This is a genomic window from Methylobacterium sp. E-016, assembly GCF_022829745.1.
In the GTDB taxonomy this organism is placed as follows: domain Bacteria; phylum Pseudomonadota; class Alphaproteobacteria; order Rhizobiales; family Beijerinckiaceae; genus Methylobacterium.
In genome coordinates this window covers 1-50338 of the sequence record NZ_JAKSYF010000025.1, presented here as the reverse complement: position 1 = coordinate 50338, position 50338 = coordinate 1, and the positions used below count along the sequence as shown (strand labels likewise).

Genomic DNA, 50338 nt, shown 5'->3' with positions numbered 1-50338 from the left:
TGCAGCGGAGGCGGACGTGGAGAGCGACGCTGCGCCGAGCGCGGCGAACAGGGCGGCGGCAATGATGGATGAGCGCAAGATGGTTCTCCTCGCATGCCGCCAGAAGCGACAGCCTTCTCCCGTCGGTCGACCGGAGAATGGGAGAACCAAGCTCAAGCTCGTTTCGATCCGTTCGATCGTGTACCCGTAAGCGCGTGGAATGCGCAGCCGGGCACCTCGGATATTCCTCCGGTCCAAAAGGCCGATCGGCGACGCTTCACCGACACCATGGCGCTGCTCCACACCAGCGCATAGGCGTGGGCGGTATCGAGCCCGTTGTGATGGGATCTCCGTCTCCCACCCGCCTCGCCACCTGATCCGGGGGCCGGTTGATCTGCATCAGCATGACGGCCGCAAAGCAGCAGAGGGCCAGCGACGTGATCCAGAGAAGGGCTCGTGCGGTCCGCTTGGTACGCTTCGACATGCCCGCGAAGGTGTCGGCCGGCGGTTAGCAGGCGCTTAATGGAACGCTGGAGGCGAAGCAGGCCGGTCCTCCGATCCGATCACGGCGGATGGGTGCGTCGTTCATCTCACCGGCCACCCGGTCCTGAGCCGGGCTTGCTGGGAAGGTGCCCGTGATCTGTTGCCAGCCGGTCGATCAGCAGAGGCGGCCGGGCCGGCATAGGTCTGCGTACCCGGTGTTGGTATAGTGCCGGCGAACAGGGAAGGCGCTTCCCGGCGCAGGCGGCCCTCTTGAGCCCCTCGGCGATCCGCCGGCTCGATCACGCCTTGAACGCTGTACGCGCCGAGGCCCTATATGTCGGGCATGATCACCTTCACGCCGAACCCGCATACGATACGGATCAACCCGTCCAAGTCGGAGCCAGGACGCTTCGACTGGACGATCATGAAGGATGATTTGGTCGTACGCCAATCGATCCGATCTTTCGGATCACAGGGGGCATCCGAGGCAAGTGCCGATACGGCATTTCGAGAGATAACAGCCCTTTGGCAGACTGCGCGGTAAGTCCAGGACGAGCCGAAAGTACCGATCGGGACGCTCGGTTCACGACGGTACCTGCCGCCTGGACGCCCGCACGGTGGCGGCGACCGCTTTTGTTTGTCGCGACGTGCTCGCGGCACCGCGCAACGACGACCTCATGCGCGCCGCCCCACCATCGGCGTGCCGGCGGCCCCGATGCCCGCCAGGATCTTGCTCAATCTCAGCTGAAATCCTCAGGATCCTTTGGAGTTATTTTCTCTGTACCCGATTGCCTCCGCGAGGCGTTGTCCCTTCAGAACCAGCAAAATGAGGCGATCATGCGAGAAATCGCGCTGCCGTCCATGCCGGTGTACGTCGGTCTATGTCTTATGATCCTGGGAATGGAAGCGGAGCACTTGGCCTGTCGCCGATGGCGCATGGCACAGCATTCCAAGGAACTCGATATCCGGGTGGTGCTGGGCTTCAGCCTACCCCTGGCAGGGTTCCTCCTGATGTGGCTCGGACGTGCCTGATCTGAACTCGCTGCCGGATCACGGGATCGAACATGCAAGGAGCGTTTTATGCCTCAGCAACCGAGCCTCGCGGATCAGCGATCTCACAGGGCTGACGATGCCGGGCGTTCCCCTGCAGCCGAAACGGATGCCGAAGCCGACGATACGTTGGCGCAAGCCCGTATCGAAAAACATCGTGAAGCCGCCAACCACGTTCGCATGACGGTCACCGGCAACGCTGCAAACGCCGAGAAGGGCGACAGCGGAAAGGACGATCAGTGAGGCATGCGCTTGAAGGCCCGAGATCAAGCGTTCACCGGTCGTCGAAGCCAAAGCCTGCAAGTTGATGGCCACGGCTGCCAGGATCGAGGGCGGGAACATCCAGCGTCACGCCGTCCCGACATCGTGGCCTATGGAAGACCAAAGCGCTTCCAGGAGCTTCGACCGCTGGTCGGAAAAGCCGGAATTCATTTCGGTGATCCGGAGGATCGCCTCGTCGACCGCATCCAGTCCTCCGATGGCGTGAATGCTTTCACCGATTGTGCGAAGCTGCGCCGCGATCGTCGCCGAGGCCGACTCATTCAAGAACGGTGTGTGGCCCACTTCGGTATCGTCGAAGCGGTTCCACTCGATCTGTCGCAGAAGGGCATCGACAGCGCAGTCCTGATTGGTCGCGATGTGGTCCTGCTCCTGAATTGCCTGAGGCCTTCGACCGAAATTGTAGGGCTTTGGAGCGACCCTCCCCGCTCTTAAGGATCAGATGAATGGACGTCGTTCTCACACCGACAGGGCCGGCCGGCAAGGCATGGGATCTCAAAGATCGGCTGGGACGGAGCCTCGGCAAGATCACAAGGCCGAAGGATACCGACGATTTCCAGATCCAGCCGGATGAGGCGGGCCTTCTCGTGACTGTGAAACGCGCGCACGCCTCCCTCGACGCCGCGATGTCGGCCATCGCAAGCGTCGCCAATGGCGCGTGCACGCTGGACAGCCAGGATTGGGGTTAGGGCTCAAAGCGCGAGATACGCATGTTCGAGCCATGAGACGCGAAACATTTGAATGCGGCTCGGCTCGGCGCGGCCGTTCGTTCCGTCCCTTCGGCCAGCCTCGTTCCTGCTGGCGAGCTGATCCTGACGGTGACTTTCGTCCGGCTCCGCGCCTTCTCCTCACGGAACCGGCTGCCGGAACCACCTCCGATTTCGGAGATGAACTTCAGACCCGCACGCTCGAAGGCTCCTGGCATCGGTCGGCTCCGCGTTTCGCCCCGTGGACGATCTGCTGAGGCAGCGAAGGAAGCGGAAGGTCGTGCTCGTCCAGCAGGAAGGCTGCGCTGAGTAGCGCCCGGATATGTTGCTCGGGACTGGCCGACTCATGATCTGCGCGTCCAGCACCTGATCGGCGAGGAGGCCGGCAAGGCGGGAGACCTCGGACAGGCGTTCCCAGGGCTGCCGTCGTCGTCTCGACCGAAAGCGCCGAGCGCTTCGCCGCCACCGTCGCCCCGCCGGTCAACCGCGACGGCACCTTCGACCGCTCCGCCATCAAGCGCGCCGCGATCCGTTCGGCTCAGGCCCGCATGGAAGTGACTGGCGACGCCTGGGGCATGTGCATGTCCTATGCGCTCGCGGGCGCCCGGGCCGCCGCCAAGGTCCTCCCGCGCCGACCGTGCGCATCGAGGTCGGACCGATGGCCTCCGACCGGATCCGCTCCCTCGCCGTCCGCCTGCTGCACGCCCGGCAGGATCACGCGGTCTGCCTCCGCCTTGGTGCCTCCTACCGGCACCGGATCCGCGGCCGGCGAGACCGATCAGCGCGGGGCCCATGCCTGGGCGCTCGGCCTTGCCCGCCGCTGACGCCTCGTCGCTGCCGAACGGAGCGAGACGCGCTGATGGCCGACCTCGCCCGCCGCACCGTTTCTCGGTGCCTTCCTGGCTCTCGTAGCCGCACGGATGCCTGCCATCGCCTCTGACGGCGTGCTGCCGGTCGCGGCGGCCGAGCGCGCGGTGATCCCGTTCGCGCCTCTCCCTTGGGGCGGCCGGGGCAACAGTCTGGCTGCCGCTGGCGCGGCTTGAGGTCATGGCGGGACGGTAAGGCAGGCGCGTTGGCGCTTCGCTCAGCGGCACAGCGGCAGCCCAGCATCAGGCAGGCAGGGGCCGCCGACAATCGGGCAGCCCCCCATGCTCTCGAACGTGGTCTGCCGCGCGAGTCGCTGCGGAGCGACACTGGCGAATGTGGCTCCCGCCGAGAGGCAGATCAGGCTGAGAGCGAACATCGTGCTCTCACCGCTTCCTCGGCGCACCGGACACGGGCAGGACCATCGACCCGGCACGAAGCCGCCCGGCATCGATGTGTCGAGACCGCCAAGATCGCATCCCTCATCTGAGGGATGCGATCTTGGCTCTCGTGCCGGCGTCAGCCGAATGGCCGTATCGCGCCTCAGCGCTTGCCGTCGTGATCACCATCGCGCATCGCGCCAGTTGGCTCCTGGACATGAGCTTCGAGGAACCAGAGCTGCTTATCGACGCCGCGCGAGACCTCAGTGAAGAGGTCCGCCGTGCCGGCATCGCCCGCCTCGTCGGTGTCGTCGATGTTTTGGCGGACGGCGTTCGCATAGACCGCATAGCGATCGATCAGCGCCGCAAGATGGTCTGCGATCCGATAGGCGTCGAGCGGATACGGTGCGAGCTGCGAGCCAGCGGCCACCGCGGTCGCCGTGCCCCGCGCCGTGCCGCCGAGCTGCGTGATGCGCTCGGCAACCTTGTCGTTGTAATCGTCGAGTTCGGTACGGAACCCATCCAGCATCAGGTGGATGCCGATGAACTGCGGACCCTTCAGGTTCCAGTGGGCCTGCTTGACCGCCAGCGCCAAGTCGATGCCGTCCGCGAGCCGGGCGTTGAGCGCGTCGGTCGAGACCTGCTTCGCGTTGGACTTGGTGCCGTTCTGGGTCTCGTGGAGGCGCTGCCCCTGGGAGGCGTTCGTGTCGGCCATGGTAGGTCCCTTCAAGTTTCAGCAACAGCCGGAAGGCGCTCTGCAGCAGCCTAGGCGACAGCGTCTGGGATGCGCGCGATGAGCGCTCGCTCCCTTCAAGACCGCCATCGGGCGCCGGTTCCTCTGCAACGATCGAACGACGGTGCTGGGCACCATGGGTGGCTAGAATTGCCGCGCTGCTCGGCAAGCAGGAGCCGGATGAAGAGGCCGAGCCTCGGGCGATCCTCGTGGGGCGACTTCAAGGCGAATGCGGGCTAAAGGCTTCAGGCAGGCGCCGATGCGATTGCACGGCGCCTCAGCTGGCGGGCACAGGCTCGCCATCCCCCACCCTTACGGAGACCGGATTGAAAGAGCCCGAGCAAGGCAGTCCTGAAGCCATCTACGTCTCAGCCATGGTCGGAGAGATGATGCGTCGCGTCCTCGATGACGCCCTTCTCGACCTCGCCAAAGCGAAAGGGCCGAGCTACCTTGACACATTCCTTGAACGTGAACTCGCACGTTACAGCGACCTGTTCCGCGAGCGGGTGGACGACAGGCCCGAGACCACGGATACGTTGCGAGCTTGGTTCCTCGTGGATGGACAGACAGCCCTACGGGAAGTTGTCGCTCGCGCTATGACCGCTGCGAACCGCGAGTAGCCAGTCTGAGATAGCGCCGCAGCCGATGCCGGATAGGGCGCACTCGGGAAGCGGGTTCCCATGAGGCTGGACCTGCTACAGCAGCTCCCGGCGCCTCACTCCGAAACGTCCCCCGGATGATTTCGCTTCACCGCTGCATGGGTCTTGCTTGCAAGGCTCCACCTCGCTGCGCTGGATCACCATGCTCGACCGCCGCTCATTGATCCTCGCTGCCGGCGCGAGCGCGATCGCGACCAGCGTTTGCGCTCAGCCACGGTCCGAACGCTTGCGGCTTTGGCCCAGCGCCCCACCGGGTGGGGGCGGCCCGATGGGGACCCAACAGGCCGAGATCGATGGGGCCGCCTTCAACATATCCGAGCCCCTGCTGGACATCTTCATTCCGCCCAAGCCGAACGGTGCCGCGGCACTCGTCGTCGGCGGCGGCGGTTATCGACGCATCGGCCTGGTCAAGGAGGCCTATCCGGCCGCAGGCTGGCTGACCGACATCGGGGTGACGGCCTTCGTCCTCACCTACCGCCTACCCAACGAGGGCTGGGCCGACGGCACCTTGGTTCCCCTGCAGGACGCGCAACGGGCCATGCGGACGATGCGCTCGCGGGCGGAGGCGATGGGGCTCGACCGGCAGCGGATGGGGGTCGTCGGCTTCTCGGCGGGCGGACATCTCGCCGGCACGCTCGCGATGCGTGCCGGCCTACGCACCTACGCGCCGGTGGACGAGATCGATCGGCAGTTGGCCCGTCCCGACTTCGCGGCCCTGATCTATCCGGTCGTCACGCTGGAGCCGCCTTACGACAACACGGGCACCCGGCGGAACCTCGTCGGCGAGCAGCCGAAGCCCGAAGCGCGGACCGCCTGGTCGCTCCAGACACAGTTGCGTCCGGGCTGCCCGCCGCTCTTCCTCGTGCAGACCGACGACGATCCCGTGATCAGTCCGGAGAACAGCCGCATCCTCGACACGGCCTGTCGGCACATGAGCGTCCCGGTCGAGTTCCACCGCTTCAGCAAGGGCGGCCATGGTTTCGGCATTGGGGAGCCGGGCACGCCCGCAAGTGTCTGGCCCACCCTGTGTCATGCGTGGCTCCAGACCCTCGACATGCTGGGTTGAAGGCTGAACGTCGCTTCCGGTGCGCTGATCTCATCCAGATCAGGGGATCATCCGGGCACCGCGATCCGCGAATGGTCGTCGGCTGCATCGGCCGGGCGAACGCGCTCAAGGGGCCCTGGGGGAGCGGGTTTCTGTGACGCACCATGGTTTACTGGGACGCTCGGAACCCGCCTTGACCGTTCCGGTTGCAATGCCGTGCCCGACACCGCTTACCTGCCCCGCATATCCGCGTTTCTCAAGGCCGCAGGACCCGGTCTTGTCGTGATGCTCGCCGACACCGATGTCGGGAGCCTGATCACCGCCGCGCAGAGCGGAGCGCGTTGGGGCTATTCCCTGCTTCTGCTGCAACTCCTGCTCGTGCCGATCCTCTACATCGTTCAGGAACTCACCGTCCGCCTCGGCACGGCGACAGGCCGTGGTCACGGCGCGCTAATCCGAGAGCATTTCGGACCCGCTTGGGCCTGGATTTCATTTGGCGGTCTCGTCGTGGCCGGTATCGGAGCCATCGTCACCGAGTTCTCGGGGATCGCCGGCATCGGTGACCTTTTCGGTGTGCCGCGGATCGTCAGCCTTGGTTTACCGGTGGCGATCCTGCTGTGGCTGGTGTTCACCGGGGGCTACCGGCGTGTCGAGGTGGTAGCCATCGCCGTCGGCTTGTTCGAACTCGTGTTCATCGGACTCGCTATTGCGGCCAAACCTGACCCAGGCGAAATCCTGGCCTCGTTCGCGCACATACCGCTAAACGACGGCGGCTTCCGGGTTCTCATCGCAGCCAATATCGGCGCAGTCATCATGCCATGGATGATCTTCTACCAGCAGTCGGCGATCGTCGATAAGGGCCTTGGCTGGCAACACGCACGCGACTCGCGCCTGGATACCCTCGTCGGTGCGATCATCTCGCAATGCGTGATGGGGGCGATCCTGATCGCGGCGGCCGCCACCATCGGGAAGGGCGGCCGCGGAACAGCCCAAGGGCTCGATACGGTCGGCCAACTAGCAGATGCCTTCACACCGGCGCTGGGCCCATGGCTCGGACACGTCGCCTTTGGGGTCGGCATCATCGCAGCGGCGTTCGTGGCACTCAACGTCGTCGCACTGTCGCTCGCGTGGGGCTTCGGCGACCTGACGGGCCGGGCGCACTCCCTCACCCTGTCGCCGCGTCAGGCACCAGTTTTCTACGGCGCCTTCACTTTAGTTGTGGTCGCCGGTGCGATCGGAGTGCAGCTCGTACCGAACCTTGTAGCGCTCAACGTCGCCGTAGAAGTGATGAACGCGCTCCTGCTGCCGCTGGCCCTCGGCTTCCTCATCCTGCTCGCCACCCGTGCCCTGCCGCCAGACCGGCGGGTCGAGGGCACCTACAAATGGGTGGTCTACGTCGTATCCGGCCTCACGATCGCCTTCGCGATGGTTGGTGTCCTCGATGGGGTTGGGCTGCTCTAAGGCGGTTGCAACCCGATCTCGACGCGGAGTCAGGGCCGCGCCGTCCACTCGTCCGCCGTCAGTTCCGGGCCGGTGACGCAGAGCATGCCGTTCGTGACGATGCCGAAGCCATCGGCGATCCACGCCTGCCAGTCCTCGACGTGGATCGTAGGAGGTGCTTGCCGCGGCGAGATTGCCGGGCCGCGTGGACGGAATGGCGCCGAACGATCGTCCCGCGAATGAGAACGGGGCGCCGGCCCGGGAGCCGGGACTGTTCTCGACACACAATCGCGCGATCGAGAGCACGTTGAGCACCATCCAAGGCGTCGCGGATCCGCCCGGCTCGGATCGGTATGCCAAAGCGGGCTCGCGCCGTGCGGGCGAGGGTTGCGACCTCGGGAGAGGCGGAGCAGGTCAGACGGTTCATGAGCCCAGAAGCGGCGGCACCGGCGGCCGGAATGGCTGCATCGAAAGCCCCTCCTACCATTGCGCCCGTCAGCGCATTCCCCGCCACGTCGCCTGTCCGACACTACGCTCGCCGGATTGCAAGTCGCAACGGGACGCGTCAGGGCCAGCCGTGACCTGACGCCGTTATGGTCTCCGCGCTTTGAACCTGCTGTCGGTCTCGTCGGTCGCCACGGCCTCGGCTGGGATGCGGTACAGCTTCCCGCCCTACTCATGCATTGCCGGCGATGCGGCAGCAGCAGATGGGACATTGGAAAGCGGCGGATCGGACTACAGCGCAGCGGTGAGCGGGGATAACTTTTGAAGCCCGGCAAAAGCTATACCACACCTATTGCGTTCGATCCGACTTCGGATAGAATAGAATTCGTTCCAGTCCATCTAGAATTAAACAACTCAAGCGCGCCCTAAAAGGCGCGCTTTTTTGTTTCTTGCCCCGATTTTTAGACGGTCGGGTTCGGAAAACGACAAACGCCCCAGGAGGTTTCTCCTGGGGCGTTGTTTGATCGACCGACCCATCCAACCGAACCGCGGCTCTGGGCGAGCCGCGGCGGATCCGGCAGGTCCTAGTACGAGCCGAACTTGTAGTTCAGGCCGGCGCGCACGACAGCGAACTCGGTGCTGTTGTTGCGGTTCAGGCCGCTCTGCACGACGGTCACGCCCGGCGAGGTCAGGGTCACGGTGCCGGTCGAGTTGGAGGCGAAGGCGCCGTTGTTGCGGCCGCCCTGGTCGAGGTTCACGTACAGGCCTTCGACCTTCAGCGTCACGGCCGAGGAGCGGAAGAAGTTCAGGAACGAGTCGGTCGGCAGGGCGTACTCGACGCCGGCGCCGGCGGCCCAGCCGGTCTGGAAGTCGTTGCGGGACACGCCCGAGCCGAAGTCACGGCCGCCGCCGCTGCCGTAGGCGAAGCCGCCGGTGCCGTACACGAGGGTGCGGTCGAAGGCGTAGCCGAGGCGACCGCGCACGGTGCCGAAGTAGTCGAGGCTGGAGAGGCCCGACGGGTTGTAGATCAGGTTGCCGGGCAGGATGCCGCCGCCAGCGACGGTGGCCGACGAGAAGCGGTTGCGGTTCTGGCCGAAGTCGACGTACTGCGCGTCGGCCTCGATGCCGATCACGACGCCCGAGCCCGGGGTGAACTGGTAGTTGTAGCCGACCTGGCCACCGCCGGTGAAGCCGTCGTTGCCGCGGCTGCCGCCGAAGGCGAGCACGCCAGCGCGGTTACCACCGGCCGGGCCGGCGAAGATCGCGTTCTGCGGCGAGACACCGACGACGGTGGCGCCGCGGCGATCGCTGGCATCGAAGCCGTAGCCGGCATTGATACCGAAGTACGCGCCCGTCCAGGTGAACACCGGAACCGGGGTGAACACCGGCGGCGGGGCGCGACGGGGAAGGTCGGCGGCGAAGGCGGAGCCGGCGAGCGCGATGCCGGCGAGGGCGGTGACGCCCCGAAGCATGGATTTCATGGTCTGGTCCTCATTCCATCTGGTGCCGCCGGCCTTTTGGCCCGTCCGGCACCGATTGCCCGTCTTTAAGTCAATGGCTCCAAGGATGCTGTTGCATCACGGTAACGCCGACCGTCCTGAAGACGGCCCCTTTGTGGCGCCCCGCCGTTGTTGCCTTGGTACCTGCCCCGATAAACACACGCGAATGGTCAAGGTTCACTTGCGGCCACGCTTTTTTCGCGTCCCGCCTCTGGACAGATTGTCGCATGCGGTTCCTTCGATGGAACCCGCCTACGGCGTCAGCGCGATCGCCGAGATCAGCCGGCCGTAATCCGCCTCGGCGCGATGCGTGGTCCGGCGGTAGCTGTAGAAGCGGTCCGGGTCGGAATAGGTGCACAGGCCGAGGATGGCGGCTTCTCCGATCTCCGCCTGCTCCAGGCGGGAGAGCACGAAGCCCGGCAGGTCGAACTGTGCATGGTCGGGCCGCGTGCCGGCCGCGAAGAACCGATCCGATCCCGGCGCCTCGTCCCGGAAGCGCGTCATGAAATCCGTGCCCACCTCGTAGGCGCCCTGCGCGATCGTCGGGCCGAGCACCGCGACGATCGCCGAGCGGCGGGCGCCGAGCCCTTCCATCGCGGCGACCGTGGCCTCGACCACGCCGGTCAGCGCGCCCTTCCATCCCGCGTGGGCGGCGCCGACGACGCCGTTCTCGGGATCGGCGAACAGGATCGGGCCGCAATCGGCGGTGGCGATCCCGAGGGCGAGGCCCGGAACCCGCGTCACCATGGCATCGGCCTTCGGGCGCTCCGACGGGACGAACGGCGCCTCGACCACGACGGCCTGCGCGGAATGCACCTGGTAGAGGCTCACCAGCCGATCCGCCGGCAGCCCGAGCTGCGCGCACATCCGCGCACGGTTCTCGGCGACGGCCTCGGGCCTATCCTGCGAGCCGAGCCCGCCGTTGAGGGAGGCGTAGAGCCCGTCGGAAACGCCGCCCTGCCGGGTGAAGAAGGCGTGGCGGACGCCCGAATGCGAGCTGAGTTCCGGCGCTTCGACGAACATGGCGGCTCCTGGCGAGACTTCGCGCCCGCGATGCGGGATCACGTCCGCCCGTCGATAACCGAAGGCGCCGGCGGTGACGATGGCACCCGCGGCGCCCTCAGCCGTGCGCGAATCCCGGCGGCGGCGGAAGGGTCGGCTGGGTGATCGCCATCGCCTTGAACAGGCTTCCCATCCCGCCGGGGGCCGGATCGGTGAGCCGGAGCGACGCGGCCGCGATCGCCTCGGCCTGGGCCGGCGTCGCGCGCGCCTTCAGCCGGGCCGCGCGGGCGGGAAGACCCAGCGCATCGAGGAAGGCGCGCTGATCGACGGGGCCGTGGATCGCCGCCCCCGCCTCGGCGGCCGCGCGCGCCAGGGCCGGAAAGTCGACATGCACGGTGAGGTCGGCCTCGCCCGGCGCGTCGAGCGGCCCGACGAAGCGATGCCCGGCGATCGCCTGGAGGGTGTCGCCGAAGCCCGGCCGGACATGGCCGTAATCGACGACGAGCAAGGCTCCGCCCTGGTCGCGGACGCGTTGCGCCAGGGTTCGCGCCAGCTCGAGGGCGGGGGCGGGCAGGGTCATCAGCGCCCCCTCGGCCGCCGCGGCGGTGATCGCGACCGTCGGGTCGGGCGCGAGGCCGAAGGCGAGGGCGCCGTCCGCGAGGCCGACCAGGCGCTCGCACCAGCCGCGCGCCGTCCGCACGAACTGGCGCACGGGGAGGCAATCGAAGAATTCGTTGGCGACGACGATCGCCGGGCCGGGCGGCACCGAGGCGACGTCCGCGTGCCAGGTCGGCGTCGCCGCCGCGAGCGTCGCCTCCTGCGCCGCCCGCAGCACCGGGCTGGTCTCGACGAGGTGGAGGTCGATCGCCGCCGTCGGCGCCACGGTGCGCAGCGCCCGCAGCGTGTCGGCCATCAGCGTGCCGCGGCCGGGGCCGAGCTCCACCAGGCGCAGCGGGGCCGGCGCCCCCATCGCGGCCCAGACCGAGGCGATCCACACCCCGACGAGCTCGCCGAACATCTGGCTGATCTCGGGCGCGGTGGTGAAGTCGCCCCGCGGGCCGAGCGGGTCGCGGGTGCGGTAGTAGCCGTGCACCGGATGGCCGAGGCAGAGCGCCATGTAGCGGTCGATCCCGATCGGCCCGGTCTCGCGGATCAGGGCGGCGATCTCGGCGCCGAGGGGCGTGGGGCTCACGTCCTCACCGCGCCGTCTCCGTCTGCAGCGCGGCGGCCTCGACGGGATGGCGCGGCCGCGTGACGCCGCGGGCGGCGAGCACGATGAAGACCAGCCCGACCACGGCCATCGGCACGCAGAGCAGCATGCCCATGGTCACGCCGCCGCCGAGCGGCCCGAGATGGTCGCCGAACAGGTAGCCGAGCTGGCGGTCGGGCTCGCGGAACAGCTCGCAGACGGTCCGCGCGACGGCATAGCCAAGCACGAAGATGCCGCCGAGGAGGCCCGGCTTGCGGAAACCGAAGCGGTTCACCGCGAGCGCCATGACGATGAACAGCAGCAGCCCCTCGGTCGCGGCCTCGTAGAGCTGGCTCGGATGGCGGGGCAGCGGGCCGCCGGTGGGGAAGACGACGGCATAGGCGAAGTCGGGCGCGACCCGGCCCCACAGCTCGCCGTTCACGAAGTTGGCGATGCGGCCGAAGAACAGCCCGATCGGCACGACCACGGCGGCCAGATCGAGGAGCGTGTAGCCGCCGAGCTTTCGCGAGCGCGCGAACAGCAGCATCGCCAGGATCGCCCCGAGGAAGCCGCCGTGGAACGACATCCCACCGTTGCGGATCGCCAGGATCTCGATCGGGTCGTCGAGATACATCGGCAGATTGTAGAACAGCACGTAGCCGATGCGCCCGCCGAGGACGACGCCCAGCGCCACCCAGACGATCATGTCGTCGATGTCGGCGGTGGTCGGGCGCCGCACCACGCCCCAGTAGCGGTCGGCCATCACCAGGCGGCGGGCGTAGAACCAGCCGCCGATCAGCCCGGCAATGTAGGCCAGCGCGTACCACTTGATGGTGATCGGCCCGATCGCGACGGCGACCGGATCGATGGCCGGGAAGGGCAGGGCGAAGAGCATCGGGACCTCCCGTGGAAACGCCGGCATTGGACGTGGGCCCCGGGAGGCGTCAAGCCTTGGGCATCGGTCCTTGCTCAGGCCTCGGGCCCGATGGCGAGGAGGCACGGCCTGCCTCCCTAGCGAACCTAGTCGACTTAGCTAAGATCGTGCCGTCTTATAGTTGGGAATGTGCGATGCAGATAACCGTCCATGCGGCCAAGACTCAGCTGTCCAAGCTGATCGAAGCAGCTCTGCGTGGCGAGGAGGTCATCATCGCCCGTGGAAGCGAGCCCGTCGTCCGATTGGTCGCCATCCCGAAGACCACGTTCAAGATCGGTCTTCGGGAAGGTCGCGTGACAGGTCCGGGTCCCGACTTCCTCGAACCGATGGACGCCGACGCGCTCGACCTGTGGGAGGGTGGGCGTTGAGCGGAAGCCTTCTCCTGGACACGCATGCCTGGGCTTGGTCGCTCACCAACGATCGTCGCCTCTCCCTTGCGGCGCGGCAAAGCATATCTGCGGCCGCGACGGTTTATGTGAGCCCGATCACCTTCTTTGAAATCGGTCAGAAGGTGCGCCTCGGCAAATGGCCTGACATGGCCCCCTTCGCCGACAGCCTCGCCGACCTCCTCCTCCAACAAGGCGGCAGAACTTCTGCGCTGACGGGTGAGATCTGCCTCATGGCCGGCACGATGGATTGGTCGCATTGCGACCCGTTCGACCGTCTGCCGGCGGCAACGGCGCCGATCCGCGCGATGCCGCTGATCTCGGCCGATGCCGTCTTCGACGGGCGCGTCACCCGCATCTGGTGAGACGGGCGACGCGCCCGGCCGTCACTGCGAGCGCCGCCCGAACGAGACCGCGTAGGCCTGGACCCGCGCGTCGATCAGGGGATCGTCCGAGACCTCGATCCCGTCGGTGAGGGCGTTCGGCAGGAACAGCAGCGCCTTCTCGGCGCTCGCGCTGTCGGCGACGGGCTTGGTCAGCGTCAGGGTGCCCATCTCGACCAGGCGGCGCTCCTCCGGCCACGGCTGGGTCGCGTCGTCGGTCCGGTCGCCGGGCTCCGCGAGCTGGGCCAGCACCTTGTAGGAGACCGGCGCCTTGCCGAGCCGCGTGCGGATCTCGCTCATCAGGTGGTCCGGCGCCTGCTTGGCGGCCTCCTCGGACCCGAGCAGCTCCTCGCCCTCGACCGGCACGATGCGGTAGCGGAAGGCCTGCCGCTTGCCGCTCGCGTCGACGAGGATGAAGGCGTTGACGCCGTTGTAGGTCTGGCGCGCCAGGCTCGTCGGGGTCCGGGCGGTGGCGCCGGCCTTGCCCGCGGCCGGGTGGCTCGCCACGAAGGTCTCGGCCGGCGTCGGCTTTCCGGCATCCTTCCCGCTCTTCGCGATCGCGACGAGCAGGTCGCGGAACTCCTCGCCGGTGGCGACGGGGAAGTACTTCAGGCTGTTGGTGACGACGTCCATCTCGCTGCCGTCGGCGAGCTTGAACTTGAGCGAGAGCCCGTGCGGGTTGGCGTTGGCCGCGCCGTCTGCGATCGTCGGGAGGCCGGTGGCGTCCGAGAAGCGGGCGGTGACCGGCACGGCGGCACCGGCGAAGACCGACGCCTTGCTGAGCTTGGCCGCCTCGGCGCTCGGCGTGAAGCGTCCTTCCACGACGGTCCCCTTGGCGTGGTTCGCCCGCATGCCCGGATGCTGCCCCCAGAGCGTGTTCATCGCGTCGACGGTCTGCTCGGCGGTGGTGCCGTCCTCGGCCGAGACCGGCGTGCCGGCCAGACCGGCGAGCATGAGGCCGCCCGCCAGGGCGCGTCGGAGGAGTGGAATACGGGTCATGCAGGTCTCCGGATCGGGGCGGCCCTCCGGCACCCGAGGCGGCGACCGGCGGCGATGGATGGCTATTGCCACGATCTGGAGTTGCACAAAAGGATCGAGCCGCGCGCCGCGATGCGAGGCCGTTTATCGGCGCGCGCCGCCGTCTGGACCGACGAGCCGCAGCCCATGCCCCTCGGGTCCCTCGGCGTAGGCGGTGCTGCCGTCGGCCGAAAGCCGCACCGGGTGGCCGGCCTGCCGGATCGCCGCGACGGCTTTGACGACGTCGGCGGTCTCGAGGACGAGCCGCGTCGTCGCCCGGTCGCGCGGACCGAAGGGCGCCGGGGTCGGTTTCTCCGTCGCGGGCTGGCGGTAGTGCAGCAGCTCCAGATGCGGCGTCGCAGGGCCGCCGGGTTCCAGGCCGAGGACGTCGACGACGGGGTCGGGGACGCCGTCGAGGCGCGCCTGCGCCTCGCCCGCGTTCAGACCTCGCTGCGCCACCCGGAAGCCGAGCAGCGCCGCGTGGAAGGCGAGCGCGGCCTCGAGGCGCGTCACGGTGATCGCCGAGTGGTCGATGCCGAGGAACAGGCCGGGCGCGGCCTGCCAGCGCTCGGCGGCGGGGCCGCCGGGGAAAGCGATCAGCTCCAACGGGTGCCCGTCGGGATCGCGGAACTTGTAGGCCGTGACGCCGCCCGACGTCTTGGGCAGGTCCTGCGGGCCGCCGACGCTGACGGCGGTCGGCGACAGGCGCGAGAGCTGCCCGAACGCGGCCTCCATCGCGCGGACGGGGATCGCGAGATGCTGGAAGACCGGATCGGTGGCACGGGGCGCGTCCGGGTACGGCGCGCCCGGCGGATCGAAGGCCAGGAACGCCACGATCTGCCGGCCGAGCCGCATCGTCAGGCGCGAGCCCACCGCCCCGGGGGATCCGTAGGCGTCGCCGATCGCAGCCGGCAGCGGCTCGATCGGGCCGACCCGCGAGAACCCGAGGCCGTCGCGATAAAACGCCTCCGTCCGCGTCAGGTCCGCGACGGTGCGCTCGAACCCGGCGATCGATCGGACCAGGGCGCTCACAGGAGCCGCGCCCCACGCCGGTTGGTGTAGATCGCGTAGAGGGTGTGCGAGGCGCAGAGAAAGAGCCGGCTGCCGTTGCGGCCGCCGAAGGCGAGGTTCGAGACCGTCGCGGGCACCAGGATCTTGCCGACGCGCTCGCCGTGCGGATCGATGCAATGCACGCCGTCCCCGGCGCCCGACCAGAGATAGCCTTCGTCGTCGAGGCGGAAGCCGTCGGCGAAGCCCGGCTCGACCGTGTGGAAGACGTCGCCGCCCGAGAGCGATCCATTCTCGGCGACGTCGAAGACGCGGATGAACTTCTTCGGCGCCTCGGCGAATTGCAGCCCGCTCTCGGCGACGTAGAGCTTCGTCTCGTCCGGCGAGAAGGCGAGCCCGTTCGGCCCGTCGAAGTCGCCGGCCACGACCGCGAGCGAGCCGTCGCGCGGGTCGAAGCGGTAGACGTTGGCGGGCAGCTCGGAGGCCTGCTTGCCGCCCTCGTAGTCGGTCTGGATGCCGTAGGGCGGGTCGCTGAACCAGATCGTGCCGTCCGACTTGCAGACGACGTCGTTCGGGGAATTCAGCCGGCGGCCCTGGTAGCGCTCGACCAGCGCGGTGATCGTGCCATCGAGCTCGGTCCGGGTGATCCGGCGGTCGCGGTGCGAGCAGGAGAGCAGGCGCCCCTGCCGGTCGCGGGCGTGCCCGTTCTCGAAGCCGGTGCCCGAGCGGTACACCGATACGCCGCCGGTCTCGCTCCAGCGCATCACGCGGTCGTTCGGCAGGTCCGAGAACAGGAGCTCGTCGCGGTCGCCGAACCAGACCGGGCCCTCGCACCATCGGAAGCCCTCGGCGAGCATCTCCAGCGGCGCGTTCGGCAGCACGAACGCCTTGAACCGCGGCTGCGTGATCTCGAAGCCATCCATCGGCGCGGGCCTACTTGAAGCGTCCGGGCTGGTTCACGGTCGGCGTCACGTCGAGGCCGGTGACGATCATCGTGCACGGCTCGTCGCCGACCGTGCCGGAGAGATGCCCCTTCCGTCCGTCGCGCTCCTTGGTGTTCTGGTCCTCGCCCATCATCAGCTCGCCCGGTCCCATCTCGACGCGGGTGCCGTCCATGGTCTCGACGAACCAGCGGCCCGACAGGATGGCGATCCATTGCGGCCGCGGGTTCTCGTGCCATTGCCCGGCCCAGCCGACCGGCAGCACCGTGAAGGTGACGCCGGCCTGCGACGGCGCCTGCTTGTCGTTCCATTGCGGCGCGGTCTGCGGGTCGATGCCCTCGAACTTGAACGCCGACAGCGCGAACCGTTCCTGCCGGCTCACGCCTTCGGCGTCGGTGTAGACGTGCCAGTACGGCATCCTGGGCGGCGGCCCGCCGTCGTGCTGATCGGCCATGTCGGGTTCCTTGCGAGAGAGGGTCGTCAACGGTTGTCGGGGGCGGACAGGGCCGGGGCGGCCTGCGGGCCGCTCGAGAGCGGGTGCCGAACGACCTCGGAGGCCGGGGCGTAGGTGCCGCCGATCACCACCAGCAGAAGCCCGCCGACGAGGCCGAAGTTCTTGAAGAAGTCCCAGAAATGGGCACGGCCCTCGCCGTTCTTCGACCAGAAGTCCGGGAACCGCCAGAACGGGTGGTACATCAGCGCGGTGACGGCGCAGAAGCCGGCGAGGATGAAGGCCGCCGCGCGATCGAAGATGCCGGTCACGATCAGAACCGGCGTCACCGCCTCGACGAGGATGCCGAGCACGAGCAGCAGGGCCGGGAAAGGCAGCGGGCCGGAGCGCGCCTGCCCCATGGCCTCGTCCCAGTGCGCGACCTTGTCGTAGGCGCTGAGCGGAAACATGAAGACGAGGCAGAGCTTGGCCGCGAGCGGCACGGCGACGAGATCGAGCCACGTCATCGGGGGCCTGGGGTGACGGGCATCGCGAGATCCGGGGCGAGACGGGGGAGGGGCGGCGTTCGTGCTCGAGGGCCCAACGCCGCTCACCCGCCGCAGTTGCCGGGCCGGGCGGCGGAAGCGGGTGCGTTTGCTGCATCGCAGCGCGCACGATGCCGTGACCGGCCAGCCTGGAACGCCTCCAGACTTGTGCCGTTGGCCGGCGAACCCGTTTTCTCCAGCGTATTGCAGTGCGAGGCCGACCGATGCGAGAGGACCATTACGACGTCATCGTGATCGGCTCGGGCCCCGGCGGCGGCTCGCTGATGTCGCGGCTGGCGAAGACCGGCAAGCGCATCCTGCTGCTGGAGCGCGGCGACTACCTCCCGCGCTCGCAGGACAACTGGAATTCGAAGACCGTCTTCGTCGACGGCGCCTACCAGGCGAAGGAGACCTGGTACGGCGGTGACGGCCGCACGTTCAGCCCGGCGTTGCACTACTATGTCGGCGGCAACTCGAAGGTCTACGGCTCGGCGCTGCTGCGGATGCGCGAGCGCGATTTCGGCGAGGTCCGTCACGTGGACGGCCTCTCGCCGGCCTGGCCGGTCTCCTATGCCGAGTTCGAGCCGTATTACGGGCAGGCGGAGGCGCTGTTCGCCGTGCACGGGCAACGCGGCGAGGATCCGAACGAGCCGTGGGCGAGCGGCCCCTACGCCCATCCCCCGGTCAGCCACGAGCCGCGCATCCAGAAGCTGTCGGACGACTGGGCAAAGGTCGGCCTCAACCCGTTCCACCTGCCGCTCGGCATCAAGCTCGACGAGCGCAACGGCAAGCCGACGCCGACCAGCATCTGCATCCGCTGCGACGCCTTCGACGGGTTCCCGTGCCTGCTCAACGGCAAGGCCGACGCGCAGGTGATGACCGTCGACCCGACGCTGGCCCGCCACGACAACGTCACGCTGCTCGTCAACGCCTACGTCTCGACGCTCGAGACCGACCCGTCGGGCCGCACCGTGACGGCGGTGAACGTCACCCGCGAGGGCCGGGCGGAGCGCTACTCCGCCGACATCGTCGTCGTCGCGTGCGGCGCGCTGTCCTCGGCGCTGCTGCTCCTGCGCTCGGCCAACGCGGCCCACCCGAACGGGCTGGCCAACGGCTCCGACCAGGTCGGGCGCAACTACATGCGCCACACCATGTCGGTGCTGATGGCCCTGTCGAAGGAGGTCAACGACACCGTCTTCCAGAAGACGCTCGCGGTCTCGGACTTCTACTTCGAGTCGAAGGACTGGGAATTTCCCATGGGCCTGATCCAGATGTGCGCCAAGACGCATCCGGAGCAGATCCGCGGCGAGGAGTTTCCGAAATGGACCGGCTTCCTGCCGAATGCCCCGTTCGAGATGGTGGCGCGCCACTCGATGGACTTCTGGCTGCAGAGCGAGGACCTGCCGCATCCCGACAACCGGGTGATGCTCGGCCATGACGGCCGCGTGATCCTCGACGTGCGCGAGACCAACCGCGAGGCGCACGACCGCCTGCGCGGCAAGCTCGAGGACCTGCTCCGTCCGGGCGGGCTCTACACCTACCTGTTCGAGCGCTCGCTGTATCTCGGCAAGAACATCCCCCTGAGCGGGACCGCGCATCAGGCCGGCACGCTGCGCTTCGGCACCGATCCGAAGGCGTCCGTGCTCGACCTGACCTGCAAGGCGCACGAGCTCGACAACCTCTACGTCACCGATGCGAGCTTCTTCCCCTCGATCGGCGCCGTGAACCCGACGCTGACGATCGTCGCCAACGCGCTGCGCGTTGCCGACCACATCGCCGAACGGCTGGGCTGACGGGCTCGATCGCGACCCGCTTCGGACGAGCGCGTGGCGCCTGGTCGTCACGCCCGCCGCGGCATCCGGAACGGCAGCATCAGCCGCACCAGCGGATTGCGGAAGCGGTCGAGCGACAGGCTCTCGTGGACCGGGCGCACCGTCTCGCCGGCGAGCCGGGCCGAGAGCAGCGAGCGGGAGTAGAACGGCGTGTCCTCGAAGGTCCGCACCACCTCCGCCCGCCCGTCGTCGCTGCGGGTCGCGCGCGGCACGCGCCAGAACCGCGTCGGCGGCAAGGCCGCGGCGAGGGGCGGGCGGAGATCGCGGCGGGCGCCGATGCGGTCGAAGCGGAGCGAGAGGTTCTGGCCCGAGCCGTCGCGGCGGCACACGTCGTAGAGGATCGCCGCGCCGTCGCCGAGGTCCGCCCGGCACCAGGTCCAGCTCGTGAAGGCCTCGGCCAGCGGCTCGTCGCCGTGATTGGTGTCGAAGTAGGCGGTGCCGGACCAGCGCACGGACGGCGCGTCGAGCGCGACCTCGACGGGCGAGGACGGCGCCATCGGCCACCAGCGATGCGCGCCCCGCGCGTCCAGGGTGAAGGGCCCGGGCGTGATCCCTCCGGGATGAAGCTTCACCGTGCCGCGGACCCGCGACGGGACCGGCGCCGTGGTCTCGTCGAGGGTGATGGTGAGCGAGGTGCCGTCCCAGGCCATGCCGCTCGGCCCGATCCGGATCTGCGTCGCATCGCGCGACAGGGCGCGGCTGCCGCGCTCGGTCATGCAGAAGCGGTTTTCGCGCGCGCCGTAGAGGACGACGTTGACGGCGCAGTGCTCGAACGGGTTCCGCGTGGCGTCCCAGGCGTAGTAGGGCGAGAACACGCTGCCGATGAAGGCGATGATGGTCAGCCCCTGGGTGCCGTCCGCGCTCAGGGCGTCGACGTACCACCAGACATAGCCGTCGCGGCCGACCGGCGTGTCGAAGCGGGGCGCGCCGCCCGCCGATCCGCCAGCAGCGTGTCCGCCGCGATCCGCCCCGATTGCGCCGCCATCGGCACCCCCGGCCCCGGATGGACGCTGCCGCCCGCCAGGTACAGGCCCGGCAGCCGGGTCCGCGCGCCCATCCGCTTGAAGGTCGCGCTCCAGCCGTGCGAGGCCCGTCCGTAGAGCGCCCCCCCGGTCGCCGGGAACAGGGTGCCGAACCGGGCCGGCGTGGTGACCGCGGTCTCGGCGGCGGAGATCGTCAGGCCGCACGCCGTCAGCCGTGCCCGCATCGTCGTTTCGCATGCGTCGATCTCCGTATCGGTGAAGGGTCGCTCGCCCCGGGCCGGCGCGTTGACGAGGCAGAGCAGGCGCTCGGGCCCGTCCGGCATCGCGTCGCCGGCCCGATCCTGCGCGCAGACGTAGGTCGTGGGGTCGGGCGGCAGCCGCCCGCGGCGGATCGCGTCGAACTCGGCCCGGTAGTCGCGTCCGAAGAACACGGTGTGGTGCGCCAGCGGAAAGTCCGCGGTGCGGGCGTTCAGGCAGAAGGTGATCGCCGAGAGCGAGCGCTCGGCCGGGGCCACCGGATCGGCGGCGCCGACCACCGCGGGCCCGAGCAACCCGGCGGCGAGAGCCGAGACGTCGCCGTTCATCACCACCGCGTCGGCCGCGATCCGCTCGCCGTCGGCGAGGACCACGCCCGAGACCGCACCGCCCGAGACCAGGATGCGCGCGACGTGCGCGCCGGTGCGGATCGTCGCGCCGCGCTCGCGCGCCAGCGCGGCGACCGCCGCGGCGAGCCGGCTCAAGCCGCCCTCGATCGACCACACGCCCGCCTGCTCGACATGGGCGACGAGCATCAGCGTCGCCGGCGCCTGATACGGCGAGGAGCCGCAATAGGTGGCGTAGCGTGCAAACAGCTGCCGCAGGCGCGGGTCGCGGAAGTAGTCGCCGAGCGCCCCCCACAGGGTGGCGAAGGGCTGGATCCGCCACAGGTCGCCCAGCCCCGACAGGCCGGCGCGACGGGCGAGGTCGACGGGTCCGGGCCGGGCGCCGCGGATGAACGGCGCGTCGAGGGTGCGGAACACCTGCTCGGCCCGCGCGCAGAAGCGCCGGTAGCCCTCGGCCTCGCGCGCGCCGGCGAAGGCGGCGATCGCGTCGGCGGAGGCGTCGACGTCGGCGAGCAGGTCGAGCCGCTCGGACGCGCTCCAGGCGTGGCGGGCGAGAATGCGGGCGGGGCTCAGCGCGACCCGCTCACCCAGATCCGCACCGGCCTCGGCGAAGATCTCGTCGAGGATCCAGCGCATGGTGAACACGGTCGGGCCGGCCTCGATCCGGGTGCCGCCGACCGGCACGCTGCGCATCTTGCCGCCGGGCACGCCGGCGGTCTCGAGCAGCGTCACCGCGCATCCAGCCACGGCGAGCCGGAGGGCGGCGACGAGCCCGCCGATGCCGCCCCCGATCACCACGACCCGCTCGATCACCATCGTTCCCCCGTGCCGCACAACGATCCGGCATTGATCTCACCCGCGACAAGTGTCAATCATAGATGACACTTCGAAAAGTCAAAGCAAATTGACACAGGAGGTCACGGTGGACGCAGGCCAGCGCATCGAACGGACCCTGGACAACGCGGTCGCCTACGCCGAGGCGCCGGGCGCCCCGCCGCGGCTCGCCGAGGCGATCCGCTACGCCGTGTTCCCGGGCGGCCATCGCATCCGGCCCCGGCTCTGCCTGGCGGTGGCCACCGCCTGCGGCGACGACGATCCGGCCGCCGCCGAGTCCGCCGCCGCCGCGATCGAGCTGCTGCACTGCGCCTCCCTCGTCCACGACGACCTGCCCTGCTTCGACGACGCCGAGACCCGCCGGCAGAAGCCCACCGTGCACGTCGCCTTCGGCGAGCCGCTGGCGGTGCTCACCGGCGACGCGCTGATCGTGCTCGCGTTCGAGACGTTGGCCCGGGTCGCGGCCAGGAACCCGCATCGGCTCGCGGCGCTCGTTGGGCTGGTCGCCCGCGCGGTCGGCTCGCCGACCGGCATCGTCGCCGGCCAGGCCTGGGAATCGGAGGAGCAGGTCGCGCTGTCGAACTACCAGCAGGCCAAGACCGGTGCGCTGTTCGCCGCCGCGACGGTGGCGGGTGCGGCGGCGGCGGGCGCGTCGCCGCTGCCGTGGCGGCTCCTCGGGGAATGCCTCGGCGAGGCCTATCAGGTCGCCGACGACCTGCGCGACGTCGCCTGCCGCCAGGAGGAGATCGGCAAGCCCGCCGGCCGCGACGCTACCCTCGGCCGGCCGAACGCCGCCCTGCTCCTCGGCATGGGCGGCGCCCTCGAGCGGCTGAAGCGCCTCTCGGCGGAGGCGATCGAGGTGATCCCGACCTGCCCGGGCGCCGACGCGCTGCGCGCCGAGATCGCCGCGCAGACCCGGCTCTTCCTGCCCGCGAGCCTCGCCCACGAATTCGCCTGAGGCGAGGGGCATGGCGGCGGAGACCAGCGTCGGCATCGTCTCCGGCGGGGAGAAGAACGACCTCCGCGCCGTCCCGCTCGCCTCGGCGGGGGGAGGGTGGCTCGCGTTTCGAAACCTTCGCGAGCGCTGGCGCGCCTTCCGCATCGCCCGCGTCGCGAGCCCCGTATTCCAGCGTTGGGCCGCCGGGTTTCCGCTGACGCGCCGCATCGCGCGGACGAACACCCGGGCGCTGTTCGACCTCTGCGCCGGGTTCACCTACTCCCAGGTGCTGCTCGCCTGCGTCCGGCTCGACCTGTTCCACACGCTGCAGCCCGGCCCGCTCGCGACGGCCGTGGTGGCCGAGCGCTTCCGTCTCGCACCGGAGCGGGCCGAGCGCCTGCTGAAGGCCGCCGCCTCCCTCGACCTGATCGGCCGCCTGCCCGACGCGCGCTGGGCGCTGGCCGACCTCGGCGCGGCGCTGATCGGCAACCCGTCGGTGGCGGCGATGATCGAACATCACGCCATGCTCTACGCCGATCTCGCCGACCCGGTCGCGCTGCTGCGCGGCGAAGGACCCCCGACGCAACTCTCGGGTTACTGGCCCTACGCCAAGGCCGCCGAGCCGGACGCCGCGGAGGCCGGGGCGGTCGCCGGCTACAGCCGCCTGATGGCGGCCTCGCAGGCGCTGATCGCCGAGGACGTGCTCGACGCCTATCCGCTTGGATCGCACGCCTGCCTGATGGATGTCGGCGGCGGGGAGGGCGCCTTCGTCACCGCCGCCGCGGCCCGCCACCCCGGCCTGCACCTGATGCTGTTCGACCTGCCGGCGGTCGCCGCCCGGGCCGAGGCGCGCCTCGGTGCGGCGGGCCTGACGGTCGCCTGCCGCGGCGGAAGCTTCTTCTCAGATCCGCTGCCGCGCGGCGCCGACGCGATCTCGCTGGTGCGGATCGTCCACGACCACGACGACGCCCGCGCCGCGGTGCTGCTGCGTGCGGCGCACGACGCGCTGCCCCCCGGCGGCACGCTGCTCGTCGCCGAGCCGATGGCCGGGACGCGGGGGGCCGAGCCGATCGGCGACGCCTATTTCGGCTTCTACCTGCTCGCCATGGGCAGCGGCCGCGCCCGCACCGTCGAGGAGCTGACCGCGATGCTTCGCGATGCCGGATTCGACGCGATCCGCAGCGTGAAGACCCGTCGTCCCCTGCTGACGCGCCTCGTCGTCGCCCGCAAGCGCGGCGAAGTGTAAATTTGGCTTGACGCTTTCCGTTGTCATTCTAGGATGACTGATGGCCGACCGGGAGAGTCGGGCCAGGGATGGAAGAGGCACCGCACATGGACGCGCTCGCCGTCGTTCTCGAGAAACCGGAGGTGCTGGCGCTCAACCGCCTGCCGCTGACTCCGGCCGCAGAGGGCGACGCGGTGGTCGCCGTCACCTGGAGCGGGATCTCCACCGGCACCGAGCGCCTGCTCTGGACCGGGCGGATGCCGAGCTTCCCCGGCATGGGATACCCGCTGGTGCCGGGCTACGAGTCGGTCGGCACCGTCGAATCGGCGCCCGCGGGCTCGGACCTGAGCGTCGGCCTAGCGGTGTTCGTGCCGGGCGCGCGCTGCTTCGGCACGGTGCGCGGCCTGTTCGGCGGCGCCGCCTCGCACCTGATCGTGCCGGCGGAGAAGCTGGTGCCGGTCGACCCCGCCCTGGGCGAGAAGGCGATCCTGCTGGCGCTCGCCGCCACCGCCTACCACGCGATGGCGAGCAACGCCCCCGGCGAGCGCTCGCTGATCGTCGGCCACGGGGTGCTCGGGCGCCTGCTGGCCCGGCTCACCGCCCTGTCCGGCGCGATGCCGACGGTGTGGGAGACCAATCCGGTCCGGGCGCGGGGCGAATTCGGCTATCCCGTCATCCACCCCGATCAGGACGAGCGCCGCGACTACGCGACGATCACCGACGTCAGCGGCGATGCGAGCCTCCTCGACACGCTGATCGGGCGGCTGTGCTCCGGCGGCGAGATCGTGCTCGCCGGCTTCTACGAGGCGCCGCTCGCCTTCGCCTTCCCGCCGGCCTTCCTGCGCGAGGCCCGGATCCGGGTCGCGGCCGAGTTCCGGCCGCACGACCTCGCGGCGGTGAGCGCGCTCGTCGCACGCGGTGCCCTCTCCCTCGACGGCCTGATCACCCACCGGCGCCCGGCGTCGGAGGCGCAGCAGGCCTATCGCACGGCCTTCGGCGAGCCCGAGTGCCTGAAGATGATCCTCGACTGGAGGAACGCATGAACATGCACCTGACCAACGCCGCGCTCCGCGCCGAAGCGGCCATCGAGCCGGATCCGGTGGCGACCGCGCCGGCGAAGAAGGAAACGCAGATCATCGCGATCTACGGCAAGGGCGGCATCGGCAAGTCGTTCACCCTGGCCAACCTCAGCTACATGATGGCCCAGCAGGGCAAGAAGGTCCTTCTCATCGGCTGCGACCCGAAGAGCGACACCACCTCGCTGCTGTTCGGCGGCAAGGCCTGCCCGACCATCATCGAGACCTCGACCCGGAAGAAGCTCGCCGGCGAGCCGGTGGCGATCGGCGACGTCTGCTTCAAGCGCGACGGCGTCTACGCGATGGAGCTCGGCGGCCCCGAGGTCGGGCGCGGCTGCGGCGGCCGCGGCATCATTCACGGCTTCGAGCTTTTGGAGAAGCTCGGCTTCCATGAATGGGGCTTCGACTACGTCCTGCTCGACTTCCTCGGCGACGTGGTCTGCGGCGGCTTCGGCCTGCCGATCGCCCGCGACATGTGCCAGAAGGTCATCGTCGTCGGCTCGAACGACCTGCAGTCGCTTTACGTCGCCAACAACGTCTGCTCCGCGGTCGAATACTTCCGCAAGCTCGGCGGCAACGTCGGCGTCGGCGGCCTGGTGATCAACAAGGACGATCACACCGGCGAGGCCCAAGCCTTCGCGGCCGCCGTCGGCATCCCGGTGCTGGCCTCGATCCCGGCCGACGACGACATCCGCAGGAAGAGCGCGAACTACGAGATCATCGGCCGGCCCGACGGGCGCTGGGGCTCGCTGTTCGCCGATCTCGCCCAGAACGTCGCCGAGGCGAAGCCCAATCACCCGGCACCGCTTTCGCAGGACGGCCTCCTCGGGCTGTTCTCCAGCGAGACCACCGGCCGCGACGTGGTGCTGGTGCCGGCGACCTTCGAGGACATGTGCGGCGTCGCCCACGTCGCCAAGCCGTCCCTCGAAGTCGTCTACGACGAGGTCTGAGGCGCATGGCCGTCACCCTCGACATCGCCGCGCTCCGCGCCCGCCGGGAAGTCCCGGCCTCGACGCTCGCCGCCGCGCAGGCGCCGGCCGTGAACCTCGCGGCGACGAAGGGCGACGGCCTCGGCTGCCATGCCGGCAAGGACGTGATGCGGGCCGCCGCCGCCGAGGCCGGCATGAGCGAGACGCTGGACCGGCTGGCCAAGGATTACCCCGTCGGGCCGCACGACCAGCCGCAGAGCATGTGCCCGGCCTTCGGCTCGCTCCGGGTCGGCCTGCGGATGCGGCGCACCGCGACGATCCTGTCCGGCTCCGCCTGCTGCGTCTACGGGCTGACCTTCACCTCGCACTTCTACGGGGCCAAGCGCTCGGTCGGCTACGTGCCGTTCAACTCGGAGACGCTGGTCACCGGCAAGCTGTTCGAGGACATCCGCGAGGCGGTGTTCCTCACGGCCAAGCCCGCCGATTACGACGCCGTCGTGGTGATCAACCTCTGCGTGCCGACGGCCTCGGGCGTGCCGCTGCGCCTGCTGCCGAAAGAGATCGACGGCGTCCGCATCATCGGCATCGACGTGCCGGGCTTCGGGGTGCCGACCCATGCCGAGGCCAAGGACGTGCTCGCCGGCGCGATGCTGCGGTTCGCGCGCACGGAAGCCGAGCAGGGCCCGGTCCAGGCGCCGCGCGCCGGCCGCTTCGAGCGCCCGACGGTGACGCTGCTCGGCGAGATGTTCCCCGCCGATCCCGTGGTGATCGGCGCGATGCTGGAGCCGCTCGGCCTCGCCGCCGGCCCCGTGGTCCCGACCCGCGAATGGCGCGAGCTCTACGCGGCGCTCGACGGCGCGGCGGTGGCGGCGATCCACCCGTTCTACACCGCGAGCATCCGCGAGTTCGAGGCGGCCGGCCGGCCGATCGTCGGCTCGGCGCCGGTCGGCGTCGACGGCACCGCGGACTGGCTCGACCGGATCGGCGAGGCCTGCGCCGTCCCGCGCGGCCTGGTCGAGGCCGCCAAGAACCGCCTGCTGCCGCCGATCCGCGGCGTGCTCGCCGCCGCCCCGATCCAGGGCCGCATCACCCTCTCCGGCTACGAAGGCTCGGAGCTGCTGGTCGGGCGCCTGCTGATCGAGAGCGGCGCCGACCTGCGCTACGTCGGCACCGCCTGCCCGAGGACGCCCTGGGCGGAGGCCGACCGCGACTGGCTCGAGGCCCGCGGCGTCCAGGTGAAGTTCCGGGCCTCGCTCGAGGACGACCTCGCCGCGATGCGCGAATACCGGCCCGACCTCGCCGTCGGCACCACGCCGGTGGTGCAGAAGGCCAAGGAGGCCGGCACGCCGGCCCTGTACTTCACCAACCTGATCTCGGCACGGCCGCTGATGGGCGTCGCCGGCGCCGGCTCGCTCGCCAAGGTGATCAACGCCGCGCTCGGCAACAAGGGCCGCTTCGACGCGATGCGCGGCTTCTTCGAGGGCGTCGGCACCGGCCACGCCGCCGGCGTCTGGGAGGCGGTGCCGCAGCTGCGCAAGAGCGTGGCGCGGGCGCCCGCGCCGAAGAAGCACGACCAAGGTCTCCTGCTGGACAACACGCCTATCGGGGAGATGGCCTGATGCTCGTCCTCGATCACGACCGCGCCGGCGGGTACTGGGGTGCCGTCTACGTCTTCACGGCGATCAAGGGCCTGCAGGTCATCATCGACGGCCCCGTCGGCTGCGAGAACCTGCCGGTCACCTCGGTGCTGCACTACACCGACGCGCTGCCGCCGCACGAGCTTCCGATCGTCGTCACGGGCCTCGGCGAGGAGGAGCTCGGCCGCCACGGCACCGAGGGCGCGATGAAGCGGGCGCATGCGGTGCTCGATCCCGGCCAGCCCAGCGTCGTCGTCACCGGCTCGATCGCCGAGATGATCGGCGGCGGGGTCACGCCGGAGGGCACCAACATCCAGCGCTTCCTGCCGCGCACCATCGACGAGGACCAGTGGCAGACCGCCGACCGGGCGATGCGCTGGCTCTGGCAGGAATACGGCGCCAAGCGCTTCGCCAAGAAGGGCATCCCGCCGCGTCCCGCGCGCAAGGAGGGCGAGCGCCCGCGGGTCAACCTGATCGGGCCGGCCTACGGCACCTTCAACATGCCCTCCGACCTCGCTGAGATCCGGCGCCTGGTCGAGGGGATCGGCGCCGAGATCAACCTGGTCTTCCCGCTGGGCTCGCATCTCGCCGACGTGCCCAAGCTCGTCAATGCCGACGCCAACGTCTGCCTCTACCGCGAGTTCGGGCGCCTGCTCTGCGAGGACCTGGAGCGGCCCTACCTGCAGGCGCCGATCGGCGTGCTCTCGACCACCAAGTTCCTGCGCTCGCTCGGCGAGATCCTCGGCCTCGATCCCGAGCCGTTCATCGAGCGCGAGAAGCACACCACGATCAAGCCGGTCTGGGACCTGTGGCGCTCGGTGACGCAGGACTTTTTCGGCACCGCGAGCTTCGGCATCGTCGCGACCGACACCTACGCGCGCGGCGTGCGCCACTTCCTCGAGGAGGAGATGGGGCTGCCCTGCACCTTCGCCTTCGCGCGAAAGCCCGGCGCCAAGCCCGACAACGCGGCCGTGCGCGCGGCCATCGCGAACAATCCGCCGCTGGTGCTGTTCGGCTCGTTCAACGAGCGGATGTACGCGGCCGAGAGCGGCTGCCGGGCGGTGTTCGTGCCGGCCTCGTTCCCCGGCGCGATCATCCGGCGGCACACCGGCACGCCGTTCATGGGCTATTCCGGCGCGACCTACCTCGTGCAGGAAGTCTGCAACGCGCTGTTCGACATGCTCTTCCACATCCTGCCGCTCGCCCGCGACATGGATGCGGTCGAGGCGACGCCGGCGCGGATGCATCGCGAATTGCCGTGGAACGAGGCCGCGCGGGCGCTCCTCGACGCGCATGTCGAGCGCCAGCCGGTCCTGGTCCGGATCTCGATGGCCAAGCGCCTGCGCGATGCCGCCGAGCGCGGCGCCCGCCGCGACGGCGCCGGCGAGGTCGCACCCGGGCACGTCGAGACCGCCCACGACGCCCTGAAGCTCGGGGTCGCCGCATGAGCGCGTCCGCGAGCCTGCCGAGCCCTGCCGCCCACACCCCTTCGCCCCGGCTCCGGCCGGACGAATCCGCCCGCACCCCGCCGAGCCCGCGCCCTGCGCCGGCCCCAGCGCCCAGGAGGACATCCATGGCCCGATCGATCGATGCGACGTCCCGGCTCCACCAGGAGGAGGTCCAGTTCAAGGTCATCCTCGGCGCGACCTACCCGTTCTTCCTCGCCGCCGCGATCGCCCAGCGCGTGATGCCGGCGCGCGAGCCGGGCCGCCCGGCCCAGCGCCGCTCGGTCTTCGGCGAGGCCAAGGCCATGGCGGTCTCGGCCATCCCCTACGCCTTCATGGGCTGACGCCTTCGGGCCGCGCCGGATCGCGCTTCGCGCCGGCCGAGCCCTTCGAGACGCTTCCGTCCGGGCAGAACGGGTGGAAGTCCGGTCGTGGCACCCAACGCCGCCACGGCGCTCACCCCCGCGCGACCCTGCCGCGCGGTCAGCCAAACGGAGGTACTTCAACCATGGCCAATCCCGGAACGCTCGAACGACCGAGCAGCCTCTCGGGGCTGACGGAACCCGAAGCCAAGGAGTTCCACGCGATCTTCCTGACGAGCTTCATCATCTTCACCGCGATCGCCGTGGTCGCGCACATCCTGGTCTGGATGTGGCGCCCGTGGCTGCCCGGGCCGAAGGGCTACGCCATGCTCGAAGGCGGGGCCCAAGCCGTCCACGGCCTCGTCTCGATGATCTCGTAAGGGAGGACACCATGCACAAGGTCTGGCTCCTGTTCGATCCCCGCCGCACGCTGGTGGCGCTGTTCACCTTTCTCTTCGTCCTCGCGCTGCTGATCCACTTCATCCTGCTCAGCACCAGCCGGTTCAACTGGCTGGAGGGCGCCAAGGACTCGAAGGCGGCCTCCCTCCGGATCGTCGCACCGACCCCGGCGTGACCCGGCCCCGCGGCGTGCCGGCCGGGTTCCCGCCCGGCCGGCATGCCGCGCAAGACGCCGCGCACCGAAGGCAGCGGACCGGAGCCCCGATCCTCCCGCCCGCTGCGCCCGACACCCGAGCGCTGCCGCAAGGCCGCTCGCACGACCGCCCGCACGACCGCCCGACGGCCGCAGACCCATCCGGAGGCTATTCGCCATGGCGATGCTGAGTTTCGAGAAGAAGTATCGCGTCCGCGGCGGCACCCTCGTCGGCGGCGACCTGTTCGATTTCTGGGTCGGGCCGTTCTACGTCGGCTTCTTCGGGGTCACGACGCTGTTCTTCAGCGCGCTCGGCACGGCGCTGATCATCTACGGCGCGGCGCTCGGGCCGACCTGGAACATCTGGCAGATCAACATCGCGCCGCCCGACATCAAGTACGGGCTGGCGCTCGCCCCCCTGAAGGAGGGCGGCCTCTGGCAGATCATCACGTTCTGCGCCATCGGCGCGTTCTCGTCCTGGGCGCTGCGCGAGGTCGAGATCTGCCGCAAGCTCGGCATCGGCTACCACGTGCCCTTCGCCTTCGCGGTCGCGATCTTCGCCTACGTCGTCCTGGTCGTGGTCCGCCCGTTCCTGATGGGCGCCTGGGGCTACGGCTTCCCGTACGGCATCCTCAGCCACCTCGATTGGGTGTCGAACACCGGCTACCAGTACCTGCACTTCCACTACAATCCGGCGCACATGCTCGCCGTGACCTTCTTCTTCACCACGACGCTCGCTCTGGCGATGCACGGCGGCCTGATCCTCTCGGCGACGAACCCGGCCAAGGGCGAGACCGTGAAGAGCCCCGAGCACGAGGACACCTTCTTCCGCGACACGATCGGCTACTCGATCGGCACGCTCGGCATCCACCGCCTCGGCCTGTTCCTGGCCCTGTCGGCGGGATTCTGGAGCGCGGTCTGCATCGTGATCAGCGGCCCGTTCTGGACGCAGGGCTGGCCGGAATGGTGGGGCTGGTGGCTGAACCTGCCGGTCTGGCGCTGAGCCGCGAAGTCGCCCGGCCGCGATCGTCGCGCGGCCGGGGGCGGGACGGATACGGCCACCACGTCGCTTGAAGAACGCTCCCGGAAAGGGCCCAGGCAATGGCGTACTACCAGAACATCCTCACCCAGGTGCAGATCCGGCCGATCGAGGCGGAGCACGGCGTCCCGGTCGCCGTCGATTCGCGCTGGGGCAAGCCGTTCCACAGCTACCTGATGGGGCTGATCGGCAACGCGCAGGTCGGGCCGATCTACATCGGCTACCTCGGGGCGCTATCCTTCGCCTGCGGGCTGATCGCCTTCGAGATCATCGGCCTCAACATGTGGGCGTCGGTGAACTGGGACCCGATCCAGTTCGTGCGGCAGCTGCCCTGGCTCGCCCTCGAGCCGCCGCGCCCGCAATACGGCCTCCGGATCCTGCCGCCGCTCAACGAGGGAGGCTGGTGGCTGATCGCCGGCTTCTTTCTCACCGCCTCGATCCTGCTGTGGTGGCTCCGGCTCTACCGCCGCGCCGCGGCGCTCGGCCTGGGCAAGCACGTGCCGTGGGCGTTCGCCTCGGCGATCTGGCTCTACCTCGTGCTCGGCTTCATCCGCCCGATCATGATGGGCTCGTGGAGCGAGGCGGTGCCGTTCGGCATCTTCCCGCACCTCGATTGGACCGCCGCGTTCTCGCTGCGCTACGGCAACCTGTTCTACAACCCGTTCCACATGCTCTCGATCGTCTTCCTGTACGGGTCGACGCTGCTGTTCGCGATGCACGGGGGCACCATCCTGGCCTGCTCGCGCTACGGCGCCGAGCGCGAGATCGACCAGATCGTCGACCGCGGCACCGCCACCGAGCGCGCCGCCCTGTTCTGGCGCTGGACCATGGGCTTCAACGCCACGATGGAATCGGTCCACCGCTGGGCCTGGTGGTTCGCGGTGCTGACGACGCTCACCGGCGGCATCGGCATCCTGCTCACCGGCACCGTCGTCGACAACTGGTACCTCTGGGCGGTCAAGCACGGGGTCGCGCCGTCCTATCCGCAGGTCTACGGCCCGATCGTCGATCCCTCCAGCGTCGCCCCCTCGGTGCACCCATGAGAACCCTGCTCGCCGTCGCCGGCGCGGTCGCCGCGCTGTTCCTCACGATCGCCATGCTTGGCACCGCCGGCTGGACCCGCCCGCCGATGGCGCAGCAGCAGACCGGGTTCCGCGGCACTGCGATGGACGTCATCGAGACCCGGGCGAACAAGGCCGCCAAGATCGAGGCCAACCAGGCGCCCGCGCCGGCCGACCCGGCCGAGCCCGGGGGCGAGAAGGCCTCGGCGGTCTACCAGAACGTCAAGGTCCTCGGCGATCTCTCGGCCGACAACTTCAACCGCCTGATGGCCTCGATGACCGAGTGGGTCGCCCCGGAGCAGGGCTGCACCTATTGCCACAACACCGAGAACATGGCCGACGACAGCCTGTACCAGAAGCGCGTCGCCAGGCGGATGCTGCAGATGGTCCAGCACATCAACTCGACCTGGAAGGAGAACCACGTCCACGAGGCCGGCGTCACCTGCTACACCTGCCACCGCGGCCAGCCGGTGCCGAAGAACATCTGGTTCGAGAATCCCGGCCCGAACGCGGGGCACGGCGTCATCCCGCGCAACAACGGGCAGAACGTCGCCAGCCCGCAGGTCGGCCTGACCTCGCTGCCCTACGGCGTCTACGCGGCGTTCTACGCGCACAAGAACACGCCCGAGGACGCGATCCGCGTCAACGCCACCTCGGCCCTGCCGGAGACCAAGGGCAAGCCGATCCAGGACGCGGAGAAGACCTTCGCGATCATGATCAGCATGGCGCAGTCGCTCGGCGTGAACTGCACCTTCTGCCACAACACCCGCTCGGTGGCGGATTGGAGCACGAGCACGCCCAACCGCGTCGCCGCCTGGCACGGCATCCGCATGGTCCGCGACCTGAACGAGGACTACATGCTGCCGCTCTCCGAGACGCTGCCGCCGAACCGCCACGGCCCGCTCGGCGACGTGCCGAAGATGAACTGCGCCACCTGCCACAACGGCGCCAACAAGCCGCTCAACGGCGCCCACGTGGTCGAGGCTTATCCCGAGCTCGCCGGGCCCGTCGCCTCGGCGGACATGCCGGCCGGCGTGCCGGCCCAGCCCGCGGCGACGCCGGATCCGGCGATGCCGGCGCCCGCGCCGAAACCCTGACGACCCTGGCCGGGCGAGCCCCGGTCGAACGTCCCGATCCCGAAACGGCCGCCGGACCCCCGTCCGGCGGCCGTTCTTGTTGCGGGAGGCGACGGGAGGCGCGGCGCGACCTTTGCACATCGGACGCGCATCTCGGTGAATACCGCCACTTTTCAGAAATCGCGCGCGCGTATACAGACAGGAAACTCTATTCGCGTATTATATACGTACGGTTGCAAGCACACAGTGAACGAATGCATGCCGGGGGCAGGAACATGATGCGTGCGCGGAATCCCGGAGAGCTCGGCTCGGCCCTGGCGTCCTGCCGGACGGCGTTCGCCGGCGTCGCGGTGATGAGCGGCGTGGTGAACGTGCTGTACCTCACCGGCTCGTTCTTCATGCTGGAGGTCTACGACCGGGTGATCCCGAGCCGTTCGGTGCCGACGCTGATCGGGCTGATGGCGCTGGCGCTGACGCTGTACGCGTTCCAGGGGGCGCTCGAGGCGATCCGCTCGCGCATCCTCGCCCGCGTCGGGGCGGCGCTCGACGAGGCGCTGTCGGGCCGCGTGTTCGACCTCGTGGTGCGTGCGCCGCTCAAGGGGGCCGCCCCCGGCGACGGGCTGCTGCCGCTGCGCGACCTCGACCAGATCCGCGCGTTCCTGTCGGGCACCGGCCCGTCGGCGTTCTTCGACCTGCCGTGGCTGCCGATCTACCTGGCCGTCTGCTTCCTGTTCCACCCGCTGATCGGCGTCGCCGCGCTCTGCGGCGCCCTCTTCCTCGCGGCGGTGACGTGGCTGACCGACCGCGCCACCCGCAGGCCGGCCCAGGCCGCGACCGGGCACGGCCTGCGCCGCAACGGCCTGGCGGAGGCCGGGCGCCGCAACGCCGAGGTGCTCGCCGCGCTCGGCATGCAGGGCCGCTTCCAGGCGCGCTGGGCCGGGGCCAACCGCGACTACATGGACGCCCAGCAGCGCAACGCCGACGTGGCCGGGGGCCTCGGCGCCGTGTCGAAGGTGTTCCGCATGGCGCTGCAATCGGGCGTGCTGGCGCTCGGCGCCTGGCTGGTGATCCAGGGCCAGGCCACCGCCGGCATCATCATCGCGAGCTCGATCCTGGTGTCGCGGGCGCTGGCCCCGGCGGAACTCGCCATCGCCAACTGGAAGGGCTTCGTCCAGGCGCGCCAGAGCTGGGCCCGGCTCTCGGACCTGCTCGCGCGCATCCCGGCCGGGCAGCCGCGCCACGGCCTGCCGGCGCCGTCGCGGACGCTGACGGTGGAGGCGGTCACGATCGCCCCGCCCGGCTCGCAGCGTCCGGTGGTCGGCGAGGTCAGCTTCGCGCTGAAGGCCGGGCAGGGCCTCGGGGTGATCGGCCCCTCGGCCTCCGGCAAGTCGAGCCTGATCCGCGCACTGATCGGCGTGTGGCCGCCCCTGCGCGGCAAGGTGCGCCTCGACGGGGCGGCCCTCGACCAGTGGGAACCGGCCGACCTCGGCCCCCATCTCGGCTACCTGCCGCAGGAGGCGGAGCTGTTCGCCGGCACCATCGGCGAGAACATCGCCCGCTTCGACCCGGCGGCCTCGGCCGAGGCGGTGATCGCGGCGGCGCAGGCGGCCGGCATCCACGAGATGGTGCTGCGGCTGACCGACGGCTACGACACCCGGATCGGCGAGGGCGGGGCGGGCCTGTCCTCCGGCCAGCGCCAGCGCATCGGCCTGGCGCGGGCGCTCTACGGCGACCCGTTCCTGGTGATCCTCGACGAGCCCAACGCCAACCTCGATGCCGAGGGCGAGAACGCGCTGACCCGGGCGATCCTCGGCGTGCGGGCGCGGGGCGGCATCTGCATCGTCGTGGCCCACCGCCCCTCGGCCCTGGCCGCGCTCGACCTCGTGCTGATGATGGCCGACGGCCGCGCCCAGGCCTTCGGCCCGAAGGACGAGGTGTTCAAGCGCGTGCTGCGCGCCGCCCCCGAACCGGCCCCGGCGGGGCTGCCCGCGCAAGGGCCCGCGAAGCCGACCCTGCAGGAAAGCGCCTGACCATGGCCGACCCCGTGATCCTCGCAGGCCCGATCGCCGCCGTCCCGGCCGCCCCCCTGCCGCCGCGCCCCCGCGCCCGGGCCTCGATCCGGCGCCACCTCGCGCTGAGCCTGGGGCTCGGCACCGTGCTGGTGGTCGGCGTCGGCGGCTGGGCCACCTTCACCGAGATCGCCGGCGCGGTGATCGCGCCGGGCCAGCTCGTGGTCGAGTCCGACGTCAAGAAGGTGCAGCACCCCACCGGCGGGGTGGTCGGGGAGCTGCGCGTGCGCGAGGGCGACCGGGTCAAGGCCGGCGACGTGCTGATCCGCCTCGACGAGACGCAGACCCGGGCCAACCTCGACATCGTGCTGCGGGCGCTGGACGAGCTCGACGCGCGCCATGCCCGCGACGAGGCCGAGCGCGACGACGCCCCGACGATCGCCTTCCCCGCCGAGCTGCTGGGCCGCCGGGACGCCGACCCCTCGGTCGCCCGCCTCGTCGACGGCGAGACCCGCCTGTTCGCCGCCCGCCGCGCCGGCCGCGCCGGGCAGAAGGCGCAGCTCTCCGAGCGCATCGAGCAGCTGCGCCAGGAGATCGGCGGCCTGACCCAGCAGGCCAACGCCAAGGAGCGCGAGATCGCGCTGATCCTCACCGAGCTGACGGGGGTGCGCGAGCTCTACGCCAAGAACCTGGTGCCGCTCTCGCGCGTCACCGCGCTCGAGCGCGAGACCGCCCGGCTCCAGGGCGAGCGCGGCCAGCTCGTCGCGCAGACCGCCTCGGCCAAGGGCAAGATCACCGAGACCGAGCTGCAGATCCTGCAGGTCGACGGCGACATGCGCACCGAGGTCGGCAAGGACCTCGCCGAGATCCGCGGCAAGCGCTCGGAGCTGCGCGAGAAGCGGGTCGCGGCCGAGGACCAGCTCAAGCGCATCGACCTGCGCAGCCCGCAGGACGGCACCGTCCACCAGATGACGGTCCACACCGTGGGCGGGCTGGTGACGCCGTCCGAGCCGGCGATGCTGATCGTGCCCACGGCCGACCAGCTCGCCGTCGAGGTCAAGATCCCGCCCCAGGACATCGACAGCGTGCGCCGCGAGCAGCGCGCGGTGCTGCGGTTCTCCGCCTTCAACAGCCGCACCACGCCCGAGATCGACGGCACGGTGAGCCGCGTCTCGGCCGACGTCTCGACCGATCCCAAGACCGGCCAGAGCTACTACACCGCCCGCATCCGCGTGCCCGAGACCCAGCGCGAGCGCCTGGGCGAGGTCCAGCTCGTGCCCGGCATGCCGGTCGAGGCCTTCCTCCAGATCGGCGAGCGCTCCGTGATGAGCTACCTGATGAAGCCGCTCGCCGACCAGGTCGCCAAAGCCTGGCGCGAGAAGTAGGCACGCGGGCACGGCCCTGCGCGATGCTTCGCTGCGGTGCCTTGCCTCGTGCGGCCGAATCCTGATATGGGGCCCGCTCTTTCCGCGATGCGTCCGCCGCCATCGCCGTGCGCCCGCGAGGGCGTGCGATCCCGACACCCTTTCGATGGACGGCCGGTCCGACCCGCGCCGCGTGCAAGACCGATGAAGATTCGCAACTCCCTCAAGTCGCTCCGTGGCCGCCACCGCGACAACCAGCTCGTGCGCCGCAAGGGCCGGGTCTACGTCATCAACAAGACCCAGAAGCGCTTCAAGGCCCGCCAGGGCTGAGGCGTCGCGGCATCCGTCCCCGACGGATGCCCGACCGGGCGGCGCGACCGCCCCCGCCGCGCGGCATCCCGCGCGTTGACGCCGGCGGGCGGGGGGACCAAGCTCCCCGCATGGCGCCCATCGCTCGACCGCTCCTGTTCGTCCTGCTCGCGACCGTCTCGACGGCCGCCGCCGCGGCGCCGCCCGGCAATCCGGACCGCCATCCGCCGGCCGCCGCCGAGCCGAAGGTGCAGGACCGCAAGCCCGCCGCCAGCCTGAACGAGCTGTACGAGCGTCTCCGCAACGCCGAGGACGACGCCGAGGCGAAGGGCGTCGCGACCCTGATCGAGCGCCGCCTCGACCGGTCCGGCAGCGCCACCGTGGACCTCCTCACCGATCGCGCCCGCCAGGCGATGACCGCACAGGACCTCGCCCTGGCCGCCGAGCTGATGGACCGCGCCACCGCGATCGAGCCGGCCTGGTCCGAGGGCTGGAACCGGCGCGCGACGGTGTTCTGGCTCCTGACCGACAGGGAATCGGCGATCGCCGACCTGCAGCGTGCGCTGGTGCTGGAGCCGCGCCACTTCGAGGCCTGGGCGGCCCTCGGCCGGATCTACCTGTCGATGGACGACAAGGCGCGGGCGATGAACGCCTATCGCCGGGCGATCGCCATCTACCCGCGCATGCCGAAGCTCAAGGACGCGATGGAGCGTCTGTCACCCGAGGTCGACGGTCGCGACCTGTGAAGGCCGTGATCCTCGCGCTGGCGAGCCTGCTCGGCCTCGTCGCGGCCCTGATCGGCGCCATCCTCGGCGCGGGCGCGGTGGCGACGCTGATCATCACCGCCCGGGTCTCGGCGCAGCATCCCCCGGAAGGGCCGTTCGTCGACGTCGCCGGCGGCCACCTCGCGACGATCCAGGCCGGCCCCAAGACCGGGGCCCGGGCCACGATCGTGCTGCTGCACGGGGCCTCGGCCAACGCCTCAGACCCGATGGAGGGCGTCGGGCGGACGCTCGCCGCGCAGGGTTTTCGCGTCGTCGCCTTCGACCGGCCGGGCTTCGGCTGGAGCGACCGGCTCTCGGGCGAGGACGCCGCCGCCCCGGCGGTCCAGGGGGCGGCCATCGCCGAGGCGCTGGAGCGCATGAACGTCGGCCCGGCGATCGTGCTCGGCCATTCCTGGGCGGGCGCCCTGGCGCTGAGCCTCGCCCTCGACCATCCCGAGCGCGTCTCCGGGCTGGTGCTGGTCGCGCCGGTGGCGCTGCCGTTCCGCGAGGCGCGGACCCCGGCCTGGTACTGGCGCCTCGCGCTCCAGCCGCCGGTGGCGTGGCTGCTGAGCCGGACGCTCGGGCCGCCCATCGGCCTGCGCTTCCTCGAGACGGCGGCGCGCAACGTGTTCCAGCCGCAGCCGGTGGCGGAGGGCTACGTCGACCGCAGCCGGGCCGCCCTGGTCCTGCGCCCGGCCACCCTGCTCGCCAGCGTGCAGGACCTGGTCGCGCTCCCCGCAGCCCTCGCCGCGCAGGCGCCGCGCTACAAATCGCTGCGCGTGCCGACGACGATCGTCACCGGCGATGCCGACGGCGCCGTCGGCAACACGAGTCAGGCCGAACCCCTGAGCCGCACGATCCCGGGGGCCGACCTCGTCGAGCTGCCGGGGATCGGCCACATGGTGCCGTGGGTGTCGACGCAGGCGCTGGTCGACGCGGTGTCGAAGATGGCCGAGCGGGTCGCCGCGCCGGAGGCCGCCCCGGTCGCGCCCTGAGGCGCCGCGTGGACCGGTCGGCGGTCGGATCGGCCGTCAGCGCGACGCGGAAGGCCAGACGACGGCTCGGGCCACGACGACGTGGATGCCGTTGAAGGTCGCCGCCGACGATCCCTACGGGACTTGGCCGAGGGCGAGGGCGTCCGACACGCGACGACGGAACGCCGCGTCGTCCTCGCCGGTCGGCAGGCGATAGGCCGGGAGGCCGTCGGGTGGCTGCGACGTCATCGGGAAGCCTCGCTACGATCGCCGCCGGGGCGAGCGGCGGCGCTCCGTCCCGCCGAAGAACGGGACGGAGCGGCCGATCACGCCTTCGCGGCGTGCTCGCGGGTGATGAAGGCGATGCGCACGAGGTTCGTCGCGCCCGGCGTCCCGAAGGGGACGCCGGCGACCACGATGACGCGGTCGCCGACCTCGGCGAAGCGCTCGCGCACCGCGAACTTCGCGGCCCGGAAGGCCATGTCGTCCACGTCGCTGGCATCGTTGGTGACGATCGGGTGCGTGCCCCAGGCGATCGCCAAGCGGCGCGCGGTCTCGCGCTTGGGCGTCAGCGCGATCACCGTGGCGTTCGGGCGCTCGCGCGAGAGCCGGAGCGCCGTCGAGCCCGAATGGGTCCAGGCCATGATCGCGTCGAGGTCGAGCGCGTCGACCATCTGGTGGGCGGCCGCCGCGATGGCGTCGGCGGCGGTGTGGTCCGGCGTCGAGTTCTGCGCGCGGATGATCGACCAGTACAGGGCGTCGCGCTCGACCTCCTCGGCGATGCGGCTCATCATGCCGATCGCCTCGAGCGGGAAGGCGCCCGACGCGCTCTCGGCGGAGAGCATCACCGCATCCGCGCCCTCGTAGACCGCGGTCGCCACGTCGGACACCTCGGCGCGGGTCGGCACGGGGGCGGTGATCATCGATTCGAGCATCTGCGTCGCGACGACGACGGGCTTGCCCATCCGCCGGGCGCCGCGGGTGATGCGCTTCTGCACGCCGGGCACCTGCTCCAGCGGCATCTCCACGCCGAGGTCGCCGCGGGCCACCATCACGCCGTCGGAGATCTCCATGATCTCGTCGAGCCGGGTCAGCGCCTGCGGCTTCTCGATCTTGGCCATCACCAGGGCGCGGCCGGCGCAGACCTTCTTCACCTCGGCCACGTCCTCGGGCCGCTGCACGAAGGACACCGCGATCCAGTCGGCGCCGACGTTGAGGCCGGCCTCGAGGTCCGAGCGGTCCTTGTCGGTCATCGCAGGCAGCGGGATCACCGTGTGGGGCAGGGAGACGCCCTTGCGGTTCGAGATGCGGCCGCCGACCTCGACGCGGGTCACGGCGCGCGTCTCGCTCGCCTCGGTGACGGTGAGGCGCAGCTTGCCGTCGTCGATGATGACGGAGTGGCCCGGCTCCAGGGCGGAGAGGATCTCCGGATGGGGCAGGTAGCAGCGGTGGACGTCGCCCGGCGTCGGGTCGCCGTCGAGGACGAAGCTCGCGCCGTTCTCGATCATCGCGAACCCCTCGGCGAAGGCGCCGAGCCGGAGCTTCGGGCCCTGGAGGTCGACCAGGATGCCGATCGGGCGCTTGAACTCGCGCTCGACCGCGCGGATCGCCTCGACCTTCTCGGGCAGCTTCTCGCGCGGCAGGTGGCTCATGTTGAGCCGGAACACGTCCACGCCGGCGCGGAAGAGTTTCGCGATCATCTCCGGCGAGTCGGAAGCCGGACCGAGGGTGGCGACGATCTTCGTGCGGCGTGAACGTTTCATCGGGCCTCCTGGGGCACATCGCTGCCGCCGCGTGCCCCTTGGCGGAACATCATGAAGTCGTGACGACGGGCATGCGGCCAGAAGCACCGGTCATGCTGCCCCGTCAAGGCGGGGCGGGGGGATCAGGGCTGCGGTGCGGCCGGCTGGTTCGGGTCGGAGAGCTGGATCGTCCAGCTCTTCTGCTCGCCGGTGTCGACCTCGAAGAAGCCGTTGCGGTCGTAACCGCGGGCGAGGCAGTCCTCGACGCCGCGGATCGTGAACTCGCTGTCGCGGGTGCACATCAGCGAGCGCCCGCTCCACTCGCCGCCGCGCGTGTAGTCGACGGCGAAGACGTAGTAGAACCGTGCGGCCAGGGCGCCCTTGAGCAGGGTCTCGCACGCCTTCGGCGTCAGGTCCCACCAGCCCTCCGTGACCCAGCCCTGCGGGTCGCGGTAGCCCAACGCGATGCCGACCTTGCTCGGGGTGAGGTTGCACAGGCGCAGGTCCGCGCGGGCCGGCGAGGCGCCGAGCAACGCGAGCCCGAGCGCCGCGCCGATCACGAGAAGCCGCAACGCAAACTCCCAAAAAAGTCAGCCGACGAGGATGATGCGGCAGTCGTTGACATTGGTCTTCGTCGGGCCGGGCTGAACGAGGTCGCCGATCTCGGCGAAGAACCGGGTGGAATCGTTGTCGGCCAGCATCGCGGCCGGATCGAGGCCCGCGGCGCGGGCGCGAGCCAGCGTGGTCGGGTCGACGAGGCCGCCGGCCGGGTCCGTCGCCTCGCCGCGGCCGCCGTCGGTGCCGTCGGTGTCGGCTGCGATGCCGGCGATCCCGGTCTCGCCGTCGAGCGCGATGGCGAGCGCCAGCGCGTATTCCTGGTTCGGCCCGCCATGGCCCTCGCCGCGGATCGTCACGGTGAGCTCGCCGCCGGAGATCAGCGCGACCTTGCGGCCCGAGGCCTTGATCTCGCGGGCGATGCGGGCGTGCTCGGCCGCGACCTCGCGGGCCTCGCCCTCGAGGTCGGCGCCGAGCATCACCGGCTGGTAGCCGGCGGCCTTGGCGGCGGCGGCCGCCGCCTCCAGCGCGTCGATCGGCCGGGCGACGATGCGGTACTCGGCCCGCGCGAAGGCCGGGTCGCCGGCTTTCGGGGTCTCGTTCAGCGGGTCGTTCAGCAGGCGGATCGCGGTCTCGGGCAGCGGGATCCCGCGGCGCTCGCAGATCGCGCGGGCGTCGGCGAGCGTCGACGGGTCGGGCACGGTCGGGCCGGAGGCGATCACCGCGGGGTCGTCGAACGGCACGTCGGAGATCGCCAGCGTCAGGATCGAGCGGGCGTTGCGCGCGGCCACCGCGAGGCGGCCGCCCTTGATGCGCGAGAGGTGCTTGCGCACGGTGTTGATCTCGCCGATCGGCGCGCCCGAGCGCAGCATCGCGCGGGTGATCGCCTGCTTCTCGGGCAGCGTCAGGTCGCCGGCCGGCGCGATCCAGTTGGCCGAGCCGCCGCCCGAGAGCAGAACCAGCACCTCGTCGTCGGGGCCGGCGGCGGTGGCGAGCGCCAGCGCCTCCCGGGTCGCGGCGATGCCGGCCTCGTCCGGTACGGGATGGCCGGCCTCGACCATGCGGATGCCGGGCGCGTCCTGCCCGTAACCGTGGCGGGCGACGGCAAGACCGACGATGCGGTCGTCGCCGAGCCCGTGCTGCTCGCGGTAGAACCGGCTGGCGACCGCCGCCATGCTTCCCCCCGCCTTGCCGGCGCCGAGGATGATCAGCCGGCCCGGGGTCGGCGGCGGCAGGTGCGCCGGCAGGCAGGTATCGGGGTGGGCGGCCTCGATCGCCGCGGCGAGGAAGCCGTCGAGCAGGGTCCGCAGGGCGCGCGTGGCGGGGTCGATCTCAGGCGTCATCGGTCAGGGTCTCGCGCGTCGTTTCCTCGTTCGTGCGGTCCTCGCCTTCGCGACCCGCGGGTGCGGGCAGGGGCGACGGGCTCTTTGGGCGACGGGCCTGTTTCTTGCCGTGGCCGTTTCTTGCCGTGAGCGCACGATCCTTGATACGTGCTCTGCCCGAGCCTTGCCGTGACGGCAAGACCTCCCAGCCTCCGCGAACCGAACCGGACCCGTGCCCCTGTCCCACAGCCTCGCGCGACACCCGCCCCACCCGGTCGAGACGATCCCGGGCGATCCCACCTGCGGGCTGATCCTGGCCTGCGACCACGCCTCGAACCATGTGCCCGACGACATCGAGCTCGGGCTGCCCGAGGGCGAGTTCCGGCGCCACATCGCCTACGACATCGGGGCGGCGGGCGTGACCCGGCGGCTCGCGGCGCTGCTCGGCGCGCCGGCGATCCTCACCGACTTCTCGCGGCTGATCATCGACCCGAACCGCGGCCGGGCCGACCCGACGCTGGTGATGCGGCTCTCGGACGGGGCGGTGGTGCCCGGCAACGCGCGGATCGACGAGGCCGGCAAGCAGGCGCGCATCGCCCGCTTCTACGATCCGTTCGACCGGGCGATCGATGCCGCGGTGGCGGCGGCCGACGCCGCGGCCGGCCCGCCGATGCTCCTGACGATGCACAGCTTCACCCCGTTCTGGCGCGGCGTCCCCCGGCCCTGGGAAGTCGGCATCCTCTACGACCGGGACGAGCGCCTCAGCGCGCCCTTGATCGCGGGCCTGCGCGCCGACCCCGCCGGGCTGACGGTGGGCGACAACGAGCCCTACGGCGGCGGCCTGCCCGGCGACACGATCGACCGGCACGCCACCGCGCGGGGGCTGGCCAATGCGCTGGTCGAGATCCGCCAGGACCTGATCGCCGCCGAGGCCGGGCAGGGCGAATGGGCCGCGCGCTTCGCCGGGCTTCTCCGCCCGCTGATGAAGGGTCGCGCTTGACGCGGGTACGCTTGACTCGGGCGCGCCCCGCGACGACCTCCAGCGGATCATTTAGGAACAGCGCGAGAGGCCGATGACCGAGATCGATCCGAAGACGCAGACCGAGCTCGAGGCGGCGGTCTACCGGCGCCTGGTGGCGCATCTCCAGGCGCGCACCGACGTCCAGAACATCGACATGATGAACCTCGCCGGCTTCTGCCGGAACTGCCTGTCGAACTGGATGAAGGATGCGGCCGACGCCGAAGGGCTCGGCCTGACCAAGGACGAGGCCCGCGAGCGGGTCTACGGGATGCCGTTCTCCGAATGGAAGGCGAAGTACCAGACCGAGGCCAGCCCCGAGCAGCAGGCCGCCTTCGCCAAATCCGCGGCGGAGCCGCACTGAACGTCCACGGCGGAGCCGCACCGAACGGCTACGGCGGAACCGCGCTGACGCGTTCCGCCACCGGGCCGCGGCGACGCGTTCCACGGCGGGGCTGCGCGGGTCGCTCCGGCTAAGCTCCCGGTAAGTTTACTCCCCTACGAACCGGGCAGGACAGGAGAGAACCATGAACGCGCATGCCATGCCGACCCCCGGCGACGTGTCATCATCCGAGGGCGTGGCCGCCGACGAGCTTCGCGCGTTCATCGAGCGCATCGAGCGCCTCGAGGAGGAGAAGAGCGGCATCGCCGGCGACATCAAGGAAGTGATGGCCGAGCTGAAGGGCCGCGGCTTCGACGTGAAGGCGGTCCGCACCATCCTGCGCATGCGCAAGAAGGACCACAGCGAGCGCCAGGAGGAGGAGGCGATCCTCGAGCTCTACATGCAGGCGCTCGGCATGGTCTGACGGCTCGCGGCGGCATGCTCGACCACGGTCGAGCATGCCGCCGCAACGTCCGAGGCGACCTTCAGCCCACCTGGGCCAGGGCCTGCGCGATGTCCGCGATCAGGTCCTCGACGTTCTCCAGGCCGATCGACAGGCGGACGGTGTCGGGGCCGACGCAGGCCGCCTCCTTCTCGTCCTTCGGCAACTGGCGGTGCGTCGTCGTCGCGGGATGGATCGCCAGCGACTTGATCTCGCCGATGTTCACGAGGTGCGAGATCAGCTCTAGGCTGGTGATGAACGTCAGCGCGGCCGGCTCGCCGCCCTTCAGGGCGAAGGTGAAGATCGAGCCCGGCCCCTGCGGCACGTAGCGCTGCGCCAGCGCCTCGCCGGGCTGGCCGGGCAGGCCCGGATAGCTCACCCAGGCGACGGCCGGATGGTCCTTGAGGTAGGCGGCGACCGTGCGCGCGTTGGCGCAGTGGCGCGCCATCCTGAGCGGCAGGGTCTCGATGCCGGTCAGCGTCAGGAACGCGTTCATCGGCGAGAGGCCGGGGCCGAGGTCGCGCAGGCCGAACAGGCGGCAGGCCACGGCGAACGGGTTGTCGGGGAAGCGCTCGGTGATGACGAGGCCGTCGTAGTCGGGCCATGCGCCGGTGATCAGGTTGTAGTGGTCGGTCCTCGTCCAGTCGAACCGGCCGGCGTCGCAGATCACGCCGCCGATGGTCTGGCCGGAGCCGCCGAGGAACTTCGATGTCGAGTGCACGACGATGTCGGCGCCGTGCTCGATCGGTCGGATCAGGGCGGGCGAGGCGAGGGTGTTGTCGACGACGAGCGGCAGACCGTGGCGCCGGGCCACCTCGGCGATGCCGGCGATGTCCATCACCGTGGCGCACGGGTTGACGATCGACTCGCAGATGATCGCCCGGGTCTCCGGCGTGATCGCCGCCTCGAAATCGGCCGGCGTCAGGCCCTTGGCGAAGAGCGGCTTCAGGTCGTAGCGCCCATCGAGCCGCCGCATCAGGCCGAGCGAGCCGCCGAACAGGCGCGGCGAGGCGACGTAGGCGTCGCCGCTCTTCATCAGCGTCAGCATCACCAGCAGCAGCGCCGACTGCCCCGAGGACACGGCGATGGCGGCCTTCGCGCCCTCGAGCGCGGCCACGCGCCGCTCAAGGGCGGCGACGGTGGGGTTCGAGCCGCGCGAGTACGAGAACCCGGTGCGGCGCATGTTGAAGATGTCGGCGGCCTGCTCGGTGGAATCGAACACGAAGCCGTTGGTGAAGTAGATCGGCTGCGCCCGCGCGCCGGTGGCCGGGTCGGGGCTGGCACCGGCATGGATCGCCTGGGTGGCGAATCGGGGCGTCTTCGGCGTGTCTGTCATCGAACTCGGTCCTCGGGACCATGCCCTATCACGGCGGACCGGGGGAGGGGCAACCGCGGGCAGGGCCCGTCGGGCCTGCGGGCGTGGGCTCAGGCCGCGCGGTGGATGAAGGAGCGCAGCGTCCGGACCAGGGTGTTGGGCTCGTAGGGCTTCGGGATGAAGCGGGCGCCGTCGGGCATGTCGTAGGGGCCGGGCGTGCCCATGCCGGACACGACAAGGACCGGGATCGCCGGCCAGCGGTCGGCCACGAGGCGGGCCAGCGCGAAACCGTCCATCGAGCCTTGCGGCATGTCGACATCGGTCATCAGAACTTGAACGTCGTCGCGATTCTCAAGAACCTTCAGCGCCTTGTCCGCATGGCTCGCTTCGAGAACCGTGAAACCCGCATCGGCGAGGGTGTCGGCGGCTTCCATCAGAAGAAGGCCGTCGTCTTCCACCAGGAGAACGACGGGTTGATCTGTCGGGCTGTCGGTCATCAGGCCTGCGGACACTGTGTTTGAACACCAGCACCGGGGCCTATTCCCCGGTGTCCGCCTCGTCAAGGCGCGCACTCATGCCGGCCTCGGCCCCCACAGGATGAGGCCGGCGCCGGCGAGACAGATCATCGCGCCGGAGAGGTCCCAGCGGTCGGGCGGGCGATCCTCCACGAGCCAGAGCCAGGCGAGCGAGAGCGCGATGTAGATGCCGCCGTAGGCGGCGTAGGCGCGCCCGGCGGCCTCCGCCTCGACCCGGGTGAGCAGCAGCGCGAACCCGGCAAGCGCGAGGGCGCCGGGCAGGAGCCAGAGCGGCGAGTGCCCGAGCCTGAGCCAGGCCCAGGCGGCAAAGCAGCCGGCGATCTCGCAGAGGCCGGCCGCGACGTAGACGAGGAGCGTGGACACCCGCGACCTCTCTCACGCCCGGCGGCGATCGCCAATGGGCGGCGCCCGTCTGGGCGTCGCGCCGGAACCCCGGCGGGGGTGCCTCAGGCGGCGACGACCGAGGCGAGCGGCGCCTCCAGGGTCAGCACCGCCCCGGTCGGCGGAAACCGGAGCGCGACCGCGCCGCCGAAATCGTGGCTCAGGCACCGGGCGATCAGGCGCGTGCCGAACCCCGTCCGCGTCGGCGGCGCGACCGGCGGACCGCCGATCTCCTCCCAGCGGAAGCGGAGGCGCGCATCCGGCTCCGTCTCGTCGATCGCCCAGGAGATCGCCACCCGGCCGGCGCCGGTCGAGAGCGCGCCGTACTTGGCGGCGTTGGTGGCGAGCTCGTGCAGCATCAGCGCCAGGGTCAGGCCGTGGCCGGCGGCGAGCGTCAGGTCGGGACCGCTCACCGTGAAGCGGCCGGGCACCCCGTCGCCGTGCAGCGCCACCGCGCCGGCGACGAGGCCCGACAGCGAGGCGCTCGACCACGCGCCCTGAACCAGCACGTCGTGGGCCTGGGCCAGCGCCACGAGGCGGGCATCCAGCGCCCGGCCGGCCTCCTCCAGCGAGGGGGCGTTGCGCAGGGTCTGCGTCGCCACCGCCTGGACCAGGGCGAGGGTGTTCTTCACCCGGTGCGCGAGCTCCTGCATGAGCAGGGTCTGGCGCGCCTCGTTGCGCTTGAGGTCGGTGATGTCGCGCGACACCGCGAGGATGCGTTCGGGGCGGCCGTCGGCGCCGTCGATCGGCGTCACCGCGATGTCCCACCAGGTCGGCGCGGCGCCCGCGTTCAGCACCGCCTGGAAACGGCACGGCCGCCCGGCCCGCGCCGCATCGAGGGCGTCGCGGATGCCGGCACGGCTGTCGGGGGCGGACCAGAAATCGATCCAGGCCCGTCCGACGAGGCCGGCGAACGTTTCGACGCCCAGGACCGCGGGCCCGTTCTCGCTCACGGTGATCAGGCGGCCGTCGAGGTCCAGCACCTTCACGAAATCGGTGGTGGTCCAGAGGATGCGCCGGTTGAACTCCTCGCTGGCCCGGAGCTGCGCGTTCAGCTCCTCGGCGCCGGCGAGGCGGGCGGCACCGCGCGCCAGGTCGCGCCGGCAATGCTCCACGGTGCTCTCGGCCTCGGCGCGCATCCGCACCGCCTCGGCGACGATCCGACGTGCCTCGATGCGGCTGGCGCCGCGTTCCGAGACGACGATCCGGCCGAGGCGCGCGTTGCGTTCGGCTTCCGCGTCGGCCTGCCGGCTCGCCTCGCTCAGCAACGCCCGGAGATGGTGGTTCTCCGCCTCGAGGGCGGAGAGCCGCCGGTCGGCGACCGTGGCCTGAAAGGCGGAAATCTTGCAACTCGCGCCCGTGTCCATCGCACAAGCTCCCCTTCGACGACCGTCGCGCGGCGCCGGCGGGCGTGTCCGCGAGGCGTCCGACGGCGTATCGACCCGCGAAACGCGCGGCGTGGCGACGCGATGTCGAGACGCGGAGCGCGACCGGCGAATGAATCCGCTTCTGAGCCGCGCCCCACCCGCATCCTCACGATTCGGTGGGCGGAATTACGCTAGCATATCGGCCCGGGCCTGCAAGGCACGATTGTAGTCAAGCCGACCGGACCGGAACGGATACAAGTCTAGGCCGTCGCGCAGGACGTCACTTCTTCCGTCCGAGCAGTACGAGCCAGCCGACGCCGAGGGTGAACACGACCAGGCCGATCGTGACGAAGACCGGCGTCCCGAGGTCGATCAGGCGCGGCGCGAGCTGTGTGGCGAAGGCGGCGACCACCAGCGCCACCGCGACGCGGGCCGCCGCCCGCTCGATGCCGCGGGTGACCTTGTCGAGGCCCTTCACCTCGATCTCGACGGTGACGCGGCCCTGCTTCAGACGCACCAGCATCAGGTGGATCAGCGTCGGCAGCTCCGAGGCGGCGCCGTAGAGGCCGACGCCCAGCGCCTCGGCCTTGGATTTCAGCCCGGTCAGCGAGAACTGCGTCTGCATGCTCGCCCGCACCGTCGGGCCGGCGGCGGCGAACAGGTCGAAGTTCGGATCGAGGTGGCGCATCACGCCGTCGGCGGTGACGAGGCCCTTGAACAGGATCGCGAGGTCGGTCGGCATCGCGAGGTCGTTCTCGCGCGCCATGGTCATGAAGTCGGTGAGCACCAACCCGAGATTGAGCGGGATCGAGGAATGGCTCTCGACGAAGGCCTGCGCCGAGCCTTCCAGCCGGGTCAGGTCCGGGCTGCTCGAGCCGGTCCAGTCGAGCAGCACCGCCATCAGCCCGTCGGCGTCCTGCTTCAGCATCGCGCCGATCAGCACGAGCAGCTGGTTGCGCCGCTTCTGCGACAGGCGCCCGATGATGCCGAAATCGATGAATCCGATCCGGTTACCCGACATCGCCAGCATGTTGCCCGGGTGCGGATCGGCGTGGAACACGCCCTCGATCAGAGCCATCTTCAGGAAGGCGTCGGTCCCCTTCTGGGCGAGCAGCTTCTTGTCGACGCCGGCGGCGGCGAGCCGCGCCTCGTCGTTCGGGGGGATGCCGTGGATGAATTCCTGCACCAGCACCCGCTCGGAGCACCACTCCCAGTGGATCTTCGGGAATACGATGTCGTCGCGGTCGGAGAACAGCGAAGCGAGCAACTCGCAGTTGCGCGCCTCGTTCATCAGGTCGAGCTCGCCGTTCAGGCCGGCGGCGAGGTGGCGCATCTGCTCGCCCGGTTGGTAGCGGGCCATGTCCGGCCATTCGGTCTCGACGATGCGGGCGCCGTGCGCCATCAGGCGCAGGTCCGCGTCGATGATCTTGCGCAGGCCCGGGCGCAGCACCTTGACGATGACGTCCTCGCCCGAATGCAGCTTGGCCCGGTAGACCTGGGCGATCGAGGCCGAGGCGATCGCGTTGGTGTCGAACTCGGCGAAGATCTCCTGCGGCGGCGCCCCGAGGTCGGCCTCCAGCTGCGGGCGGATCGTCTCCCAGGAGACCGGCGAGACCTGGCTGTGGAGCTTGGCCAGCTCCTCGGTCCACATCGGCGAGAGCAGGTCGGGACGGCTGGCGAGCACCTGGCCGAACTTGATGAAGGTCGGCCCCAGAGCCTCGATCGCGCGGCGCAGGCGCTCGGGCTCCGACAGGCGGGTGACGTCGATCTTCGGCTTGCGGCGCGGAAGGATCGGGATGTAGCGCAGCCCGAGCCGGTCCACGACCTTGTTGACGCCGAAGCCGATCAGGATCGAGGCGATCTCCGACAGCCGCTGACGGTCGCGCGCGGCAACGAAGGCGGTTTTCAGCATAGAGCGGATCGATCCGTGCGGGGCGACGAGGGAAGGTGCCCGGACAGCACGAGCATCGGGTCTTTTTTAGGGTCGGAGACCGCGCCGTCTCGGATCGGAGGGCTGCGGCGCTTCGGCCCGGACGGGCGCGCCTTCCCGCATCCGGCGGCTGCGCCTCCCCATCACAGGCGGCCGAGCCGTGCCGTGACGGGGGCCGGCGCCTTGCACCGCCGCGGCGGGGAAGCGTAAACCGCGTGCCAGCGCTGGCGCGAACGTGATCGTGCCCGAACGACCCGGCCGAGGAGAGACCCATGACGACCGACCGGCTGCCCGGCTTCAACACCCTCGCGATCCACGCGGGCGCGAGCCCCGATGCGGCCACGGGCGCACGGGCGACGCCGATTTACCAGACCACGAGCTTCGTGTTCGACGACGTCGACCACGCCGCCTCGCTGTTCGGGCTGCAGGCCTTCGGCAACATCTACTCGCGCATCACCAACCCGACCAACGCCGTGCTGGAGGAGCGCATCGCCGCCCTCGAAGGCGGCACCGCGGCGGTCGCGGTGTCGTCCGGCCACGCGGCCGAGTTCCTGACGATGCACGCGCTGATGCAGCCGGGCGACGAGTTCATCGCGGCCAACAAGCTCTACGGCGGCTCGATCAACCAGTTCAACCACAGCTACAAGAACTTCGGCTGGAGCGTGGTCTGGGCCGACACCGACGACCCGTCCTCGTTCGAGCGCGCGATCACGCCGCGCACCAAGGCGATCTTCTGCGAGTCCATCGCCAACCCGGGCGGCGTCATCACCGACATCGCCGCCCTGTCGGAGATCGCCAAGCGCCACAACATCCCGCTCATCGTCGACAACACCATGGCGACGCCGTACCTGATCCGCCCGTTCGAGCACGGCGCCGACATCGTCGTGCACTCGGCGACGAA

General features: G+C 70.5%; 53 protein-coding genes. 30 read left to right on the top strand and 23 right to left on the bottom strand.

All coding sequences use genetic code 11. The features are described 5' to 3' along the window. Together MKK68_RS01660 and MKK68_RS01655 are read left to right on the top strand one after the other, a co-directional pair. The coding region (locus MKK68_RS01660) for a hypothetical protein (protein ID WP_244028068.1) at positions 1-190 on the top strand (190 nt) is incomplete at its 5' end. 1076 nt (positions 191-1266) lie between these two features. After that, the gene (locus tag MKK68_RS01655) at positions 1267-1494 is read left to right on the top strand and encodes a hypothetical protein (RefSeq protein ID WP_147726451.1); all 228 of its coding nucleotides are present in this window, start codon (positions 1267-1269) and stop codon (positions 1492-1494) included. Positions 1495-1512: 18 nt separating this feature from the next. Here MKK68_RS01655 and MKK68_RS01650 read toward each other — a convergent pair whose 3' ends face one another. After that, positions 1513-1827: a hypothetical protein gene (locus MKK68_RS01650; protein ID WP_244028061.1), complete on the bottom strand. Its 315-nt coding sequence runs from the start codon at positions 1825-1827 to the stop codon at positions 1513-1515. Positions 1828-1860: 33 nt separating this feature from the next. Beyond that, entirely contained in the window at positions 1861-2076 is a 216-nt protein-coding gene (locus tag MKK68_RS01645) for a hypothetical protein (RefSeq protein WP_243945457.1), read from the bottom strand. A gap of 161 nt (positions 2077-2237) precedes the next feature. Here MKK68_RS01645 and MKK68_RS01640 point away from each other — a divergent pair, with 161 nt between their 5' ends. Further along, positions 2238-2480 (top strand): hypothetical protein, encoded by a 243-nt coding sequence (locus tag MKK68_RS01640; RefSeq protein WP_147841696.1) that lies wholly within the window; start codon positions 2238-2240, stop codon positions 2478-2480. A gap of 1425 nt (positions 2481-3905) precedes the next feature. Here MKK68_RS01640 and dps read toward each other — a convergent pair. Continuing rightward, positions 3906-4457 (bottom strand): DNA starvation/stationary phase protection protein Dps, encoded by a 552-nt coding sequence (gene dps, locus MKK68_RS01635; protein WP_147726444.1) that lies wholly within the window; start codon positions 4455-4457, stop codon positions 3906-3908. A 344-nt stretch (positions 4458-4801) separates the two neighbouring features. Here dps and MKK68_RS01630 point away from each other — a divergent pair, with 344 nt between their 5' ends. The 3 genes from MKK68_RS01630 (at position 4802) to MKK68_RS01620 (ending at position 7640) form a co-directional block, all read left to right on the top strand. Then, complete coding sequence (locus tag MKK68_RS01630; protein ID WP_244028054.1) at positions 4802-5095, top strand: hypothetical protein; 294 nt, start codon at positions 4802-4804, stop codon at positions 5093-5095. Positions 5096-5276: 181 nt separating this feature from the next. Continuing rightward, the gene (locus MKK68_RS01625; RefSeq protein ID WP_147841697.1) at positions 5277-6200 is read left to right on the top strand and encodes an alpha/beta hydrolase; all 924 of its coding nucleotides are present in this window, start codon (positions 5277-5279) and stop codon (positions 6198-6200) included. A gap of 195 nt (positions 6201-6395) precedes the next feature. Then, on the top strand, positions 6396-7640 hold the full coding sequence (locus MKK68_RS01620; protein ID WP_243932681.1) for an NRAMP family divalent metal transporter: 1245 nt from the start codon (positions 6396-6398) through the stop codon (positions 7638-7640). 1007 nt (positions 7641-8647) lie between these two features. Here the strand turns inward: MKK68_RS01620 and MKK68_RS01615 are convergent. The 4 genes from MKK68_RS01615 to lgt all read right to left on the bottom strand — a co-directional run bounded on the left by MKK68_RS01615 (position 8648) and on the right by lgt (position 12648). After that, a complete protein-coding gene (locus tag MKK68_RS01615; protein WP_244028040.1) occupies positions 8648-9544 on the bottom strand; it encodes an outer membrane protein in 897 nt (298 codons plus the stop codon). Between the two features lie 270 nt (positions 9545-9814). Continuing rightward, positions 9815-10585 (bottom strand): peptidoglycan editing factor PgeF, encoded by a 771-nt coding sequence (gene pgeF / locus MKK68_RS01610; protein WP_244028038.1) that lies wholly within the window; start codon positions 10583-10585, stop codon positions 9815-9817. A gap of 97 nt (positions 10586-10682) precedes the next feature. Beyond that, positions 10683-11756 (bottom strand): class I SAM-dependent methyltransferase, encoded by a 1074-nt coding sequence (locus MKK68_RS01605; RefSeq protein WP_147859743.1) that lies wholly within the window; start codon positions 11754-11756, stop codon positions 10683-10685. A gap of 4 nt (positions 11757-11760) precedes the next feature. Further along, positions 11761-12648 carry a prolipoprotein diacylglyceryl transferase gene (gene lgt / locus MKK68_RS01600; RefSeq protein ID WP_244028036.1) on the bottom strand — a complete coding sequence of 296 codons (888 nt, stop codon included), beginning with the start codon at positions 12646-12648 and terminating at the stop codon, positions 11761-11763. A 173-nt stretch (positions 12649-12821) separates the two neighbouring features. Between lgt and MKK68_RS01595 the strand changes: the two genes are divergently transcribed. Next, positions 12822-13055, top strand: coding sequence for a type II toxin-antitoxin system Phd/YefM family antitoxin (locus MKK68_RS01595; protein WP_244028034.1), 234 nt, complete (start codon positions 12822-12824; stop codon positions 13053-13055). Further along, positions 13052-13438: a type II toxin-antitoxin system VapC family toxin gene (locus MKK68_RS01590; RefSeq protein ID WP_243988328.1), complete on the top strand. Its 387-nt coding sequence runs from the start codon at positions 13052-13054 to the stop codon at positions 13436-13438. The genes MKK68_RS01595 and MKK68_RS01590 overlap by 4 nt, the downstream gene beginning before the upstream one ends. 21 nt (positions 13439-13459) lie before the next feature. Here the strand turns inward: MKK68_RS01590 and MKK68_RS01585 are convergent, their stop codons facing one another. The 5 genes from MKK68_RS01585 to MKK68_RS01565 form a co-directional block, all read right to left on the bottom strand. Next, entirely contained in the window at positions 13460-14455 is a 996-nt protein-coding gene (locus MKK68_RS01585; protein ID WP_243936688.1) for a catalase family peroxidase, read from the bottom strand. 123 nt (positions 14456-14578) lie between these two features. Next, complete coding sequence (locus MKK68_RS01580) at positions 14579-15505, bottom strand: VOC family protein (protein ID WP_244028026.1); 927 nt, start codon at positions 15503-15505, stop codon at positions 14579-14581. After that, positions 15502-16404, bottom strand: a complete 903-nt coding sequence (locus MKK68_RS01575) for an SMP-30/gluconolactonase/LRE family protein (protein ID WP_147844034.1) — start codon at positions 16402-16404, stop codon at positions 15502-15504. The genes MKK68_RS01580 and MKK68_RS01575 overlap by 4 nt, the downstream gene beginning before the upstream one ends. A 10-nt stretch (positions 16405-16414) precedes the next feature. Beyond that, entirely contained in the window at positions 16415-16876 is a 462-nt protein-coding gene (locus MKK68_RS01570; RefSeq protein WP_244028024.1) for a cupin domain-containing protein, read from the bottom strand. A gap of 26 nt (positions 16877-16902) precedes the next feature. Further along, positions 16903-17379, bottom strand: a complete 477-nt coding sequence (locus tag MKK68_RS01565; RefSeq protein WP_147844035.1) for a DoxX family protein — start codon at positions 17377-17379, stop codon at positions 16903-16905. 242 nt (positions 17380-17621) lie between these two features. Here MKK68_RS01565 and MKK68_RS01560 point away from each other — a divergent pair, with 242 nt between their 5' ends. Next, positions 17622-19190: a GMC oxidoreductase gene (locus tag MKK68_RS01560; RefSeq protein WP_244028022.1), complete on the top strand. Its 1569-nt coding sequence runs from the start codon at positions 17622-17624 to the stop codon at positions 19188-19190. Positions 19191-19237: 47 nt separating this feature from the next. On the opposite strand, the gene MKK68_RS01555 is transcribed toward MKK68_RS01560, so the two are convergent. Both MKK68_RS01555 and crtD read right to left on the bottom strand, forming a co-directional pair. Further along, positions 19238-20095 carry a carotenoid 1,2-hydratase gene (locus MKK68_RS01555; protein WP_244028070.1) on the bottom strand — a complete coding sequence of 286 codons (858 nt, stop codon included), beginning with the start codon at positions 20093-20095 and terminating at the stop codon, positions 19238-19240. Then, the gene (gene crtD, locus MKK68_RS01550) at positions 20092-21630 is read right to left on the bottom strand and encodes a 1-hydroxycarotenoid 3,4-desaturase CrtD (protein ID WP_244028019.1); all 1539 of its coding nucleotides are present in this window, start codon (positions 21628-21630) and stop codon (positions 20092-20094) included. Before crtD ends, MKK68_RS01555 begins: the two co-directional genes overlap by 4 nt. 106 nt (positions 21631-21736) lie before the next feature. Here crtD and MKK68_RS01545 point away from each other — a divergent pair, with 106 nt between their 5' ends. From MKK68_RS01545 to MKK68_RS01465, 17 genes are all read left to right on the top strand, one after another. After that, complete coding sequence (locus MKK68_RS01545; protein WP_244028017.1) at positions 21737-22606, top strand: polyprenyl synthetase family protein; 870 nt, start codon at positions 21737-21739, stop codon at positions 22604-22606. Between the two features lie 10 nt (positions 22607-22616). Beyond that, a complete protein-coding gene (locus tag MKK68_RS01540) occupies positions 22617-23831 on the top strand; it encodes an acetylserotonin O-methyltransferase (protein WP_244028015.1) in 1215 nt (404 codons plus the stop codon). Positions 23832-23917: 86 nt separating this feature from the next. Then, the gene (gene bchC / locus MKK68_RS01535) at positions 23918-24853 is read left to right on the top strand and encodes a chlorophyll synthesis pathway protein BchC (protein ID WP_244028008.1); all 936 of its coding nucleotides are present in this window, start codon (positions 23918-23920) and stop codon (positions 24851-24853) included. Continuing rightward, complete coding sequence (locus MKK68_RS01530; protein WP_147728121.1) at positions 24850-25836, top strand: chlorophyllide a reductase iron protein subunit X; 987 nt, start codon at positions 24850-24852, stop codon at positions 25834-25836. The genes bchC and MKK68_RS01530 overlap by 4 nt, the downstream gene beginning before the upstream one ends. Before the next feature lie 5 nt (positions 25837-25841). Then, positions 25842-27434: a chlorophyllide a reductase subunit Y gene (bchY, locus tag MKK68_RS01525; RefSeq protein ID WP_244028000.1), complete on the top strand. Its 1593-nt coding sequence runs from the start codon at positions 25842-25844 to the stop codon at positions 27432-27434. Next, a complete protein-coding gene (gene bchZ / locus MKK68_RS01520) occupies positions 27434-28900 on the top strand; it encodes a chlorophyllide a reductase subunit Z (protein ID WP_243938560.1) in 1467 nt (488 codons plus the stop codon). The genes bchY and bchZ overlap by 1 nt, the downstream gene beginning before the upstream one ends. Before the next feature lie 125 nt (positions 28901-29025). After that, positions 29026-29241, top strand: coding sequence for a hypothetical protein (locus MKK68_RS01515; RefSeq protein WP_147730004.1), 216 nt, complete (start codon positions 29026-29028; stop codon positions 29239-29241). A gap of 164 nt (positions 29242-29405) precedes the next feature. Further along, on the top strand, positions 29406-29639 hold the full coding sequence (gene pufB, locus MKK68_RS01510; RefSeq protein ID WP_147730005.1) for a light-harvesting antenna LH1, beta subunit: 234 nt from the start codon (positions 29406-29408) through the stop codon (positions 29637-29639). Between the two features lie 11 nt (positions 29640-29650). Beyond that, on the top strand, positions 29651-29833 hold the full coding sequence (pufA, locus tag MKK68_RS01505; RefSeq protein WP_243948681.1) for a light-harvesting antenna LH1, alpha subunit: 183 nt from the start codon (positions 29651-29653) through the stop codon (positions 29831-29833). A gap of 196 nt (positions 29834-30029) precedes the next feature. Beyond that, on the top strand, positions 30030-30854 hold the full coding sequence (pufL, locus tag MKK68_RS01500; RefSeq protein WP_147729315.1) for a photosynthetic reaction center subunit L: 825 nt from the start codon (positions 30030-30032) through the stop codon (positions 30852-30854). Positions 30855-30952: 98 nt separating this feature from the next. After that, a complete protein-coding gene (pufM, locus tag MKK68_RS01495) occupies positions 30953-31933 on the top strand; it encodes a photosynthetic reaction center subunit M (protein WP_147729316.1) in 981 nt (326 codons plus the stop codon). After that, positions 31930-33048: a photosynthetic reaction center cytochrome PufC gene (gene pufC, locus MKK68_RS01490; RefSeq protein ID WP_244027994.1), complete on the top strand. Its 1119-nt coding sequence runs from the start codon at positions 31930-31932 to the stop codon at positions 33046-33048. The genes pufM and pufC overlap by 4 nt, the downstream gene beginning before the upstream one ends. A 254-nt stretch (positions 33049-33302) precedes the next feature. Next, complete coding sequence (locus MKK68_RS01485) at positions 33303-35057, top strand: type I secretion system permease/ATPase (RefSeq protein ID WP_244027993.1); 1755 nt, start codon at positions 33303-33305, stop codon at positions 35055-35057. 2 nt (positions 35058-35059) lie between these two features. Beyond that, positions 35060-36421, top strand: a complete 1362-nt coding sequence (locus MKK68_RS01480) for an HlyD family type I secretion periplasmic adaptor subunit (RefSeq protein WP_147844513.1) — start codon at positions 35060-35062, stop codon at positions 36419-36421. Between the two features lie 183 nt (positions 36422-36604). Then, positions 36605-36730: a type B 50S ribosomal protein L36 gene (gene ykgO / locus MKK68_RS01475; protein WP_003601867.1), complete on the top strand. Its 126-nt coding sequence runs from the start codon at positions 36605-36607 to the stop codon at positions 36728-36730. 110 nt (positions 36731-36840) lie between these two features. Next, entirely contained in the window at positions 36841-37455 is a 615-nt protein-coding gene (locus MKK68_RS01470) for a tetratricopeptide repeat protein (RefSeq protein ID WP_244027991.1), read from the top strand. A 5-nt stretch (positions 37456-37460) separates the two neighbouring features. Next, positions 37461-38468, top strand: a complete 1008-nt coding sequence (locus MKK68_RS01465) for an alpha/beta fold hydrolase (RefSeq protein WP_244027989.1) — start codon at positions 37461-37463, stop codon at positions 38466-38468. 114 nt (positions 38469-38582) lie between these two features. On the opposite strand, the gene MKK68_RS01460 is transcribed toward MKK68_RS01465, so the two are convergent. The 4 genes from MKK68_RS01460 to MKK68_RS01445 form a co-directional block, all read right to left on the bottom strand. Continuing rightward, positions 38583-38696, bottom strand: a complete 114-nt coding sequence (locus MKK68_RS01460) for a DUF1737 domain-containing protein (RefSeq protein ID WP_244027987.1) — start codon at positions 38694-38696, stop codon at positions 38583-38585. A 77-nt stretch (positions 38697-38773) separates the two neighbouring features. Beyond that, positions 38774-40210, bottom strand: coding sequence for a pyruvate kinase (gene pyk, locus MKK68_RS01455; RefSeq protein WP_244027985.1), 1437 nt, complete (start codon positions 40208-40210; stop codon positions 38774-38776). A gap of 122 nt (positions 40211-40332) precedes the next feature. Further along, entirely contained in the window at positions 40333-40761 is a 429-nt protein-coding gene (locus MKK68_RS01450; RefSeq protein ID WP_147842561.1) for a DUF1036 domain-containing protein, read from the bottom strand. An 18-nt stretch (positions 40762-40779) separates the two neighbouring features. Further along, positions 40780-42087 (bottom strand): glycerate kinase, encoded by a 1308-nt coding sequence (locus MKK68_RS01445; protein ID WP_244027983.1) that lies wholly within the window; start codon positions 42085-42087, stop codon positions 40780-40782. Between the two features lie 211 nt (positions 42088-42298). Between MKK68_RS01445 and MKK68_RS01440 the strand changes: the two genes are divergently transcribed. From MKK68_RS01440 to MKK68_RS01430, 3 genes are all read left to right on the top strand, one after another. Next, a complete protein-coding gene (locus MKK68_RS01440) occupies positions 42299-43066 on the top strand; it encodes an N-formylglutamate amidohydrolase (protein ID WP_244027981.1) in 768 nt (255 codons plus the stop codon). Positions 43067-43139: 73 nt separating this feature from the next. Beyond that, positions 43140-43448, top strand: a complete 309-nt coding sequence (locus tag MKK68_RS01435) for a DUF1244 domain-containing protein (RefSeq protein ID WP_147727301.1) — start codon at positions 43140-43142, stop codon at positions 43446-43448. Between the two features lie 163 nt (positions 43449-43611). Next, positions 43612-43890, top strand: a complete 279-nt coding sequence (locus MKK68_RS01430; protein WP_147727302.1) for a DUF2312 domain-containing protein — start codon at positions 43612-43614, stop codon at positions 43888-43890. Between the two features lie 61 nt (positions 43891-43951). On the opposite strand, the gene MKK68_RS01425 is transcribed toward MKK68_RS01430, so the two are convergent. From MKK68_RS01425 to MKK68_RS01405, 5 genes are all read right to left on the bottom strand, one after another. Then, positions 43952-45244: an O-acetylhomoserine aminocarboxypropyltransferase/cysteine synthase family protein gene (locus MKK68_RS01425; protein WP_147727303.1), complete on the bottom strand. Its 1293-nt coding sequence runs from the start codon at positions 45242-45244 to the stop codon at positions 43952-43954. A gap of 89 nt (positions 45245-45333) precedes the next feature. Next, positions 45334-45720 (bottom strand): response regulator, encoded by a 387-nt coding sequence (locus MKK68_RS01420; protein ID WP_147727304.1) that lies wholly within the window; start codon positions 45718-45720, stop codon positions 45334-45336. A gap of 75 nt (positions 45721-45795) precedes the next feature. Then, a complete protein-coding gene (locus MKK68_RS01415; RefSeq protein WP_147842565.1) occupies positions 45796-46122 on the bottom strand; it encodes a YnfA family protein in 327 nt (108 codons plus the stop codon). An 83-nt stretch (positions 46123-46205) separates the two neighbouring features. Then, positions 46206-47507: a sensor histidine kinase gene (locus tag MKK68_RS01410; RefSeq protein ID WP_147727306.1), complete on the bottom strand. Its 1302-nt coding sequence runs from the start codon at positions 47505-47507 to the stop codon at positions 46206-46208. A gap of 280 nt (positions 47508-47787) precedes the next feature. Then, a complete protein-coding gene (locus MKK68_RS01405) occupies positions 47788-49419 on the bottom strand; it encodes an ABC1 kinase family protein (RefSeq protein ID WP_147727307.1) in 1632 nt (543 codons plus the stop codon). Between the two features lie 290 nt (positions 49420-49709). Here MKK68_RS01405 and MKK68_RS01400 point away from each other — a divergent pair. Then, positions 49710-50338: aminotransferase class I/II-fold pyridoxal phosphate-dependent enzyme (locus MKK68_RS01400; RefSeq protein ID WP_244027973.1), on the top strand; the 629-nt coding region annotated here is incomplete at its 3' end.

Bases quoted from the DNA above. Each gene is read 5' to 3' on its own strand.
- MKK68_RS01640 (WP_147841696.1), top strand. From the start codon at position 2,238: ATGGACGTCGTTCTCACACCGACAGGGCCGGCCGGCAAGGCATGGGAT.
- dps (WP_147726444.1), bottom strand. From the start codon at position 4,457: ATGGCCGACACGAACGCCTCCCAGGGGCAGCGCCTCCACGAGACCCAG.
- MKK68_RS01625 (WP_147841697.1), top strand. From the start codon at position 5,277: ATGCTCGACCGCCGCTCATTGATCCTCGCTGCCGGCGCGAGCGCGATC.
- MKK68_RS01615 (WP_244028040.1), bottom strand. From the start codon at position 9,544: ATGAAATCCATGCTTCGGGGCGTCACCGCCCTCGCCGGCATCGCGCTC.
- pgeF (WP_244028038.1), bottom strand. From the start codon at position 10,585: ATGTTCGTCGAAGCGCCGGAACTCAGCTCGCATTCGGGCGTCCGCCAC.
- lgt (WP_244028036.1), bottom strand. From the start codon at position 12,648: ATGCTCTTCGCCCTGCCCTTCCCGGCCATCGATCCGGTCGCCGTCGCG.
- MKK68_RS01595 (WP_244028034.1), top strand. From the start codon at position 12,822: ATGCAGATAACCGTCCATGCGGCCAAGACTCAGCTGTCCAAGCTGATC.
- MKK68_RS01585 (WP_243936688.1), bottom strand. From the start codon at position 14,455: ATGACCCGTATTCCACTCCTCCGACGCGCCCTGGCGGGCGGCCTCATG.
- MKK68_RS01575 (WP_147844034.1), bottom strand. From the start codon at position 16,404: ATGGATGGCTTCGAGATCACGCAGCCGCGGTTCAAGGCGTTCGTGCTG.
- MKK68_RS01570 (WP_244028024.1), bottom strand. From the start codon at position 16,876: ATGGCCGATCAGCACGACGGCGGGCCGCCGCCCAGGATGCCGTACTGG.
- MKK68_RS01565 (WP_147844035.1), bottom strand. From the start codon at position 17,379: ATGACGTGGCTCGATCTCGTCGCCGTGCCGCTCGCGGCCAAGCTCTGC.
- MKK68_RS01560 (WP_244028022.1), top strand. From the start codon at position 17,622: ATGCGAGAGGACCATTACGACGTCATCGTGATCGGCTCGGGCCCCGGC.
- crtD (WP_244028019.1), bottom strand. From the start codon at position 21,630: ATGGTGATCGAGCGGGTCGTGGTGATCGGGGGCGGCATCGGCGGGCTC.
- MKK68_RS01540 (WP_244028015.1), top strand. From the start codon at position 22,617: ATGGCGGCGGAGACCAGCGTCGGCATCGTCTCCGGCGGGGAGAAGAAC.
- bchC (WP_244028008.1), top strand. From the start codon at position 23,918: ATGGACGCGCTCGCCGTCGTTCTCGAGAAACCGGAGGTGCTGGCGCTC.
- MKK68_RS01530 (WP_147728121.1), top strand. From the start codon at position 24,850: ATGAACATGCACCTGACCAACGCCGCGCTCCGCGCCGAAGCGGCCATC.
- bchY (WP_244028000.1), top strand. From the start codon at position 25,842: ATGGCCGTCACCCTCGACATCGCCGCGCTCCGCGCCCGCCGGGAAGTC.
- bchZ (WP_243938560.1), top strand. From the start codon at position 27,434: ATGCTCGTCCTCGATCACGACCGCGCCGGCGGGTACTGGGGTGCCGTC.
- MKK68_RS01515 (WP_147730004.1), top strand. From the start codon at position 29,026: ATGGCCCGATCGATCGATGCGACGTCCCGGCTCCACCAGGAGGAGGTC.
- pufB (WP_147730005.1), top strand. From the start codon at position 29,406: ATGGCCAATCCCGGAACGCTCGAACGACCGAGCAGCCTCTCGGGGCTG.
- pufA (WP_243948681.1), top strand. From the start codon at position 29,651: ATGCACAAGGTCTGGCTCCTGTTCGATCCCCGCCGCACGCTGGTGGCG.
- pufL (WP_147729315.1), top strand. From the start codon at position 30,030: ATGGCGATGCTGAGTTTCGAGAAGAAGTATCGCGTCCGCGGCGGCACC.
- pufM (WP_147729316.1), top strand. From the start codon at position 30,953: ATGGCGTACTACCAGAACATCCTCACCCAGGTGCAGATCCGGCCGATC.
- pufC (WP_244027994.1), top strand. From the start codon at position 31,930: ATGAGAACCCTGCTCGCCGTCGCCGGCGCGGTCGCCGCGCTGTTCCTC.
- MKK68_RS01485 (WP_244027993.1), top strand. From the start codon at position 33,303: ATGATGCGTGCGCGGAATCCCGGAGAGCTCGGCTCGGCCCTGGCGTCC.
- MKK68_RS01480 (WP_147844513.1), top strand. From the start codon at position 35,060: ATGGCCGACCCCGTGATCCTCGCAGGCCCGATCGCCGCCGTCCCGGCC.
- ykgO (WP_003601867.1), top strand. From the start codon at position 36,605: ATGAAGATTCGCAACTCCCTCAAGTCGCTCCGTGGCCGCCACCGCGAC.
- MKK68_RS01470 (WP_244027991.1), top strand. From the start codon at position 36,841: ATGGCGCCCATCGCTCGACCGCTCCTGTTCGTCCTGCTCGCGACCGTC.
- MKK68_RS01460 (WP_244027987.1), bottom strand. From the start codon at position 38,696: ATGACGTCGCAGCCACCCGACGGCCTCCCGGCCTATCGCCTGCCGACC.
- pyk (WP_244027985.1), bottom strand. From the start codon at position 40,210: ATGAAACGTTCACGCCGCACGAAGATCGTCGCCACCCTCGGTCCGGCT.
- MKK68_RS01445 (WP_244027983.1), bottom strand. From the start codon at position 42,087: ATGACGCCTGAGATCGACCCCGCCACGCGCGCCCTGCGGACCCTGCTC.
- MKK68_RS01435 (WP_147727301.1), top strand. From the start codon at position 43,140: ATGACCGAGATCGATCCGAAGACGCAGACCGAGCTCGAGGCGGCGGTC.
- MKK68_RS01430 (WP_147727302.1), top strand. From the start codon at position 43,612: ATGAACGCGCATGCCATGCCGACCCCCGGCGACGTGTCATCATCCGAG.
- MKK68_RS01425 (WP_147727303.1), bottom strand. From the start codon at position 45,244: ATGACAGACACGCCGAAGACGCCCCGATTCGCCACCCAGGCGATCCAT.
- MKK68_RS01420 (WP_147727304.1), bottom strand. From the start codon at position 45,720: ATGACCGACAGCCCGACAGATCAACCCGTCGTTCTCCTGGTGGAAGAC.
- MKK68_RS01410 (WP_147727306.1), bottom strand. From the start codon at position 47,507: ATGGACACGGGCGCGAGTTGCAAGATTTCCGCCTTTCAGGCCACGGTC.
- MKK68_RS01405 (WP_147727307.1), bottom strand. From the start codon at position 49,419: ATGCTGAAAACCGCCTTCGTTGCCGCGCGCGACCGTCAGCGGCTGTCG.